This window comes from Streptomyces sp. NPDC004721, from assembly GCF_053601495.1.
This window is the reverse complement of sequence record NZ_JBSGBZ010000025.1, coordinates 1-43,064: the sequence shown is the minus strand read 5'-3', so window position 1 is coordinate 43,064 and position 43,064 is coordinate 1. Positions and strand designations below refer to the sequence as shown.

Below are 43,064 nucleotides of genomic sequence, written 5' to 3'. Positions count from 1 at the left end.
TGTCGCCCTTCACACCCGCCGCGCCCTGCGATCCGGTAGCACCCTGCGGGCCAGCGACACCCGTGTAGCCCTGCGGGCCCCTGGCACCGGTGCCGCCCTGCGGCCCGGAAGCACCCGTCACGCCCTGCGGTCCGCTGGCGCCCGTAAGCCCCTGCGGCCCGGCAACCCCTGCCCCGCCCTGAGGACCCATAGCACCGCTCTGCCCCTGTGGCCCCGCAGTTCCCACAGCACCCTGCGGCCCGGTCGCACCCATGTCACCCTTGTCGCCCTTGTCACCCTTCCCCCCGGTCGCGCCCTGCGGCCCAGTCGCGCCCGTGTCACCCTTGTTACCCTTCGCCCCGCTCGCCCCCGTCGAGCCCGTCGCGCCCTGTGGGCCCTGTGGACCTTGGGGTCCGGGCTGCCCACACGACGGGACGGTGCTCGAGACCCTGACGTAGCGGGCAGCCACCCAGCCCGAGCGGTTCGCGAGCCGGTACCACACCGGGTCTCCGCCGACACTCTCGCCCAGCGCCTGGCACCAGACGCTGATCCGCGCCCCGCTGGAATAGCTCCCCAATTCAGCGGACCTGGCCGTCGGTTGGGCGCGGATGCTCAAGCTCGTCCTGGCCGTGACGGTCCCGGGAATCGCCGCCGCGAACACGCTCCGCTCCACGTGTGTGGCAGCCACATCCGAACGCACCGTGTCCGTCAGCCCCGAGGCAGCTACCGCCACGGACCCCTGCAGCTCACACGCCAGGCCGAGGCTCACCGCCCCCAGGGCCAGCGACAGAAAGGTAAGCCTTCGCATCAAGAAACACCACGCCTTTCGCTCTTCGCCTGCAATGAAGGGAGACGTAAAAAGAAAAGCGTATATCCAGTTCATAATACTGTTATGACACGAACAAAATCCCATGGGTCCAGTGGGCTGCTTTTCAACCTGACTGGTTTCACGGCAAGTTGGCATGCGGTCGGGTGGCGCCCTAGTCGGATCGGCCTCACGGGTCAGATCGCGGGGCCCGCGATCCGGGTATAGGTGAGCCCGTTGCTGACGCCGGCGGGAGTGGTGACCGTGATGGTGACCGCTCCGGCGGCACCGGCGGGCGCGACAGCCGTGGCGCTCGTCGGGGAGAGCACGGTGAACGCCGCGGGGACGCCGCCGAAGTCCACGCCGGTCGTGGTGGTGAGGTTGGTACCGGTCAGCGTGACGACGGCTCCCGCGTACGCCGGCCCCTGATCGGGGGTCACGGAGGTCAGGGTGGGGGCGTCGAGGTAGACGTAGCCGAGAGGGTTGCTGGTGCCGCCGGGGGTGATCACCGTGACCGCCGCGGCACCGGCCGCGTGAGCCGGCGTCACCACGGTGATCCGAGTGGCGGAGACGACGGTGAACGAGGCCGCCGCCGTGTCGAAACGCACCGCCGTCGCGTTGAGAAGCCCGCTGCCGGTCAAGGTCGCCGCGGCTCCGCCGGCCGAGGGTCCGGCGGCCGGCTCGATGTGGGTCAGCGACGGCACGGGGGCGTAGTAGAAGTACGCGCTGGGGTCGTCGGGGTTGCTGGTGCCTCCGGGGGTGGTCACTGTGACCGCCGCGGCACCGGCCGCGTGAGCGGGGGTCACCGCGATGATCCTCGTTGCGGAGAGGACGGTGAACGACGTCGCCGCGATCCCGTCGAAGAACACCCCTGTCACCCCCGACAGGTTGGTGCCGGTCAGTGTCACCGTAATGCCCCCGGAGACGGGCCCCTGACCGGGCGTCACACCCGATACGGCAGGGGCGGCGACGTAGGTGTACGTGACCGTCTGGGTGCTGGTGCCCTGGCCGGTGGTGACGGTGAGGTTGACCGCACCGGTGCCGGAAGGAGGCACCGCCGTGAGCTGTGTGCCGCTGAGGACGGTGAACGAGGTGGCGGCTCTGCCGCCGAACTGGACGGCTGTCGCACCGGTGAAGCCGGTACCGGTCACGGTGACGATGTTCCCGCCTGAGGACGGCCCCTGGTTGGGGCTGATCGAGGAGACGGTGGGGGCAGCCATGGCTGTACTCCTTCAGGCAACACTGCGGCGGATCTGCGGCGGACCTGCGGCAAGGACCTGCGGCGGACCAGCTCGGCCGACGGCGGCCGGAGCGGGGGACACCCGTCCGAGCGCAGGAGGGGACTGCGTTCGGACGGGTGTCGTGTGCATCCCCGGTACGGGGCTGCTGGATCAGATGCCGGGGCCGGCGACGTAGGTGAATCCGCCGGCGGCGGTGGCGGACCCGGCAGGGTTGGTGACCACGACGTCGACGGCACCGGCCGTGCCGGGCGGTGTGACCGCCGACAAGGTGGTGGCGTCGATGACCGAGAACGGCGCGGCGGTGCCGCCGAAGGTGACCGAGCTGGTGCTGTCGAGGTTGGTGCCCGTGATGGTCACCGCCGTGCCGCCGGAGGTCGGTCCCGAGGCCGGGTTGACGGTCACGATCGTGGGGTCGTCGATGTAGGTGTAGGACAGGCCGTTGTTGCTGCCGCCCGCGGTCGTCACGGTGACCGGCACCGGCCCGGCCGCCGCGCCCACCGGCACGACGACGCTGATGGAGCTGTCGGAGTTCACCGTGGGGGTGGCGGTGTTCCCGCCGAAGGACACGCTGGTCGCGGTCGACAGGCCGGTGCCGTTGACGGTGATGGTGTTGCCGCCGGCCAGCGGCCCCGAGCTGGAGCCCAGGGAGGACTTGAACGGGGCGCCGACGTAGAAGAACGACACCGGGTTGCTCGTCCCGCCCGGGGTGGTCAGCGTGACCCCGACCGAGCCCGCCCCCGAGGGGGAGACCGCGGTGACCTGGGTCGGTGAGACGTTGGTGACGCTCGTGGCGGGCTTGGTGCCGAACATCACCGCGCTGGTGTTGGAGAGGTTGGTACCGCTGATGGTCACCAGCGTGCCTCCGCCGGTGGAACCCTGATTCGGAGAAATGGGCATGGGGACACTCCTTCGTCTCTGGTGGGGACATGCGAGGAACCAGCGGAATGGCCAGTCACCGTCCGCGCCGCCGCCGAGAAGCGGGACCGCCGCCGGCGCACGAGCGCCGTCAGCCCTTTCGGGCTGCTTCAGGCGTGGAAGAACACGGCTCAGGGGTGCTGCTGGGCCCGGAGGGAACGAAGGGACTCTCGCGCCGGCACGAAGGGCCGAGCGCACCGCAGCCTGCGCCGTCTCCCTGGGCATGGAGAAAACCGGCAACAGCTACCTGTCTCAACGTCCTTCTGGCACGGGGATGGGCAGCCCGCCGGTGTCGCACTCTCAGTGACCCACACGTCCGATCGAGTGACAAGAGGCCATTCGCTTTAATCACCCGTAGGGAGTAATTCACGCCTGCCCGCCAGGGGCCGCACCCTCCCCACGGGGACGGGTCGGCGCCGCCCCGCCAAGCGCTGCCGGCCGCCGAGCCGAACGGCCACGAGCAACTCGTCTGTCTCACAAAGCAAGACACCGTCGGGGGCGCGACCTAGGAAATCCCAGTGGGCGGTACGCCGAGAATGATTGAAACCGTCGCGGTCCCCTTTTGGAGTGACGCCTCCGGAAACCCCTTGCCGGTGTCCTGACCCGGAGGATTGGATTTGAATATCCAACCGGTGGGCCGCCCATCCTCTCCGGGGGATGTGGCAGTCGATCCGTGTGCGGCTTCTCTCCGGAGGAAAGTGCGTGGGTGCCGGCTTGCCACGATGGGCACCCCCGCAGAGGGATTTGGATCGGGTCAGCCGGTGCCGTCCAGGTACCGGCTGACCCGGTGGTACTCCTGAATCAGAACGCAGCGGGATTCAGGGGCTCTTGCAGGTGATGTTCCCGGGTGCCGGGGTGGAGTTGCCGGTGGCGGTGAAGCCGAAGGTGGCGGTGCCGTTGGCCGCGAGGGTGCCGTTGTACGGGCTGTTGCGCACCGTGACGGATCCGCTGGTCCCGGTGTTCACTCCGTCCCAGAGGCTGCTGATGGACTGACCGGAGCCCAAGGTCATGCCGACAGTCCAGCCGTTGAGCGTGCTGGTGCCGTTGTTACGGATCGTCATCTCACCCTGGAAGCCACCGGGCCAGTTGTTGACGTTGCGGTAGCCGGCGGTGCAGGTGCCGTTGGTGCCACCGCCACCCGGTTCACCGCCCGGGTCGCCTCCCGGACCACCGCCCGGGTCACCACCGCTACCGCCTCCGCCGTCGGTCAGGGTCGGTGTCTGCCAGTCCCGCCACGTGGACAGGTTGCCGGACTTGCCGGGGGCGATCCTGAACACGCCGGAGCCGCTGCCCGTGCCCAGCAGGAACTTCTGGATGCTCTGCTGCAGCGGCGTCTTCCACTCGGACCTGACGGCGCAGTGGGTTCCGTTCTGGACGTCGGACCAGTAGCTGATGTTGCTCGCCGCGCCGAGCGCCTTGTAGACCTCGGCCGCGCCCAGCGCCGCCACACTGCCCGACCTGGCGGCCAGCCAGTCGACGTACGGGTTCTCCATGACGAACAGCCCGCGCGGCGCGACCATGCCCAGGATCTCGTGGGTGTCCACCGGCAGGGAGTTCGGGTTGCCCGTGTAGGAACTGAACGCGTCACCCAGCCAGGGCTGTTCCGAGTAGGCGCTGCTCAGCGGCTGGGCGCCGCTCTCCCCCGGAATACCGCGGAGGATGGGAACGCCACCGCTCCCGGACTCGATCGGCATGGTCAGAGCGACGCGCTGGTCGAACGCGCCGGCCACGATGGCGCCCTTGCCGAACCTCGAACACCCCGTGACGCCGGTCGCGCTCGCCTTGAGGATGCTGCCGCCCGACTGCTCGATGACGTCGATGATGCGGCTCACGCCCCAGGACCAGGCCATCAGCAGGCCCGTGCTGCTGGACGAGCCGTACACGCTGTAGAAGGCACCCTGCTTGTTGTTCCGCGCGGTGCCCTCCTTCCCGACCGAGTAGGGGTCGTAGTTGATGACGGCGACACCGGAGGCCTTGATGGTGGCCGTGTCCGCGCCGAGCCCGCCCAGCACGATGACGGCCGGGAAGGGTCCCGAACCACTCGGCAGGCTCACGCTCGCCGAGAAGCTCGAGTTCCTGCCCTGGTCCGACACGTTCACGGTGATGCTGCTCGCCGACACCGTGCCCGTGACACTGGCGGGTCTCGCGGGCCTCTGGCCGTAGACGGATCTCTGCGCCAGATCTCTGATCTCCGCCCGGCGGCACCGCCAGTCGGATTTGGCCGAGATGCGCGTGCCGTTCAGCCTCTTGAAGGGATCCGGAAGCATGGAACTGGCCGCGGGAGATCCTGGGTTGGGAACTCCGCAGTCCGCGCCGTCGTCCTCGCCGCCGACTAGTGCCTGTTGAGGCACCAGCACCTGCGCGGCGACGACCTGTCCGTCGGCGGCGCCCGCCTGCGCGGTGAGCGAGGGCGTGATCAGGCTCGCGGCGGCCACCAGGGCCGCGGCCGCCCACACCCGGGGCCGATATCGATACCGATGGAAGCGCATTGGGGACCTCCAGAGGAAGATGCGCGATCGACGGGGACGCACCCTGCCCGGCCGGCATGACGGGGTGCCGCCGCGAGGGCGGCGACCGGCAGAAACCTGGGGTGACCCGCTTCGAAAGTTGCGTGGATCGCGGGGCACCAGGGCCAGGGTTGGGAGCGCTCCCAAGAGTAGGAACGAGGTCGGAGCATGACAACACCCAGGAACTGGGCCGCCTCAGTTTGGCCATTCCGGCACCCACCTCGGTGCTCGACCGGCCCAGCAAAGCGGGCGGATGAGAGGAAGCCGACGGGACCGGTCGGCACCTGCGGCTCCACACAACGGGAAGTTCCAGCCGTTTCGTAGAGCACGGCAAAAGTTTCGACGTCGGCCATCGCACACCTGCGGCGAACCGCTCACGTGCCTTCACCGCACCGGACGGCGCAGCACCCCCGGCGAAGGGTGACAGAGTATGACGACAGGCGCATGAGGAAGGAACGTGATGAAGCGGAAGCCCTCACCGTCGACGGAACCGAAGGCGGGATCCACGCCGGAGGTCGCTGCGGCCCGTCTGCGTCTGCTCGCCGAGGCGAGCCGCGCACTGGCCTCGGGCCTGGACGCGGAGGAGTCGCTGCGCCGCCTGGCCCGGGTGGTGGTTCCGCATCTGGCCGACGCCTGCGTCGTCGACATGGTCGAGGGAAACGGGCTGCGCCGACTCACCGTCACGGACCGGGACGCGGAGCGGGTGCTGCGGGTACTGCCCGGCGGGTTCCTGCCCGGGCCGGACGACTCGGCCGCCGCTCTGGCGAAGGTGCTGCGCGGCGCGGGCCCCATGGTGGTCACCGACTTCGACATGCCCGATCCGGACGACTCCCTGCACGCCGCGCAGTGGACCCTTTACCGCATGCTGGGCGCCGAGACCGCGTTGATCGTGCCCATGGGCGTACGGCGGGAGGCCCTCGGGGCGCTCACCTTCGTCCGCCGTGCCCCGGCCGTCCCCTTCGACGAGCAGGAGCAGGCACTCGCCGCCGACCTGGGACACCGCGCGGGCCTCGCGCTGGACAACGCGCGCCTGTACGCGCTGCAACAGCACACCGCGGAGCAGCTCCAGCTCTCCCTCCTGCCCGATCTGACCGGGCTCGGGCACCTCCAGCTCGCCACCCGTTACGTGGCCGCCCGCGAGCGGGCCGAGGTCGGCGGCGACTGGTACGACGCCTTCCCGCTCCCCGACGGCTCGGTGATCCTCGCGATCGGGGACGTGGTCGGCCACGACCTGGCGGCCGCCGTCCGCATGGGCCAGTTGCGCAACATGCTGCGCGCGCTCGCCTACGACAGCGGGGACGACCCGGCCGGAGTGATGAACCGCCTGGACCGGGTCATGCAGGGCCTGACCAGCATCGAACTCGTCACGGCCGTCATCGCCCGCATCGAGACGCCTCCCGGCGGACCGTGGCAGCTGCTCATGAGCAACGCCGGCCACCTTCCGCCGCTGCTCGCCCAGCCCGACGGCCGCACTCTCCTGCTGGAGGAAGGGCACGCCCCCGTGCTGGGAGTCGACCCCGCGCTCGAGCGCGAGACCGCGGCGGTCGCCCTGCCGACCGGAAGCACCCTGCTCTTCTACACCGACGGCCTCATCGAACGCCCCGGTGAGGACATCGGCCGCGGTCTCACCCGGCTGCGCCAGCACGCGGCCGCGCTGGCCCGGGAGCCGCTGGCGGTCTTCCGCGACGAATTGCTCACCCGGTTGAGCGACGACCAGCACGACGACATCGCCATCCTGGCCCTGCGCGTCCCCTGACCTCCGGGACGCGTGGGTACAGAGAAGCGAAAGGCCAGTTGCAGTCGTCAAAGTGTTCGCATACGACACGCTTCGATCAATGGACGTCAGTCTTGAAGACCTCCACTCGAACTCCCGGGCCGCGCGCCTACGGTGCGATCACCGGTCGGCCCGGGCCGTCCGGACTCAGCCGACGATCAAGGGGAGGCACCGTGGCGAGTGTGGAAGTGTCGCTGAAGGAAATGATGACCGCGGTCGAGGGGGCGCTGGGCGCGGCGGTCGTCGACTACACCAGCGGAATGGCCCTGGGAACCCTGGGCGGAGGCAAGGATCTCGATCTGACCATCGCCGCGGCGGGGAACACGGACGTCATCCGCGCCAAGGTGCGCACCATGGAGCAGTTGGGCCTGAACAGTCAGATCCAGGACGTGCTGATCACGCTCGGCGACCAGTACCACCTGATCCGTCTGGTCACCGGACGCAACGGCAACGGCCTGTTCCTCTATCTGGTCCTGGACAAGTCCCGTTCGAATCTGGCGATGGCCCGCCACCAGCTCAAGCGCGTCGAGGAACAGCTCGAGGTCTAGGTCCTTCCGCGCCCCGGGCCGACGTGCGCCCATGATGTGAAAACTTCTTCAAGTCACCACATCAGCATGATTCCAACTCCGGGTGGCACGCGGTCCGGGTCGAGAAGGATCTGCTCTGCAAGGCACATTCCACGTGGCGCCCTCCGGGGCGCCACCGCGTCTTGGACCATCCCCGATGCGGCAGGGAGCACGCACTCATGCAAGTCCCCCTCTACCAGGCCAAGGCGGAGTTCTTCCGCATGCTCGGACACCCCGTGCGCATCCGGGTGCTGGAACTGCTCCAGCACGGTCCCGTGCCCGTACGTGATCTGCTCGCCGACATCGAGATCGAGCCGTCGAGCCTCTCGCAACAACTGGCCGTGCTGCGACGCTCGGGCATCGTCGTGTCCATCCGGGAGGGATCCACGGTCCGTTACGCCCTCGCCGGCGGCGATGTCGCCGAACTGCTGCGCGCGGCCCGCCGCATCCTCACCGAACTCCTGGCCGGCCAGAACGAACTGCTCGCCGAACTCCGGCAGACGGACGGCGCCGCGACCGCGGGCGCCCCGGGCGGACAGCACATGTAGCCGACTCGCTCAACGGCGCCGAGCCGGCGGCTCCGGGCCGAACGCGGCGGTCTTCAGCGAACGCCGCATGGCCAGCACCATCGGGCGCTCCACGAACCGGTGCACGAGATAGGACAGCACGACCAGCGCGGCGACCGTGACCCCGACCAGGAGCAGGGGATCGACCCGGTCGCCGAAGTGGTGCGCGACGGTCATTCCGAGCGTGTCGTGCAACAGGTACAGCGGGAAGGTCATCGTGCCCATGACGGTCAGCCCGCGCCAGCGAAGCCGGCGGGTCCAGCCGAGCGCGATGGCGCCGACCATCAGGAAGAAGACCGTGACCGCCAGGACCAGCCAGCCGCGCCACGGCGACCAGGTCTCCCAGTTGTTGCGGCCACCGGTGGGTGCCAGCAGGAAGTGCAGCGCCAGCAGCCACGACATGGCGACGATGCCCCACAGCAGAGGTGTCGGCCGGTACCGGTACATGAGGTAGAAGGCCATGCCCGCGATGAAGTACGGGGCCGACGTCGGGTTCACCACGAGCGTGAGCAGCGGGATGTGGGCGGCGGGCGCGAGTACCGCGGCGACCGTCCACAACCCGCAGAAGATCACCACGCGCTGGTAGGTGAGGCCCTTCCACACCACGACCGCGAACGTGAGGTAGAAGCAGAGCTCCGGCCAGAGGGTCCAGTAGACCGGGTCCAGGTTGGACACGCCGAGCGGGGTCTGCAGCATCGTGAAGTTGGCGAGCAGGACGCGCGGGTGCGGGTGTCCGAAGGGGGTGTCGGCGAAGTAGATGACGCATGCCGACACCACGATCGCGATCCAGTACATCGGGTACAGGCGGGTGACGCGTGAGATGAAGAAGTCACGCGGTGTGCGCCCCCACGCGCTCATGCAGATGACGAAGCCGCTGATCAGGAAGAACAGGTCGACGCCGAGCCGCCCGAAGGCGAGGTAGCCGTGCAGCTCCGGGAAGAGGCTCTGGTAGGGGCGCCCCCAGATGCCCTTCATCGCCTCCGGGGTCTGGCCGACGAAGTGGAAGAGCACCACCGACAGCGCCGCCAGGAACCGCAGCCCGTCCAGGGCGGCGAGCCGGTCTCTTCCCTTCCCTGCGACGATCACCCGTGGCGCAGGGGGCGCCTGCGGCACCAGCACTTCCTCTGTGACCGCCCCCTCGTTCCGCGGTCGCGTGGCTGCACCGGCCGATGCCCTGCGATCCGTGTGGGTCATATCTCCCGTTCCAGAGTCGTCCTTTACCGAAAGGGCCCTGGAATCCGGATCACTATGCCCGACGGGCGGATGACGATTTCGCCGAGTTTGTACTCATTCCGCTGCGGGGCGAGTGCCGGCACCGCCCTGGCCCACAGAGGGGGCCTACCCGATGTCTCCGATGGGATACGGGACCGCCGGGGTGACAAGGACCGCACATAGGAGCGACCCCTCCCCCGCCGGGGCGCCCTGGTCATCCCGGATACTCCCAGCCGAAGTCCATTGGCCCCCCCGACGGCGTCAACTCGATGAACGCCCCGGTCGCTGTCGTCTACCCTCCGAGCATGGTTGATCACTGCGTTGTCGACGTGGGCGGGATCCGGCTGGCCTATCAGGTGTGGGGGGCGCCGCAGGCCCAGCCGCTTGTCCTGTTGCACGCGCTGGGTGAGAACGTCACCACCTGGGACGGCGTGGCTCGCGTCTTCGCGCGCAGCCGACGGGTGTATGCCCTCGACCTTCGCGGTCACGGCCGAAGCGACTGGCCGGGAGACTACTCGCTGGAACTCATGAAGGCCGACGTGGTCCGGTTTCTCGACGCGTTGGGACTCGGTCCCGTGGATCTGATCGGGCATTCCATGGGCGGTGTCGTGGCCTACCTGCTCGCGGAGGACCACCCGGAGCGGGTCGGACGGCTCGTTCTCGAGGACGTCCCGGTCCCCCGTCCCCGGGAGCCGACCGTCCCGGCCAGGCCGGACGGCGAACTGGCCTTCGACTGGGAAATGGTGCGGGCCATCAGACGCCAGATCGACCACCCGGACCCTCGGTGGCTGGAACGACTCGGCCGGATCACCGCCGAGACCCTCGTGCTGGCCGGCGGTCCGCACAGTCATGTCCCCCAGGACGGCATCGCCGAGCTCGCCCGCCGCGTCCCCAACGGGAGCGTGGTCACCATCCCGGTCGGACACCTGATCCACGATGCGGCGCCGGAGGCGTTCACGGAGGCGGTTTCCGCGTTCCTGCCCGCGGTGAGCGACCGGTGCCGGTGAATCGGCGGGGCCGTTCCCGGTCTCGACTACTCTGCGGGGCGTGATCAACTCGTACGCGGGACTTGATGATGCCGGGGTTGCCGTCGCTGCGGCGCGTGCGGGCGCGGACGTGGTGCGCGCCTTGTACGGCCGGCCGCTCGCCCGCGTCGACAAGGGTGCCGGGGACTTCGCCACGGCCGCCGATGTGGAGGCCGAAAAGGCGATCTTCGCCGTCCTCCGGGCCGCCCGGCCGGATGACGCGGTGCTCGGTGAGGAGAGCGGACGGCAGGGTGCTTCCGACGCCGCGCGTCAGTGGTTGGTGGATCCATTGTGCGGCACGCTGAACTACGCCGTCGGCAACATGCTGGTCGCTGTCAACGTGGCGCTGCGCGACGGGGCGGCGGCGGTGGCCGATCCGTTCAGCGGCGAGGTTTTCTTCACCAGCGGCGAGACCGCCTGGGTGCGGCGGGACGGGGCCTGTGCGCCGCTGACGCCCACGCCCGCGACCCGGCTGGTGGACGTCAACCTGGACCCGCCGTTCCCGAGCGCGCCCGGCTTCCGGGCCGTGGACCTGCTGGCCTGCCCCGGGTTCGTCGAGCGGTTCCGGCCGCGGGTCGTCTCCACGACAATCGCGTTGGCCTGGGTCGCTGCCGGCAGGCGCGCCGCGTACGTCACCGACGGCGGGGACCTGTCCGGGAGCGTGCATTTCGCCGCCGGCATCGCTCTGTGCCGCGCCGCCGGCTGCGTGGTCACCGGGATCGACGGCGCTCCGATCGGGCCGGCGGCCCGTGGACTCGTCGCGGCCGCCGACGCCGATACCCACCGGGCGCTGATGGCGATGATCCGCGACTCGGCGACGGAATCCGCCTGTACGACAACCCCGGCGGCGCCCCCGTCCGACTCGAGCTGCTCAACGGGGACGACCACTCGGCCACGGTGAACGTGCGGTACCGCCCGGTCGCGACCGGTACCGCATCGCACAGCGATTGAATGTGCCGCATGCCACCGGAGGGCTCACGTACGGCAGTTGTTACGCGGTGCCGTGGCCGTCCAGGAAGCGGAGCAGTACCGAGGCCTCCTCGCGGAGTCGGGCGGCTCGGTCGGCGTGTGCGGGGGTGGTCAACTGCGCTGCGGCTTCGATTCGTTCGGTGGCCTCGGCTCGCACGATGTCCGCCACGCCGCTCTCGCTCAGCTCACGTCGCAAGGCCTCGGTGGCGCCGGCACCGACCGGTGACTGTTCCAGGGCCAGGCCACGCGTCTCGGTCTCGCCCACGGGCACCGCCTCCGCGTTGTCCAGTGCGGCGAGTGTCGCGCGCAGAGCGCTCACCGCGGCCTTGTCGCGGGCGCGCATCGCTTCCGGGAGGGCTTGACGCATACGTACACGTAGGGACATGCCGGGACCCTACGGGGCTGGTCCTGGTCCGACAACGCAATATCCCCGGCCCCGGCTGGTCACAGCCGTCAGCGCGCAGTCGCCAGTGCCCGCTTGTTGAGGGCGTCGATACTTCGGGCGGCCAAGAGGCGGTCGGCGGAGGCTGCGCGCAGCCCGGCGCACGCGGCGTGCGGTTCCGGTGAGGGCCCGCGCTCGGCGAGCAGTACCACCAGCGCCTCCCAGTGGCCCAACCGCTTGTCCGGGAGTGCCGACAACTCGTCGACGTAGCGGCCTGGTTGCAGCAACTCCGCCAACCGGCCCGCCGCTTGTGCGGCGGCAGCGAGGAGATGGGAGCGCAGCCGGTCCACGTCCGTATCGGCTGTCAGTCGCCACCGGTCGGAAACCCTGGTGCGTGTGGCCGGGATCGGAGGACTCGATCCGGCCTTCGGGGAGCCGGATGCCGTCGTACTCCCTCGCCCTGCCGATGGTGGTGGCGTCCGCGCTCTTCCCGTCGCCTCGAAGTCGGGCAGTGCCCCACGACAGGCCCTCGATCACCGAGGGTCCTCAGCGCTTGAGGAAGGCCTCCACCTCGTCGCGGTGGGGCAGTGACGGCTGGGCGCCGGGGCGGGTGGTGCTGAGTGCCGCCGCGGCGCAGGCCCAGCGGGCGGCCTGTTCCAGGGTGCGGCCCTCGGCCAGGGCGACGGCGAGCGCGCCGCAGAAGCAGTCACCGGCCGCCGTGGTGTCCACCGGCTGGACCGCGAAGGCCGGGATGTGCAGCCGCGCGGTACCCTCCAGGAGCAGCACGCCGTCACCGCCGAGGGTGACGATGACCGCGCCCGGTCCGCTCAGTTTGGCCGCGGCGGCGGCGACCTCGTCGATCGTTTCCGGGACCGGGGTGCCGGTGAGGGCGGCCAACTCGGTGCGGTTGGGGACCAGTACGTCGACGTGGCGGGGCGGGACGGCGCCTTCGACGGCGGGTGCGGGGTTGTGCACGACGATGCCGCCGGCCAGCTCGGCGGCCGCGTGGTTGGCCTCGTCGGGGACCTCCTGCTGGAGGACGGTGACCTCGGCCCGGTTCAGCACGTCGGCGGCGGTCCGGCAGTCGGCGGCCGTCAGACGGGAGTTGGCGCCGGGGCTGACGATGATGGAGTTCTCGCCCGACGGGTTGACGGCGATCAGCGCGCGCCCGGTGGGCACCCCGGGGGTGCGGGCCAGGTGCGCGGTGTCGACGCCTTCGGCGCGCACCGCGGCGGCCATCACGTCGGCCGCGTCGTCCTCGCCGACGCGGCCGATCATGGCGACCTGTCCGCCGAGCCGGGCCGCGGCGACCGCCTGGTTGGCCCCCTTGCCGCCGGGGTGCTCGACGATGTCCCCGCCGAGCACGGTCTCCCCGGGCACCGGGTGCCGGGGAACGGGTGTGACGAGATCGAGGTTGAGGCTTCCGACGACTGCGATCACTGGTGTTCCTCTGGGGTTCTGCTGCCGGGGATGGTCGTGGGCGCGACGGCGCGGGGCGCGCTGGAGGCGCGTACGACGAGTTCGGGTGAGAGGCGGACGGACCGGTACGCCTCGGCTCCCCCGCCTGCGAGCCGCTGGTCGAGGAGCCGGAGCGCCTCGGCCGCCACTTGGGCGGCCGGCTGGCGGACGGTGGTCAGGTTCGGTTCGGCGAGGCTCGCCATGGGGATGTCGTCGAAGCCGGTGACGGCGACCTCGCCGGGCACGTCGACGCCGAGTTGTCCGAGGCGTTGCACCGCTCCGACCGCGATGAGGTCGTTGGCGCAGACGACTGCGTCCGGGCGGGCCGGCCAGATCCGCTCGACCGCGGCCCGCCCCCACTCCACGGAGAAGTCGCCGAGTTCGGTGCGGTCGGGTGCTGTCGGGTCCAGGGCGGCGACGCCCGCCGCATAGGCCGTGCGCCGTTCGACGGCGGTCGAGGCGGTCCCGGCGGCGCCGAGGAAGCAGAACCGGCGGCGCCCGGTGCGGGCCAGGTGGTCCAGGACGAGGGCCATGCCGGCCGCGTTGTCGACGGCCACCGAATCGGCGATCCCGGGGCCGCAGGAGCGGTCGAGCAGGACCAACGGGACGCGGGCCGCCGCGAGTTCGACGGCCTCGCGGCTGTGTGTCTCGTCGACGGGGATGACCAGCAGCGCGTCCACCTGCCGGTCCAGCAGTGCCGTGATCCGGGCCGCCTCGGTCCGCGGGTCGTCATCGCAGTCGGCGAGCAGCAGGGCGCGGCCCCCGGCGTGCAGGGCGTGCTCCACCTCGCGTACGAGGGAGGGGAAGAAGGGGTTCGTGATCTGCGGCAGCACCAGGCCGATGGTGCCGGTGGAGCGGCTGCGCAGGGCGCGGGCGACCTGGTTGGGGCGGTAGCCGAGGCTTTCGGCCGCGGCCCGCACGCGGCGTGCCGTCTCCGCTCCCACCGGGCGGGTGCCGGCCAGCACGCGGGACACCGTGGCGACGGAGCAGCCCGACGCGCGAGCCACGTCTCGCAATGTCACCTCGGTCACCATGCTCCGCCCCCTTCTATCGGGTCGGTTTCCTGGTCGGCACCTGGGCCTCCAGCACCGACCAGCACCGATGCCGGAGAACGTTATCACCCGCCCCCTCCGTCGCAGACTGCCCCCGAACAGGGGTACATGAAAGAAAGATGTAACAGCCATTGACACATCGGCGAGAAATGGGCGAATGTTCGGGAGAACGTTTTCCCTAACGTCTCCCGAGGCGCCGGACCACTCGGCGCCCTCCGGACGCGTCCGCCCCTGGGCGTCCCCGGAGATCGGTTTCACCAAAGGTAAGCGAGCAAAGGGGCTCTCCGTTGGCCAGAAAGATCATCCTCGACTGCGACCCGGGGCACGACGACGCCATCGCCATGCTTCTGGCGCACGGCAATCCCGAGATCGAGCTCGTGGCCGTCACGACCGTGGTCGGGAACCAGACGTTGGAGAAGGTGACCCGCAACGCCCTGTCCGTGGCCCGCATCGCCGGGATCACCGGGGTGCCCTTCGCCGCGGGTTGCCCCAGGCCTCTGGTGCGCGCCATCGAGACGGCGCCGGACATCCACGGCGAGTCCGGGCTCGACGGACCCGTGCTGCCCGAGCCGACCCTGGAGCTGGACCGCCGCCACGCGGTCGACCTGATCATCGACACGGTCATGTCGCACGAGCCGGGCGAGATCACGATCGTGCCGACCGCCGGTCTCACCAACATCGCCATGGCGGTCCGCAAGGAGCCGCGCATCGCCTCGCGCGTCCGCGAGGTCGTCCTGATGGGCGGCGGCTACCACGAAGGCAACTGGAGCGCGGTCGCCGAGTTCAACATCAAGATCGACCCCGAGGCCGCGCACATCGTCTTCAACGAGAGCTGGCCGGTCACCATGGTCGGTCTCGACCTCACGCACCAGGCGCTCGCGACGCCCGCCGTCACCGAGAAGATCGCCGCGGTCGGCACCGCGCCCGCCAAGTTCGTCCTGGAACTGCTGGACTTCTTCGGCGCGACGTACGAGCAGGCCCAGGGCTTCGAGTTCCCGCCCGTGCACGACCCCTGCGCGGTCGCGTACGTCATCGACCCGGAGGTCATGACGGTGCGCAAGGCCCCCGTGGACATCGAGCTCACCGGCACCCTGACCCTCGGCATGACCGTGGCCGACTTCCGGGCGCCCGCCCCGGACGACTGCCACACCCAGGTCGCGGTGAAGCTCGACCACGAGCGGTTCTGGAACCTGGTGGTGGACGCCCTCGAGCGGATCGGCGACGTCCAGGCATGACCGTTCCCAGCGTTTCCACAACCGACAGACCACCCGCCTCGGGGCAGGGCTCCCCCGTCCGGATCGGTGTGCTGCTGACCGCGCTGCTCGCCGCGTGCGTGGCCTTCCAGCTCAACGCCAGCATGATCAGCCCGGCGCTGAAGAGCATGGAGGGCGCCCTCCACGCCACCTCCGCCGAGATCGGGCTCACCCAGACCGCGTTCTTCACCTCCGCGGCCCTGTTCTCGCTGTTCCTGCCGCGGCTGGGCGATGTCGTCGGCCGCCGCAAGGTCCTCACCGGCATGCTGGCCCTGATGGCCGTCGGATGTGTCGTCGCCGCGTTCGCGCACAACGTCCCGGTCCTGTTCGCCGGGCGCGTCATCCAGGGCGTGTCCGGCCCGGTCGTCCCGCTGTGCCTGATCATGCTGCGGGAGGAAGTGACCGAGCCCAAGCGCTACGGCACCCTGCTCGGTGTGATCACCGCCTTCAACGGCGGAGTCGCCGGTGTCGACTCCCTCGCGGGCGGCTACCTCTCCGACCACCACGGGTTCCAGTCGGTCTTCTGGGCGATGGCCGTCGTGGCGGCGGTCGCCACGGGGATGGTCGCTCTGATGAGCCGCGAGTCCAAGGCGCCGGTCACCGCGCGCATGGACTGGCCCGGCGTCGTGTTCCTCGTGGTCTCGGTCGGCTCGCTGCTCATCGCGCTGAACGAGGCCGGCAAGCTCGCCGCGGCCAACTGGCCGCTGATCGCCCTGCTCGTCGTCGTCGCCGCGGCCGCCTTCGCGCTCTTCTGGCGCACCGAGGACCGCAGCGGGCATCCGCTGGTGGCCACGCGCCACCTGCGGCAGCGCTCCACATGGGCGCTCCTGCTGACCACGGTGCTCACCATGACGGGTGTGTTCGCCGTCATGAACGGGCTGATACCGGCGTTCGCCGAGGACGCGCAGGCCGGACTGGGCATGTCCGCGCAGCAGTCCGCGTGGTGGACCCTCACGCCGTATGCCCTGGCCGGACTGGCCATGGGCCCGATCGCGGGCCGGCTGGCCGCCACCTTCGGATACGGCCGGATCCTGCGCATCGGCCTCATCGGGGCCGCGGCGACCGTCGTGCTGATGATCCTCACGCTGCACGGCCATTCGCGCGCCCTGCTGCTGACGGCGTCCATCCTGGTGGGGATCACCTATGCCGGGATCGGGAACATCGTGCTCAACGGGCTCGGCATCGTGCTGTCCCCGCGTGAGAACCCCGGGTTCCTGCCCGGTCTGAACGCGGGTGCGTTCAACCTCGGCGCCGGTCTGAGCTTCGCGGTGCTGTACGCGGTCAAGACCGCGGCCGCGCCCGCGGACCCGGCGTCGACCGGCGACTACACGACCGCCATGATCACGGGTGCGGTCATCATGGCCGTCGCCGTCGTGACGTCGTTCCTCATCCCCAAACCGGTGGCTGCGGAAGCGCGTTGAGCACGCGGGCCCCGCCGGGAGTTCGCTCCCCGCGGGGCCCGCGTCGCCGTGTGCCGTTCGCCGTCCGGCAGCACCGCCGGGCCGCCGGGTGGTGAAGCGTCAAGCCGGTCCTGAACCGTGGGCGAGCGTCAGCGCCGAGTCCGCGTGCAGCGTGACGCGCACCGGCGTGAAGGTGGCGTCCACCGGAGACTCGCCGGTGCCGGGATTGCGCGCACAGCGCGGATGAGCGCCCGCGACTAACTGCCGACGTATGCGGTGACCGGCGGCGAAGCGGTGGGCGGTGGCACTCAGGGGCACGGTGATCCGATGATCAGGCTGGTCGGCACGCTGATCCGGTCCGCCGCCGCTGCCGCTGCCGGCGCCGCGCCGGCACGCGTCGTCGGCGTCCGGGTGCGTCATCACCTCGTCCAGCCAGGGCACCTCGCCCCCGAGGGCGGAAACGTACGCCCCACTCAGCGGCTGCACGAAGGCCCTGGCAGCCCCCTCACTCCCGGAAGCCACGTTCACCCGCTTCCTCATCCGACTGATCGACGGCCTCGGAACCGACTGACCACTTCAGAGCCCTGCGGCATGATGATCACCGTGAACACCGAGATGTCGAAGACGGCCGAGGTTCCTCGGAACCGGGCTGCCGAGGGGATGGCCGCATGACGGACTGGTCGCGTCTCAAGCACGCCTATGGCTCCGCGCAGGACCTTCCGGCGCTGTTCGGCCGGCTTGAAACTGAGCCGACGAAGGACCTGTGGAACGACCTGTGGTCGCGGCTCTGTCACCAGGGCAGCACCTACTCGGCGAGTTTCGCCGCGCTCACCTGGCTGTCGGACACGGCCGGCCGAAGGGGGCGGAGCCGTGACGACGCGCTGCTCCTCGCCGGGGCGATCGTCGCGGGTGCGGACGAGGAGACCCGCGCCCGCCATGCGGACGAGATCGAGGCCCTGCGGCTGCTCGCCCGGCGGCGCGTTCGCGAGCCGGCGGATCCGGAGGTGTACGTCTACCTGCTCCAGTCCGCCATGGCATTCGAGGGTGTCCCGGTGTGGTCCGAGTGCCTGGAGGGCTTGGCCGACGAAGAGTACGAACTCGCGTGCCCGGAGTGCGACATGGGGGTGTTCATCGCGATCGGCGAGGCCGGCTACTTCTCCGCGGTCGGTGACTACGAGCCCGGCGACCCCCCGGGCACACCACTGCGCCCCGCCCTCCCCGAGACTCTGGAGGGACCCGCGCGGCAGCTCCACGACGCGGCCTTCGAAGCGGGGGCCGAGCGCGTCGCCGTGGGGCTCACCCACCTCTTCGGCAGTGCGACGTGCGGGGAGTGCGGAGCCGAGTTCTCGGTCGCCGAGCAAGTAGCCGACCAGTACTGACACGGCTCGTCAAGGGCACCCGTGCGGCTCGGTGAGCGTCTTCTCACCGAGCCGCACGGAGGGTGGTTCAGCAGTTCTGCCACAGGCGGGTCATCACCCGGACGCCGAAGCGCAGGCCTTCGAGGGGGACTCGTTCGTCGACTCCGTGGAAGAGGCGGCCGTAGTCGAGGTCGTGGGGCAGTTTCAGGCCCTTGAAGCCGAAGCAGCGGATGCCGAGCTTCGTGAAGGCCTTCGCATCGGTGCCGCCCGGGTTGCAGTACGGCACCGGATGCCCGTCGGGGTCCTCGGCGCGTACGGCCGCGCACATCGCGTCGACGAGGGGGCCGTCGAAGGAGGTCTCCATGGCGATGTCGTGGTTGACCCACTGCCGGGCCACCGACGGCAGGAGCAACGCGTCGATGGTGTCGACGAGTTCCTGCTCGTGGCCGGGCAGGAAGCGGCCGTCGACGCGGGCGGTGGCCCGGCCCGGGATCACGTTCGTCTGGTAACCGGCCGAGAACATGGTGGGGTTGGCGGAGTTGCGCAGCACCACCTGCATGAAGTCGGCGACCGGACCGAGCTTGGCGAGCTCCTTGTCGAGGTCCTCGGCGTCGAAGTCGATGTCGACGCCCTGGAGCCGCGCGGCCTCGGCGAGCAGCGCGCGCACCGGTTCGATCAGGCGGATCGGGAAGGTGTGGCGGCCGATGCGGGTGAGCGACTCGGCGAGGTCGGTGACCGCGTTCTCGTCGTTGGGCGAGGAGCCGTGGCCCGCGCGGCCGGTGGCCGTCAGTTCCATCCAGGCCATGCCGCGCTGGGCGTTCTCGATCGGGTACAGCCGCCGGGTGTCGTCGAGCGCGTAGCTGAACCCGCCGCCCTCGCCGATCGCCTCGGTGACGCCGGCGAATAGCTCGGGCCGGTGCTCGACCAGCCAGTGCGCGCCGTACCTGCCGCCCGCCTCCTCGTCGGCGAGGAAGGCCAGGACGATGTCGCGGGACGGCCGGGTGCCGGTGCGGGCGAAGTGCCGTGCGGTGGCCAGCATGACCGCCACCGTGTCCTTCATGTCGATGGCACCCCGGCCCCACAGGTAGCCGTCGCGGATCTCGCCGGAGAACGGCGGGACCTGCCACTCGTCCGGGTCGGCCGGTACGACGTCCAGATGGCCGTGGACGAGCAGTGCCCCGCGGCCGGGATCGCCGCCGGGGATGCGGGCGACGACGTTGGCGCGGCCTGGCGCGCTCTCCACCAGCTCCGAGGTGATGCCGGCCTCGGCCAGGAGCTCGACGACACGGTCTGCGCAAGCCCGCTCGTCGCTGGTGGGGTTGGAGGTGTCGAAGCGGATCAGCTCCGCGCACAGTTCGATGACCTCACGCTGTGCCTCCTCGGAGGCGGTGACGAGTGAGGGGGTGGTGCTCATGACGCTCCTACGGGGGCCGTGCCGGTGGCGGCCGGGGACCGCCCGGTGCCGTCGGCGGGCTCGTCGTCGAGGGTGGTGGTGCCGTACGTCCTGACCCAGCCGGCGAGTCCGAGCACGCTGTACAGGACGAAGGCGGTCAGCAGGGAGTTGAGGGCGGGGATCCCGCCGTCGTAGAACTTGCCGACGCAGAACGCCGCGGCCCAGATGACCAGGGACATCGGCACCCAGACCGGTGAGGTGGCGGGCAGGGTCTGCGCCTCGCGGGTGGCGTCGAGCGGTCCTCGCATGCGGCGCACCACCCAGTACTCGGCGACGATGATGCCGCCGACCGGCGGGATGGCCACGCCGAGCACCGTCAGGAAGTCGGTGAAGTGAGTCATGATGCCGACCGCGGACAGCAGGGTGCCGACCAGGCCGAGGACGATGGTGACCGCGCCACGACTCAGGCGCTTGCGGAAGACGACCTGGAAGAAGTTCACGACGCCGAGCGAGGAGCCGTACAGGTTCCAGTCGTTGATCTTCGCCGTGGACATCAGGACGACCAGCACGCCGAAGACGCCGGAGGTGGAGAGCACGATCTGGGAGACCTGGTTGCTGCCCACCATGTGGCCGAGGAGGACACCTGTCATGCCGACGATGTACTCGGACAGGATCATGGACGAGGCGCTCTGCACGAAGACGTGCGCGCCCTTCTTGTTGTAGCGGGTCATCTCGGGCGCGACGATCGCGCCGGTCATGAAGCCGCCCGCGATGGCGGTCGCGGCGACCGACAGCGGGACCGCGGGGCCGGGGGCCGGCGAGTGGACGAGGTCCGAGATCGAGTGCTTGGTCAGGGCGTCGGTGACGGACCAGGCGACCATCGCGAAGAACAGCGGGGTGACGATCTTCGCGAAGACCGCCATGTACCGGAAGCCGAAGACCACCAGGACGGTGATGGCCAGGCCCGCGACGACGCACCACAGCCACGAGGGGCCGCCGACCAGCGCCGAGACGCTGTTGCCGAAAATCGTGTTCTGCACTCCGAACCAGCCGACGAGGCTGATGGCGATGACGAGGCTGACCAGCGCGGAACCGTTGCGGCCGAAGCCGACCCAGCGGGTCAGCAGCGGGGTCGCCAGGCCCTCGCGCATTCCGGCCAGGCCGATCGCGAAGATCACGACTTCCAGGATCACGGCGCCGAGGGTGAAGGCGAGCAACGCGTTGCCGAAGGACATGCCGACGCCGATGGTGGCGCCGAGCGTGAACTGCGAGATCGATCCGGACTGGGCGAGCCACTGCAGCAGCATCGTCCAGAAGCCGAGCCGTTCGCTGCGCGGGACGCGGGCGAGGGCGTAGTCGTCGCTGCCCAGCGCTCTGTGGCCGGCGGTGTCCGGTGCGGTGGCGGTGTTCTTGTGAGCGGCCATGATCACGACTCCCTGGGTGCGCGGCCGAGGGTCTGCAGGTGCGCCAGCGAGCCGTAACGGGACACGAGCTGGTCGAACTCCACGTCGTCGTGGAAGTCCAGGCGTCCGCCGCCGTAGGCCTTGGCGGTCTCGACGGCGAACCGGGCGGCGGCCGCGATGTCGGTCTCGTGGCTCGCGCCCGTCTGGCAGCCGGGCACCGCCGCGGCCGAGGTGACCGCGAGGCCGACGACAGGGGCGGACGTCGCCGTGGCCGGCTGAAGGATCGAATTGATGTGGTGTACACCGTTACCGTACGGGGTGATGTCCTGCGTGGTCACCGGGTACGTGACCAACGGCTCACCGGTGACCACGGCCAGCAGCTCCCCCAGCTGCTCGCCGACCTTGAGCACCCAGCCCTCCTTGACGGTGGGCGACAGGGCCAGGCCCTTGTGGTTGATGATCCGGTTGCCCTTGGTGGTGTCGATGGAGAGCACCGCCTCCATCTCGTCCGTGACCTCGTGCCGGTTCATGGTGGCGATGTCGACCGGCGAGTCCATGAACGGCACCGGGTCGTGCGGTGCGGTCGGGGCGTTCGGGCAGATGTGGGTGGCCACGATCACGTCGCCGTCGAGCACGTCGCCGCGGCGGCGCATGTCCAGCAGCTTGGCGGCGGTGGCGATCGCGGCGATCGCGCCGTCCGCGTCGGAGACCAGGCCGGTGATCTCCGGACGGGCACCCACACCGCCGAGCCGACCGACCACGCCGAGGGTGCGCGAGGCGCCACCGCGGCTGCGGCCGGTGCGGCCCGGCACGCGCACGAGGACGAAGTCCGTGGAGCCCCGCTCACCGGTGACGGTGGTGACCTGGGCGCCGGAGCCGGCGGGGCCCGCCACGGAGTCGAGGTAGGCGGCGACTCCCTTGCCGTCGGCATCGGGATCGTCCAGCAGATCCACGATGTCCAGGACGTACTTCAACATGGGCAGCTTCTCCTGATCCGCACCTGAGGCGGTGCTGACAGAAGATTCGGGATCCGTTAACCTTCTTCGCAACTGTTTCCCGTTATCTGCAATTCAGGTCTGAATGGCGAGATGGGCGGAGGGGCGGACGTTATTCGGAGAGGAGTTGCCGTGCCTGACATCCCCGTCGACCGGAAGACCCCGGCCGGGGCACTGCAGACCGTCGACCGCGCCCTGCTGGTGCTGCTGGCGTTCGAGCGCACCCGGCCCGACTGGGGGGTGACGGAGGTCGCCACCGAGTTCGGCTGGGACACCTCGGTCGCACAGCGGCTGCTGTCCACCCTGGCCGGGCGCGGCTTCCTGGTGTCCGACCCGGCGACCCGCCGCTACCGGATCGGTCCCGCCGCACTGCGGCTGGGCCGCCTCTGGGAGCGCTCCGGCTCGCTGGAACTGCTCGCGGAACCGGTCCTTCAGGAACTGCGCGCGGCGACCGGGGACACGGTCCTGTTCTGTCTGCCCGACAGCTTCCACATGCGGTGCGTGGCGGCGGTCGAGGGCGAGGAGGGGCCGCTGCGGTACTACCCTCTGGTCGGCGAGCTGTACCCGGCGCACGCGGGGGCGACCAGCAAGTCGTACTACGCGTTCCTGCCCGACGAGCAGCGCCACCGGCTGTTCCGCGGCCGCCCCATGGCCCGGTTCACCGAGCGCACGGTCACCGACCCCGACCAGCTGGAACGCGAGTTCCGCCAGGTCAGGGCGCAGGGCTACGCATGGACGGCCGGGGAGTACGACGCGGGCATCGGCACCGTCGCCGTGCCGGTCTTCCTCGGCGCCGAACCCTACGGCAGCCTCAGCCTGGGGGCCGCGAGCGAGCGCTTCCCGGACGGCCCCGAGGACCGGCTCGACGCGTTGCGCAAGGCGGCCCGCCTGCTGGAGCAGCGGTTGACGCACCCGCCCCAGCACCACCGCCGCCCGCGCACCCGCACGGCCTGACGCAACGAACCCATGGTGAGGAACACCCCTTGAATCTGCTGCTCCTGTCCAACTCCACCCAGTACGGCCGCGGTTACCTGGAACACGCCCTCGGCACCGTGACCGCGTTCCTGCCGGCCCGGGCACGGCTCGCGTTCGTGCCGTACGCGCTCGCCGACCACGACGCCTACACGGCCAAGGTGCGCGACGCGCTCGCCGGAGCCGGCATCGACGTGCACGGGGTGCACGAGGGCGATGACCCGGTCGGCCGGCTCGCCGAGGCGGACGCCGTGTTCGTCGGCGGCGGCAACTCCTTCCGTCTGCTGACCGCCCTGTACCGGACGGGCCTGCGAGACGCGCTGATCAAGGCGGTCGGGGACGGGCTGCCCTACATGGGCGCCAGCGCGGGCACCAACATGGCCGCGCCCACGCTGCGCACCACCAACGACATGCCGATCGTCCAGCCCCCGTCCTTCGAGGCGCTGGGGCTGGTGCCGTTCCAGATCAACCCGCACTACCTGGACCCCGACCCGGGCTCCACGCACAAGGGCGAGACCCGCGAGGAGCGCCTGACGGAGTTCCTCGAGGAGAACGACGTACCGGTGCTCGGCCTGCGCGAAGGCTCCTGGCTGCGCGTGGCCGGACCCCGCGCCACGGTCGGCGGCGAGAACGACGCGCGCCTCTTCCGCCGCGGCACGCCGCCGCGGGAGGTACCGGTCGGCTCGGACGTGTCCGAACTGCTCACCGTCACACCGGAGTACGACACACCGGCGCGGTAAGTCCGGAAGCAAGCGCGGGGCCGGGACGGCGCGGAGGCCGGAACGGCCGCGGGCCCAGGGCGGCGGCCGGGTCCGGGAGGGCCGGGAGCCCGCGCTGAGCGGCGTAACGGGGGTTCGGGCCGGCCGGACTCCAGGAACGGCCAGGCGCCCGGCACGGGCGGGAGCCCGCGCCGGGCGGCGCGACAGCGGCACGGGTTAGCCGGGCCAGCCAGACCGCCCGGACCAGCTGGTGACCCGCACCGGCGAGACCCGCAACGGCCCAAGGCCCACACCGGGCCGCGCAACAGCGGCACGGGCCGACCACCGCGACAACCCGACCCCCGGAACAACCAATGGCCCGCACCGGCGAGACCCGCAACGGCCCAAGGCCCACGCCGGGCCGCGCGTTGCGGATTCGGTCGGCCGGATACGGCCGGGGCCCGGCGCGGTCGGGGACCCGCGCCGGGCGATGTGCCGGCGGTTCAGGCCGGCAGGCGCGGGACGCTGTCGAGCAGGCGGCGGGTGTACGGGTGCGCCGGCCGGCCCAAGACCTGGGCGGTGTCGCCGTGTTCGACCACACGGCCGCGTTCCAGGACGGCGGTGCGCTCGCACAGGGAGGCGACGACCGACAGGTCGTGGGAGACCATCACGAGCGTCAGCCCCTGTTCCTGCTTGAGCTCGGCCAGCAGGTCGACGACCTTCACCCGGGTGGTCACGTCGAGCGCGCTCACGGGTTCGTCGGCCAGCAGGACCCGCGGGGTGCAGACGGTGGCGCGGGCGATGGCGATCCGCTGGCGCTGTCCGCCGGAGAACTCGTGCGGATAGCGGTCCGCCGCGTCGGCCGGCAGGCCGACCCGCTCCAGGGCCGCGGCCACCTTCGGCCCGGCCGTGGCGCGGCTGTCAATGCCGAGGGAGAGCAGCGGCTCGGCCACGGTGGCGCCGACGCGGCGGCGCGGGTCGAGCGAGGAGTAGGGGTCCTGGAAGACGCACTGGACGCCGCGCCGGAACCGGCGCATCTGCTCCCGGTCCCGCGGGGACAGTTCGGCGCCGTCGAAGCGGACCTGGCCGGCCGTGGGGCGGGCGAGGCCCAGCAGCAGCCGCAGCAGCGTGGTCTTGCCGGCTCCGGACTCCCCGACAAGCGCGAGACTGCGTCCGGCCTCGACCCCGAACGAGACGTCCTCGACCACGTTGCCCGTGCTGCCCCGGTAGCGCAGCGCGACGCCGGACAGTTCTAGTACGGGGGTCATCGCGCGCTCCTCAGGTCCAGGGCGGATTCCAGGCGCCGGGCGCTGGCGACGAGGGACTTGGTGTACTCCTCGCGGGGCGCGCCGACGATGGTCTCGACCGGTCCCTCCTCCACGGCCCGCCCGTCCTTCAGCACCAGGGCGCGGTCGGTCACCTTGGCCACCACGGCGAGGTCGTGGCTGACGAACAGCACCGCCATGTCCCGTTCCCGGACCAGCGTGTCGACGAGTTCGAGCATCTCCGCCTGCACGGACACGTCCAGGGCGGTGGTCGGCTCGTCCGCGATGAGCAGTTTCGGTTCGCAGGCCAGGGCCATGGCGAGGGCCACGCGCTGGCGCTGCCCGCCGGAGATCTCGTGCGGGAACGCGCGGGCGATGCGCTCGGGGTCGGGCAGCCGGACCTGTGCGAGCGTGTCCGCCACGGCGCGCTGAAGCTCCCTGCCCTTCAGGCCGGTGCGCCTGCGCAGGGGTTCGGCGATCTGGCGGCCCACGCGCATCAGTGGGTCGAGCGCGGTGAGCGGCTCCTGGAAGACGACGGCCGCGTCCCGGCCGCGCAGGGAGGTGAGCCGCTTCTCGGGGGCGCCGACGACCTGGGTGCCGGCGAGTTCGACGCTGCCGGTGGCGGTCATGCCGTCGGGCAGCAGACCGAGCACGGCGAGCGTGGTCAGGGACTTGCCGGAGCCGGACTCGCCGATGAGGCCGAGGCGTTCGCCGCCGGCCACGGTGAAGGACAGGTCGTCGACCAGGTTGCGGCCGTCGCCGGTGCGGACGGTCAGCCCGCGTACGTCGAGGAGGTTCACGCGCGCCTCCGGCGGGTGGCCGGGTCGAGGGTGTCGCGCAGGCCGTCGGCGATGAGGTTGACGCCGATGACGAGCAGGACGAGCAGGATGCCGGGGGCGAGCGCGCCCGCCGGGGCGGTGGTGAAGGTGGCCTGGGCCTCCTGGAGCATCCGGCCCCACGAGGCGTTCGGCGGGGGCGCGCCGAGCCCGAGGTAGGACAGTCCGGCCTCGGCCAGTACGGCGAGACCGAACTGGAGGGCGAGGTTGACCACGAGGGTGGGCCAAATGTTGGGCAGCACATGGCCGACGACGGTCCTGGGCCAGGAGGTGCCGGAGGTGCGGGCCGCGGTGATGTAGTCCTGCGCCAGCACGCGTTTGACGAGGATGCGCACCAGCCGGGCGACGACCGCGCTCTGCGCCAGGCCGATCGCGAGGACGGCCGAGCCGAGGGTCGCCGAGCGGGCGGCGACGATGAGCATCGCGAGCAGCAGCGTGGGGAAGGCGATGAGGATGTCGAGGAACGCCGAGAGCGTGTCGTCGAGCCAGCCCTGCGCGAACGCGGCGAGCACACCGAGGGTGAGGCCGATCGCGGCGGCGACGAGCACCGACCCGAGGCCTGCCTCGACGGCGATCCGCGAGCCGGTCATCACCTGGGTGAACAGGTCGCGCCCGAGCTTGTCGGTGCCCAGCGGATGTCCGTTGCCGGGACCGGCCAGCCGTCCGCCGGAGGTGTCGTCGGCGGGGTAGGGCAGCCAGAACAGGGAGATGAGGGCGAGGAGTGCGATGAGGCCGGCCAGGACGCAGCCGACGACGAGCGTGGCGGAGCGGCGGGACCGGCGCCGGCTCGATGGTTTCTCCTCCGGCTGGACGGTGGGCAGGGTGTCTGCCTGGGTCATCGGGCACCTCCGGAGAGCCGGCCGCGCAGGCGCGGGTCGATGATCCGCTGGACGAGGTCGGCGACGAAGCCGATGAGCAGCACGGCGAGGGTGGAGACGAACAGCACGCCCTGGATGACGGGGTAGTCGTGCTGGGCGATGGCGGTGGCGAGCAGGGAGCCGAGGCCGGGCAGCGCGTACACCGATTCCACGACGACCGCGCCGAGCAGGGTCGAGGCGAGTTCGATGCCGAGGATGGAGATGACCGGTACGGAGGCGTTGCGCAGGCCGTGCCGCCACATCGCCCGGCCGAAGGACGAGCCCAGGGCGCGGGCGGTGCGCAGGTAGTCGCTGCCGAGGACGTCGAGGGTGGCGGAGCGGACGTAGCGAATCAGGGACGCGCTCATCACCAGGGCGATGGTGGCGACCGGCAGGACGAGGGAGCGGGTCGCCTCGGCGGGCTCGGACCAGCCGTCCGGCGGGAAGCCGCCGGACGGGAGCCAGCCGGCGTTCAGCGCGAAGACGGCGATGAGGATCATGCCGAGCCAGAACACCGGTACGGCGATGCCCAGTTGGGACACGCCGCTGAGCAGTGCGCCGTACCAGGTGTGCCGCTTGTGCGCCGCGACGAACCCGGCGGGCACGGCGAGGACGACGGCGAGGGTGAACGCGGCCAGGGTCAGCGGCACGGTGACGCTCAGCCGGGAGGCGACCTCGGGTCCGACCGGCAGCGAGCTGACGAAGGAGGTGCCGAGGTCGCCGCTCGCCAGCTGCCCGAGCCAGTGGACGAACTGCTCGGGCAGCGGCCTGTCGGACCCGATGGAGTGCCGTGCCGCGGCGATCTGCTCCGGGCTCGCACCCACCGAGGTGAGTGCGTTGGCCGGGTCGCCGGGCAGCATCCGCAGCAGGACGAACAGCACCACGCTCGCCAGGGCCAGCGACACCAGGAGGAAGGCGAAGCGGCGCAGGAGATAGCGGGCCATCAGCCCTTCTTCTTGATGTCGTAGGCGTAGAACTGCGAGTTGAGGCCGTTGAGCGGGTAGCCGGACAGCTTGCTGTTCGCGACGACGATCTGCGGGTACAGGTACAGCCAGTCGCTGGCCGCGTCCTCGGCGGTCTTGCGGTTGACCTTCTTCAGCAGCTCGGTCTGCTCGGCGGTGGTGGAGGCCGCTTCGGCCTGCTCGACCCACTGGGTGACCTGCTTGTTGTCGTAGCCCCAGTAGAAGTCGGGGTTGCCGTACCAGACGAGGTCGCGGTCGTTGACGTGCTCCTGGAGCGTGGCCGAGAAGTCGTGGTTCTTGTAGACCTTCGTGTACCACTCGTCCGGCGTGATCGTGTTGATCTTGACGGTGACGCCGACCTTGGCGAGTTCGGACTTGATGAAGGTCGCGGCGGTGGGGTGCGGGTCGTAGTTCGGGGTGTCGAGGGTGAAGCTGAAGCCCTTGGCGTACCCGGCCTCGGCGAGCAGCTTCTTGGCGCGCGCCGGGTCGTAGGCGTTGACCTCGGTGAGGTCCTCGTACCAGGGGTCGGTGGGCGGCACCATCGAGCCGATGAGCTTGCCGTAGCCGCCCCAGACCGACTCAAGCAGCTTCTTGTCGTCGATGGCGGAGGACACGGCCTGGCGCACCTTGACGTCGGTGAAGGGCTTGGCCTTGTCGTTGAAGGCGAGCAGCAGCTTGGTGGTGGAGTCGCCGTCGTTGACCTTGTAGTTCTGGTTGTTCTTGAACTGGTCGAGGGCGTCGGGCGACTGCTCGCTGGTGACCACGTCGACGGCGTTGGTCAGCAGCGCGTTGTTGAGGGCGGTCGCGTCCTTGTAGTAGTGGAAGACGGCCGTCTTGTTCGCCGCGGCCTTGCCCCAGTAGCCGGCGAACCGGTCCAGGCTCAGGGCGGAGCCGCGGGTCCACTTGCCGAGCTGGTAGGGGCCGGTGCCGTCCTCGGTCGTCTTCAGGTTCTTCGCCTGGGAGTTGATGATCCAGACGTAGGAGAGGTTGTAGACGAAGGAGATCGACTTCTTGGACAGCGTGACCTTCACGGTCCGCGCATCGGGGGTGGCGATGTCCTTGATGACCTGAAGGTTGGCCTTGCGGGCGGACTGGGAGTCGTCCGCGATGACCTTCTCCAGGCTGTACTTGACGTCTTCGCTGGTGAGGGCCTTGCCGCTGTGGAACTTCACGCCGTCGCGCAGGGTGAAGGTGTAGGTGAGTCCGTCACCGCTCACCTTGTGGTCCGTGGCGAGCAGCTTCTCGACCTTGCCGTCGTCGGTGAGCTTGAACAGCCCCTCGTAGACGTTGCCGTTGAGGGCCTCGGTGACGCCCTGGCCGCCGCCCGCGGTGTTGTCGAGGTTCTGCGGCTCGTAGAGGGAGCCGATGTTGACGGTGGCGTCCTTGTTCACAGCGCCGCCGGAGGCGCTGCCGCTCGAGCCGGAGCCGCCGCAGGCGGTCAGGGTCAGTGCGAGGCCGGCCGCGGTGGCGGTGGCGTACAGGGACGTCTTCTTGATGCTCATGGCTGTGGGCGCTTTCGTGCTGATGGTGCGGGAGGCTGCGGGTTGATCAGTGCTGTGCGGGGAAGCCGCCGCGGAAGACGGGGAGCTTCTCACCGGCCTGAACGGGCAGGTGGAAACGGTTCTGCCGCGGCGGCATCGGACAGTTGTACTGATCGGAGAACCCGCAGGGCGGCACGAAGGCGCGGTTGAAGTCCAGCAGGACGCGGTCGTCGTCCTCGGTGCGCTGTACGAACAGGAAGCGACCGGCGCCGTAGGTGGTGTCACCGTTGGTGGGGTCGCCGAAGACGAGCAGCAGGGTGCCGTCGTCGTCGAAGGCGCTGAGGGTGTAGTCGCGGCCGTCGACGGTGAGCGTGATGTCGCCGGGGACGGCGAGGTCGCGGGTGCCGCCGTTGTCCCGGATGTGCTCGAAGGCCACGCGTCGGGCGCCGGGCACGGGCGTGTAGGTCGCCTCGAGCACCCAGGCCGGGTCGTAGGGGAACACGTCGACCCGGTCGAAGTGGCGGACGGCGGGCGAGTCGGCGTCCCAGAACCGCAGGCCGTGCTCGGGCTCGCCGGTGACGAGGTCGGTGCGCCGGAGCGTGGTGACCGTCACCGTGTGCGGTTGCCCCGCGCGCGCGGCCTCGGCGTCCGGGCGCTCACCGGCCGGCAGCCAGCGGGTCTCGACGAGGGCGAGGTTGCCCGTCGGCGAGGTGAGGGCCCGATGGCGCTCGGACCGCCATGCGCCCCACTCCCCCGCGGGGTCGGCTGTGGGCTGATCGGTGATGGGGTGGGACATGTCAGGACTCATTCGCGCAGCGTTCGTCGGCATCACGCCGCAGATGTCACGCCGCGTGAATTAATGGCCAAAGCGTCACCTTTATCTTCTATAAGACTCTCTAATGTCAAATGAGATCCACAGCTCGGACAACGGCCCGGGGCGACAGGCCGGGCACGGCCTGTCGCCCCGCCGGCCTGCCGTCCGGAGCCCGGCGTCAGTGACGCAGCAGCAGCGTGACACCGGCCACAACGGCACCGAGCACGATCGCGGCGACGCCGTGGGCGACGCGGTGCGAGCGCAGCCCGGGCAGCAGCCGGTCCACGGCGATCCGGCCGGGGCCGGTCAGGGCGAGGGCCACCGCGGACAGGGCGATGAGGAGCTCGTACTCGACGCCCTGCGGGGCGAAGAAGCCGCCGCCCCACTTGACGGAGATCGCGTTGACCAGCGTGCCGGCGACGGCCGCGGCGGCGAGCGGGGTGAGCAGACCGAGCACGAGGCCGAGCCCGCCGAGCGTCTCACTGAGTCCGGCCACGACAGCGAACGCCCGGGGCGAGGGGTAGCCGGAGGCGGCGAAGAACTGCCCGGTGCCGTCGACGCCGCCCCCGCCGAACCAGCCGAACAGCTTCTGGGCGCCGTGCACGGCCATGGTCAGCCCGAGCGCGAGGCGCAGGACGAGCAAGCCGGCGTCGTAGGCGTGGGCGGGGGCCGCCGGAGCCGTCTCCGGCGCGGCGGTGGGGCGGGGCAGGGTGACGTCAGGCGTGGTCAAGGTGGGGGCTCCTCGGGTCGGACGGCGGGGCCCCACGGCGCTGAGCGGCGGGACCCGACTTAACTTGAATCTTCAAGCTAACCCAGATGGGCCAGTACTACAACTTTCAAGCAGCGGGCTGCGCCGACCGGGCTGCCGCGTCCCCGCGGGTGTGGTTACCGTCGGAGGTGGCGGCCCTTCGCCGGCCAAAGGGGCATCACGATGACCGCACACGACACGCAGGTCCTGGCCGGCCTGGACACCAGCCTGACCGCGGACCTCGAAGCGCTCTACCAGGACCTGCACGCCCACCCCGAGCTGTCCTTCGAGGAGCACCGCACGGCCGCCGAAGTCGCCAGGCGCGCACGGGACTTGGGGTACGAGGTCACCGAGGGCGTCGGGCGGACCGGTGTCGTGGCCCGACTGGTGAACGGCCAGGGCCCGACCGTCCTGCTGCGCGCCGACTTCGACGCGTTGCCCGTCACCGAGCGGACCGGACTGCCGTACGCCTCGACGAACGAGGGCGTGATGCACGCCTGCGGCCACGACGTGCACGTCACCTGCCTGTTCGGCACCATGGCACTCCTGGCCGGCGCCCGCGACCGGTGGTCGGGCACCGTGCTGGCCGTGTTCCAGCCGGCCGAAGAGCTGGGCCAGGGCGCCCAGGCGATGGTCGACGACGACCTGTACGCCCGGTTCGGCACCCCCGACATCGTCCTCGGCCAGCACGTGATGTCGATCCCGGCCGGCACCATCGCCTGCCACCCCGGTCTCGCCTTCGCCGCCACCGACGCGCTCGACGTGCGCATGTTCGGGCGGGGAGCCCACGCGTCCATGCCGGAAGCGGCGATCGACCCGGTGGTGATGGCCGCCTCCACCGTGATGCGGTTGCAGACCGTGGTCTCCCGCGAGATCGCCTCCGCGGACCGCGCCGTGGTCACCGTCGGCGCCCTGCAGGCCGGCACCAAGGACAACATCATTCCGGACGAGGCCCGGCTCCAGCTCAACATCCGCACCTACACCCCGCAGGTCCGCCGGACCGTCCTCGGCGCGGTGGAGCGGATCGTCCGCGGCGAGGCGGCGGCCGCGGGGGCGCAGCGGGATCCCGAGATCAGCGCCCTGCACACGTTCCCGCTGATGGTCAACGACGAGGAGGCGTGCGCCCGCACCATGGCCGCCATCGGCGACGTGGTCGGCCACGACAGGCTGACCGACCCGGGCGCCTCCTCCGGCAGTGAGGACGTCGGCGTCTTCGGCACCAGCGCGAACGTGCCGGTCTGCTACTGGCTGCTGGGCGGCGTCGATCCCGACGTCTACGCCAAGGCGGAGGCCGCGGGCACCAGGAGCCGTGACATCCCGCAGAACCACTCGCCGTCCTTCGCTCCCGTCATGCGGCCCACCCTCAGCAACGGTGTCACGGCGCTGACCACCGCGGCCCTCGCGTGGCTCGGCCCGGCCCCGCGTTCCGCGTGACCCACCCGCACGGAAGCCGGATCAAGTAGGGTTCCCGACGTGAACACCGGACCGGCGATACGCCACTCACGGATTGGCCACCCGGTGGAGGGCTGATCTCACCGCGGGTGCGGAGAAGGCACCCCCATGGTTCGGCACGCGGACCTCCCCGTGCTCGTGCACCACGACGAGTACGTTTCCGTGCCGAACTACAGTCAGGTCAGCGAATGACAGCCTCGTTCAACCACACCATCATCGCCTCCAAGGACCGCGAAGAGTCGGCCCGCTTCTTCCGCGAACTGCTGGAAGTGCGGGCAGCGCCGTCCTGGGGCCCGTTCACCAACATCCAGCTCGCCGACGGTGTGCTGCTCCAGTTCGCCGAGCCGCCGGTGGAGATCCAGATGCAGCACTACGCATTCCTGGTCGACGACGACCTGTTCGACCGGGCGTATCAGCGGCTGCGCGATCAGGGCATCGAGCACTGGGCCGACCCGCACCTGCAACTCCCCGGCGAGATCAACCACGAGCACGGCGGCCGAGGGGTCTACTTCAAGGATCCCGCCGGCCACGGGATCGAGCTGATCACCCGCCCGTATCTGTAACCGGGGCAGAACCGGTCAGGAATGGAGAAGCGCCGGGCGCCCGGCCCTCGGTAGCGTGGGCCGGGCCGTCCGGCGATCACGGGGGTGAACCGCGCGGATTCACCGGCTCCCCTGCCGGAGGGTCCGCGCGGACCAGGTGCGTGGATAATGCCTTGGTTCTCGCGCGGAGCGCGACCCCGGTGAGCGCCGGCCGGACGTGCGTCGCGCCACCCCGGCCCGGCACCGCCGCTCAGGCGGACACCCACGTTGCCGCGAAGGCGGCGCAGCCTCACGGATGGAGACACGATGAGCAAGGCCACGAGGACGGACACCCCGTCGCCCGCGCCGCACGCTGCCGACAGCCACGACATGATCCGCGTGCACGGCGCGCGCGAGAACAACCTCAAGGACGTCAGCATCGAGATCCCGAAGCGGCGTCTGACGGTGTTCACCGGAGTCTCCGGCTCGGGCAAGAGCTCATTGGTGTTCGACACGATCGCCGCCGAGTCGCAGCGGCTGATCAACGAGACCTACAGCGCCTTCGTACAGGGCTTCATGCCGACCCTGGCCCGGCCCGAGGTCGACGTCCTCGACGGGCTGACGACCGCGATCATCGTCGACCAGCAGCGGATGGGCGGCGACCCCCGCTCCACGGTCGGCACCGCCACCGACGCGAACGCGATGCTGCGCATCCTCTTCAGCCGGCTCGGGCAGCCGCACATCGGCTCGCCCAAGGCGTTCTCCTTCAACGTGCCCTCGATCAGCGGGGCGGGCGCGGTCACCGTGGAACGCGCCGGAAAGACCGTGAAGGAGCGGCGCAGCTTCAGCATCACCGGCGGCATGTGCCCGCGCTGCGAGGGCCGGGGCACGGTCTCCGACGTCGACCTCACCCAGCTCTACGACGACTCCAAGTCGCTCACCGAGGGCGCGCTGACCATCCCCGGCTACAAGCCGGGCGGCTGGAACTACCGGCTCTACAGCGAGTCCGGCTTCTTCGACGCGGACAAGCCGATCCACGAGTACACCAAGCAGGAGCTTCAGGACTTCCTGCACCGCGAGGCGACCAGGATGAAGATCGCGGGCATCAACATGACCTACGAGGGTCTGATCCCGAGGATCCAGAAGTCGATGCTCTCCAAGGATCGGGAGGCGATGCAGCCGCACATCCGGGAGTTCGTGGACCGGGCGATCACCTTCACCGACTGCCCCGAGTGCGGGGGCACCCGGCTCAGCGAGGCGGCCCGGTCGTCGCGGATCGGCGGGACCAGCATCGCCGACGCCTGCGCGATGCAGATCAGCGACCTGGCCGAATGGGTCCGCGGCCTGGAGGAGCCGTCGATGGCGCCGCTGCTCGCCACGTTGCAGCAGACCCTCGACTCGTTCGTGGAGATCGGCCTCGGCTACCTCTCGCTCGACCGCCCGTCGGGCACCCTGTCGGGCGGCGAGGCGCAGCGCGTGAAGATGATCCGCCACCTCGGCTCCTCGCTCACCGACGTGACCTACGTCTTCGACGAGCCCACCACCGGCCTGCACCCGCACGACATCCAGCGGATGAACGGCCTGCTGCTGCGGCTGCGGGACAAGGGCAACACCGTGCTCGTGGTGGAGCACAAGCCGGAGACCATCGCGATCGCCGACCATGTCGTCGACCTCGGTCCCGGCGCCGGTACGGCGGGCGGCGCCGTCTGCTTCGAGGGCACCGTCGAAGGGCTGCGGGCCAGTGACACGCTCACCGGCCGCCACCTCGACGACCGGGCCTCGTTCAAGGAGACGGTGCGCAAGCCCACCGGCACGCTGGAGATCCGCGGCGCGACCACGCACAACCTGCGCGGCGTCGACGTCGACATCCCGCTCGGCACGCTCGTCGTCGTCACCGGTGTCGCCGGCTCCGGCAAGAGCTCGCTCGTGCACGGGTCGATCCCGGCCGGCGCGGGTGTGGTGTCGGTCGACCAGGGCGCGATCCGCGGCTCGCGGCGCAGCAACCCGGCGACGTACACCGGACTGCTCGACCCGATCCGCAAGGCGTTCGCCAAGGCCAACGGGGTGAAGCCGGCGTTGTTCAGCGCCAACTCCGAGGGCGCCTGCCCCACGTGCAACGGCGCCGGCGTCATCTACACCGACCTGGCGATGATGGCCGGCGTCGCCACCACGTGCGAGGAGTGCGAGGGGAAGCGGTTCGACGCGTCGGTGCTGGAGTACCACCTAGGCGGCCGTGACATCAGCGAGGTGCTGGCGATGCCGGTGGCCGAGGCCGAGGAGTTCTTCGGCGCCGGGGAGGCCCACACGCCGGCCGCGCACCGCGTCCTCGGCCGGCTCGCCGACGTCGGGCTCGGCTACCTCACCCTGGGCCAGCCGCTCACCACGCTGTCCGGCGGCGAGCGGCAGCGGCTCAAGCTGGCCACCCACATGGCCGAGAAGGACGGCGTCTACGTCCTCGACGAGCCGACCGCCGGTCTGCACCTCGCCGACGTCGAGCATCTGCTCGGCCTGCTCGACCGGCTCGTCGACTCCGGCAAGTCGGTGATCGTCGTCGAGCACCACCAGGCGGTCATGGCGCACGCCGACTGGATCATCGACCTCGGTCCCGGTGCCGGCCACGACGGCGGCCGGGTCGTCTTCGAGGGCACGCCCGCCGACCTCGTCGCCGCCCGCTCCACCCTCACCGGTCAGCACCTCGCGGCGTACGTCGGCGCCTGACCGAGGCCCCGGCGACACCGTGGGACGCGCCCGCTCCGACGCGTCCCACGGTGCGGCCCGGGTGCCGGGCGGCCTCAGCCGCGCGGACGGGAGACGTACCGCAGGGCGGGCGAGATCATCATGCTCACGGCGAAGATGGCGAGTCCGGTGGCGGACAGGGCCGGCAACCGGTGTGTTCCGCCGATGTACAGCAGGGGCAGCGCGACGACCGCCGCGAGGCTCGACCAGGCTTGGACGCGTGCGGTGCTGTTCATGGGTTTCTCCGTTCCGTGGGTCTATCCGCTGGTCCGGGCGAGCAGGAAGAGCGGCAGACCGACGAGGGCGGTGGTGACGAGCGTCAACGGCAGTGTCCTGCGCAGGATCTGCCCTTCGCGCCCGCCGATTCCGGCGGTGGTGGTGCCGAGCAGGATCTTGCTCGGGGAGATCATCGTGCCCAGCGCGCCTCCGGTCGTCTGAGCGCTGAGGACGTTGGCGGTGCTGAGCCCGCCGGCCTGGGCGGTGGTCTGCTGGAAGGCGCCGAACAGCAGGTTGCTGGAGAGGTTGGAGCCGGTGATGAAGGTGCCGAAGGCCCCGATGTACGGCGCGAGGAGCAGGTAGATTCCGCTGGTCCAGGCGGCGACCTTGGTCGCGAGGACGTCGGCACCTGCGCGACTTGAACCGCGGGTACTTGGCCCGCTTGCCGAAGAAGCCCGCGAACGCCGCCTGCAAGTGCCGCAGCGCCTGCTGAAGCGGCACCGCCGACACCTCCCCCAAGTAGGCCAGTTCCTCGGTCTTCTTCCATTCAGTCAGCATCGCCGGCGTCTGGTTGTAGTTGACCCGCTCCTGCCGCGCCCACGCCTCGGTACGGGCCGCGAGCGCCATGTTGTAGACCTTGCGCACACAGCCGAACGTGCGCGACAACTCGGCCGCCTGCGCATCAGTCGGATAGAAACGGTACTTGAACGCCCGCTTCACCTGAATGGCCGTCATACCTCACAAACTATCAAATCAGCCTGTGACGATCTGCTGGAATCCGAGTGGTGGACAACGAACCACCCAGCGGCGATTCGCCACTCCCTGCCCTGCTCCGCAGGAGTCCGATTCCTCCCCAGCCTGAAGACAGGGGTTTCCTCAGAGATACCTCGATGACGTAGACGATGGTGACGGCTTCGACGACTCCCTTGACCGTTTGCAGTCCGACCGCGTCCAGGCGCAGGTGAAAGACCGTCAGCGCGGTCACCGAGGCCACCAGCCAGCCCAGCGCACCGGCTTCCGCCGCGCCCCAGCCCCGCGCGATCATCAGGAAGAGCAGCAGGGCGAGCGGGGCCAGTGAGGCAGCCCAGAGCCAGATGCTCGCGTGTTCCATTCCCGGGGTCTCCTCTCGTCCGGTCGTCCGGCTGTCGCGAGGTCGAGCGTCACCAGCCGAGAGCGAGGCCGTCGCCGCGCGGGTCCGCGCCGCCCATCAGGACGTCGTCGGTGACGCGGATGGCCTGGGCGTGCCCCATCACGCCGTCCCAGCTGCCGACCTCGCGGACCGGGTGACCCCAGGTGCGCAGTTCGTCCAGCGTCCCGGAGGAGAAACGGTCCTCCATCCGGAGGTCGCGTCGCTCGTCCCCCCAGGTGCGGCCGTACAGCCAGCGGGGCGCGTCGATGGCCGACTGGACGTCCCTGCCGAAGTCGACCACCCGTGTGACCAGGGCGTTCGACGTCTGCGGCTGACCCTCGCCGCCCATGGTTCCGTAGACGAGGTCCAGGTTCTCGCCGCGGAAGAGCATGCCGGGCATGAGGGTGTGGAAGCTCCGCTTGCCGGGTTCGAGGCGGTTCGGGTGTGCCTCGTCCAGGGAGAAGAACGATCCGCGGTTGTGCATCAGCACCCCGGTCCGGCCCGCGATGAACCCGGAGCCGAACTCGTGGTACAGGCTCTGGATCACCGAGACCGCGTTGCCTGCCGAGTCCACCACGACGCTGCACGTGGTGTCGCCGCCCATCCGCGCCCCCGGTCCCGCGGGGGCCGGCCGGGGAGCCACGCGCCTGCTCAGTTCGGCCGCGTAGTCCTTGGACAGCAGGTGCCGCAGGGGGATGTCGTGGAAGTCGGGGTCGGTGAGGTACCGGTCGCGGTCGGCGAACGCCAGGCGGGTCGCCTCCACCAGCAGGTGGACGTATTCGGGGCTGCTGTCGGTCATGCCGCCGAGGTCGAAGTTCTCGACGATGTTCAGCGCCATCAGGTGCGCGAACCCCTGCGAGTTCGGCGGGGCCTGGTAGCAGCGGTACCCGCGGTACGTCGTGGAGATCGGTTCGGTCCACTCCGCCCGGTGGGCGGCCAGGTCCTCGGTGGTGAGCAGGCCGCCGGCCTGTTGCAGGCTCGTCGCGATCTCCTCGGCCACGGGGCCCTCGTAGAAGCCGGGCCGGCCCTTCTCCGCGACGATCTCCAGCGTTTCGGCCAGCTGCGGCAGCGTGAGGACGTCCGCCATGATCGGCAGCCGGTCCCGGGGCAGCAGCGTGCTTCGGGTGAGCGGATGAGCGCGGAGGACGTGCGCGACGTCGGCGGCGCAGGCGGCGTAGCTGTCGCAGACGGCGAAGCCCTCCCGGGCGTACGTGATGGCCGGCTGGAGCAGGCGGGCGAGCGGGAGGCTGCCGAACCGTTCGTGCGCGCTGCACCAACTGTCGACGGCACCGGGCACGGTCACCGCGGCGAGCGGCCCCCGGGTGGGGATCTCCCGGTGGTCGCGCTGCCGGAAGTACGGGCGGGTCGCGTGGGCGCCGGCCCGGCCGCTGCCGTTGAGCGCGTGGACCCGGCCCGTGGCGGCGTCGTGGATGAGCCAGAAGGCGTCCCCGCCCGGTCCGGTCATGTGCGGGTAGACCACGCCGAGGGTCGCGTTGATGGCGATCGCGGCGTCCACGGCCGTACCGCCCTCCTGCAACACCTGGAGGCCGGCCGTGGAGGCGAGGTAGTGCGGGGTGCTGACCATCCCGTTGCGTGCCAGGGCCACCGGGCGGGTGGTGCGCGTCATACCGGCTCCTCCGAGACATTCAGATTGCATACGATATGAAGTAGGCAGTATTCTCAAAGGCGGACGATCCCCTGTCCAGAGGTCGTAGCGAATCTTTCTCCCGGCGCGGCGCACAGGCCTCGGTGTGCCGGCCCACCCTTGCGTGACCTCGCTCTTTCGTCTAGCCGCCGATGGCGGACATCGGGCGCCGGGGCTGGAGGAAGGACGGGTCGTCGAGGCCGGAGCCCGCCTTCTTGCCCAGCGTCGCCGCCCGCCACAGGGCGGCGACCTCCTCGTCGGACGCCCCGGAGCGCAGCGCGGTACGCAGGTCGGTCTCCTCCCTGGCGAACAGGCAGGTGCGGACCTGGCCGTCCGCGGTGAGCCGGGTACGGTCGCAGGCCCGGCAGAAGGGCCGGGTCACCGAGGCGATCACCCCCACCGTGGCCGGTCCGCCGTCGACCAGCCACCGCTCCGCGGGCGCCGAACCACGCTGCCCCCGCCGCTCCGGGGTGAGGGAGAAGCACGCGGCGAGCTTCCGCAGGATCTCCTCGGCGGTCACCATCTGCTCGCGCTGCCAGCCGTGTTGGGGATCCAGCGGCATCTGCTCGATGAACCGCAGGTGGTAGCCGTGCCGGACGGCCCAGGCCAGCAGCTCGGCCGGCTCGTCGTCGTTGATCCCGCGCATCAGCACCGAGTTGATCTTCACCGGTTCCAGCCCGGCCTCGCGTGCTGCGGTCAGCCCGGCCAGCACCTCCCGGTGCCGGTCGCGGCGGGTGAGCGCCTTGAAGCGGTCCGGGCGCAGGGTGTCCAGCGAGACGTTGACCCGGTCGAGCCCGGCCTCGCGGAGCGCGCCGGCGGTGCGGGCCAGCCCGATCCCGTTGGTGGTCAGCGACAGCTCCGGCCGCGGGGTGAGCGCGGCGCAGCGGGCGACGATGCCGGCCAGGCCGGGGCGCAGCAGCGGCTCACCACCGGTGAAGCGCACCTCGGTGACGCCCAGGCCGGTGACCGCGATGCCCACCAGCCGGACCACCTCGTCGTCGGTGAGCAGCCGGGGCCGGGCCAGCCAGGCCAGACCCTCCTCGGGCATGCAGTAGGTGCACCGCAGGTTGCAGCGGTCGGTCAGCGAGACCCGTAGATCGGTGGCGATCCGGCCGTGGGTGTCGATCAGCATGGGGTCCGCCTCCCTCGGTGGCGACGCAGGGAGCGGCCGGGCGCCCGCGCGCCCGGCCGCTCCTCGTCACAGGGCCTTGAGTTCCTCGGTGATCTCGGCGACGGAGGACTTGGCGTCGCCGAAGAGCATCGACGTCTTGGCGTCGAAGTACAGCTCGTTGTCGATGCCGGCGAACCCGGGGTTCATCGAGCGCTTGAGCACGATGACCGACCTGGCGTGGTCCACGTTGAGGATCGGCATCCCGTAGATCGGCGAGCTGGGATTCGAGCGGGCGGCGGGGTTGGTGACGTCGTTGGCGCCGATCACCAGGGCCACGTCGGTGCGGCCGAACTCCCCGTTGATGTCGTCCATCTCCTTGAGCTGCTCGTACGGCACGTCGGCCTCGGCGAGCAGGACGTTCATATGGCCGGGCATGCGTCCGGCGACCGGGTGGATGGCGTGCTTGACCTCCACGCCGCGCTGTTCGAGCAGACCGGCCATCTCGCGTACGGCGTGCTGCGCCTGCGCGACGGCCATGCCGTAGCCGGGGACGACGACCACCTGGCTCGCGTAGGCCATCTGGATGGCGGCGTCGGCCGCGCTGGTCTGCCGTACCGTCTGGTCCGCCGGGCCGTCTCCCGGTCCCGCGGTGGGGCCCGTCCCGCCGAAACCGCCTGCGACGATGGCCGGGATCGAGCGGTTCATCGCCTTGGCCATCAGATCGGTCAGGATGGTGCCGGAGGCGCCGACGATCATGCCCGCGACGATCATCGCCGTGTTGTCCAGCGCCAGGCCGGTGGCCGCGGCGGACAGTCCGGTGAAGGCGTTGAGCAGCGAGATCACCACCGGCATGTCGGCGCCGCCGATCGGCAGCACCACCATCACGCCGAGCACCGCCGCGGAGACCAGCACGCCGATGATGAGCGCCTCGGAGGCGTGGCCCAGGCCGATGCCGACCGCGCAGGCCACCGAGACCAGCAGCAGTGCCAGATTGAGGGGTTGCTGCCCCCGGCCGAGACCGATCGGCCTGCCGGGCAGGATCTCCTGGAGCTTGCCGAAGGCGATCAGCGATCCCCAGAAGGAGAGCGAGCCGACGATCGCGGCGAACAACGACGTGACGACGACATAGCCGGCCTCCGTCACGTAGCCGTGGCTGTCGCGGAACTCCACCCAGGAGATCAGGGCGACGGCGCCGCCGCCCACTCCGTTGAACAACGCCACCATCTGCGGCATCGCGGTCATCTTGACCCGCCGCGCCGCCGGTACGCCGATCACCGTGCCCAGGACCAGGCCGAACGCGATCAGCAGCCAGTTGCCCGTCCCGGGGGTCAGCAGGGCGGCCACGGTGGCGATCAGCATGCCCGCCGCCGCCGTGAGGTTGCCGCGTACGGCCGTGCGCGGTCCGGTCAGGCCCATCAGGCCATGGATGAACAGGGCGAACGCGACGATGTAGAGAATCGGGATCAGGTCATCCACGGCCGACCGCGTCCTTTCCTGCTCCGGCGCCGTCCGGCGCCTTCTTGAACATGCCGAGCATGCGGTCGGTCACCAGGAACCCGCCGACCACGTTGATCGTGCCGAACACGATCGCGACGACCAGCAGCACCCGCTCGAAGGGGCCCGAGGCGGAGCGCCCGAGCAGGACCAGGCCGCCGAGCAGGACGATGCCGTGGATGGCGTTGGTGCCGGACATCAGCGGGGTGTGCAGGGTGTTGGGCACCTTGGAGATCACCGCGAAGCCGACGAATCCGGCCAGCACCAGGATCGCCAGGTTGGCCAGGAACATCATCGGGCCTCCGTGAGCTGGTCGCTGTTCTGGGTCACACAGCAGGCGGCGAGAATCTCGTCCTCGAAGTCCGGCGCGAACTCGCCGTCGGTCAGCATGAGTTCGAGCAGCGCCTGGACGTTCCGCGCGTACAGTTCGCTGGCGTGCTCGGGCAGTGTCGAAGGCAGGTTCAGCGGGGCGGCCACGGTGACGTCGTGCCACACCACGGTCTCCCCCGGTGTGGTGAGTTCGCAGTTGCCGCCGGTCTCCCCGGCGAGGTCGACGACCACGCTGCCGGGCCGCATCCGCCGCACGGCCTCGGCGGTGACCAGCTTCGGCGCCGGGCGCCCCGGGACCAGCGCCGTCGTGATCACCACGTCGAAGCCGGCGATCGCCTCGCTCAACCGCCGCTGCTGCTCGGCCTGTTCCTCCTCGGTCAGGGCACGGGCGTACCCGCCCTCGCCCGCTGCCTCGACACCCAGCTCCAGCCACTGGGCGCCGAGCGAGCGGACCTGCTCGGCGACCTCGGGCCGGACGTCGAAGCCGGTGGTGCGGGCGCCGAGACGTTTGGCGGTGGCCAGTGCCTGGAGCCCCGCGACGCCCACGCCGAGCACCAGGGCCGTGGCCGGCTTCACCGTTCCGGCGGCCGTGGTGAGCATCGGGAAGAAGCGGGTGGAGCTCCGGGCGGCGGCCAGCACCGCCTGGTAGCCGGCGACATTGGCCTGCGAGGAGAGCGCGTCCATGGACTGCGCGCGGGAGATGCGCGGAACGGCCTCCATCGCGAAGCCGGCGACGCCGGTCAGGCGCAGCTGCTCGGCGACCTCCGGCCTGGTCAGCGGCGCCAGGAAGCCGATCACGGCGGATCCGGGGCTCAGCAGGCCGATCTCGTGGGGCGTCGGCGGGTTCACCTTGACCACGACGTCGGCCGCCCACGGTTCCCCGATGGTGGCCCCGGACTGCTCGTACTGCTCGTCGGGGATCAGCGCCCCGGCTCCGGCCCCGGCCTCCACCACGACGGAGAGGCCCGCGGCGCGCAGCCGTTCGACGACTTTGGGCACCAGCGCGACGCGGCGTTCGCCCGTCGCGGTCTCCCGGGGGACTCCGATCAGCGTCATGTTCCTCTTCCCGGCTGTGAGGGGGCGGGGCGTTGACCGTCGGACGGCGTGCCGCCGTCCTCAACGGACCAGGCCGCGGCGAGCCTGTTCACGGTCTCGGCGGCGGTGGCGGGCGCGATGCCGCGTCCCACGGCGACACCCAGCAGGTAGGTGGTGAGCGGTGCGGCCGGGCGGGCGACCTGGTGGGCGACGTTCTTCGCGACGTCCAGCACCTCGTCCCGGTCCAGCGCGTCCCGGCTCACTGAGAGTTCACCGGCCACCTGGGCGATCCATCTCTCCAGGGGATTCACGCGTCACACCGCCTGCCGGGCCAGTGCCGCGGCCTCGGTCGGGGTCTTGCCGACCTTGACGCCCGCGGCCTCCAGGGCCTCCTTCTTCGCCTGGGCGGTACCCGAGGAACCCGAGACGATGGCGCCCGCGTGGCCCATGGTCTTGCCCTCCGGCGCGGTGAAGCCCGCGACGTAGCCGACGACCGGCTTGGTCACGTT

At 70.7% G+C, this 43,064-nt stretch carries 41 protein-coding genes and 2 pseudogenes; 13 read left to right on the top strand and 30 right to left on the bottom strand.

Going from position 1 to position 43,064, the window contains the following annotated elements; all coding sequences use genetic code 11:
- Positions 1–981: 981 nt before the first annotated feature.
- The 3 genes from ACWEK3_RS23185 to ACWEK3_RS23175 all read right to left on the bottom strand — a co-directional run bounded on the left by ACWEK3_RS23185 (position 982) and on the right by ACWEK3_RS23175 (position 5,396).
- Complete coding sequence (locus ACWEK3_RS23185) at positions 982–2,004, bottom strand: IPT/TIG domain-containing protein (protein ID WP_450545033.1); 1,023 nt, start codon at positions 2,002–2,004, stop codon at positions 982–984.
- Positions 2,005–2,175: 171 nt separating this feature from the next.
- Entirely contained in the window at positions 2,176–2,922 is a 747-nt protein-coding gene (locus ACWEK3_RS23180; protein WP_450545031.1) for an IPT/TIG domain-containing protein, read from the bottom strand.
- A gap of 836 nt (positions 2,923–3,758) precedes the next feature.
- Positions 3,759–5,396: a glucuronyl esterase domain-containing protein gene (locus ACWEK3_RS23175; RefSeq protein WP_450545029.1), complete on the bottom strand. Its 1,638-nt coding sequence runs from the start codon at positions 5,394–5,396 to the stop codon at positions 3,759–3,761.
- Between the two features lie 511 nt (positions 5,397–5,907).
- On the opposite strand from ACWEK3_RS23175, the gene ACWEK3_RS23170 reads away from it, so the two are divergent.
- The 3 genes from ACWEK3_RS23170 to ACWEK3_RS23160 all read left to right on the top strand — a co-directional run bounded on the left by ACWEK3_RS23170 (position 5,908) and on the right by ACWEK3_RS23160 (position 8,335).
- Complete coding sequence (locus tag ACWEK3_RS23170; RefSeq protein WP_450545027.1) at positions 5,908–7,203, top strand: PP2C family protein-serine/threonine phosphatase; 1,296 nt, start codon at positions 5,908–5,910, stop codon at positions 7,201–7,203.
- Between the two features lie 191 nt (positions 7,204–7,394).
- Positions 7,395–7,769 (top strand): roadblock/LC7 domain-containing protein, encoded by a 375-nt coding sequence (locus ACWEK3_RS23165; RefSeq protein ID WP_384430292.1) that lies wholly within the window; start codon positions 7,395–7,397, stop codon positions 7,767–7,769.
- Positions 7,770–7,966: 197 nt separating this feature from the next.
- Complete coding sequence (locus tag ACWEK3_RS23160) at positions 7,967–8,335, top strand: ArsR/SmtB family transcription factor (protein ID WP_453250498.1); 369 nt, start codon at positions 7,967–7,969, stop codon at positions 8,333–8,335.
- A 9-nt stretch (positions 8,336–8,344) separates the two neighbouring features.
- Here ACWEK3_RS23160 and ACWEK3_RS23155 read toward each other — a convergent pair whose 3' ends face one another.
- Entirely contained in the window at positions 8,345–9,466 is a 1,122-nt protein-coding gene (locus ACWEK3_RS23155) for an acyltransferase family protein (protein WP_450545024.1), read from the bottom strand.
- Positions 9,467–9,870: 404 nt separating this feature from the next.
- On the opposite strand from ACWEK3_RS23155, the gene ACWEK3_RS23150 reads away from it, so the two are divergent.
- Both ACWEK3_RS23150 and ACWEK3_RS23145 read left to right on the top strand, forming a co-directional pair.
- Positions 9,871–10,572 carry an alpha/beta fold hydrolase gene (locus tag ACWEK3_RS23150; protein WP_453250497.1) on the top strand — a complete coding sequence of 234 codons (702 nt, stop codon included), beginning with the start codon at positions 9,871–9,873 and terminating at the stop codon, positions 10,570–10,572.
- A 40-nt stretch (positions 10,573–10,612) separates the two neighbouring features.
- Positions 10,613–11,491 (top strand): inositol monophosphatase family protein, encoded by an 879-nt coding sequence (locus ACWEK3_RS23145; protein ID WP_450545020.1) that lies wholly within the window; start codon positions 10,613–10,615, stop codon positions 11,489–11,491.
- Positions 11,492–11,581: 90 nt separating this feature from the next.
- Here ACWEK3_RS23145 and ACWEK3_RS23140 read toward each other — a convergent pair whose 3' ends face one another.
- The 4 genes from ACWEK3_RS23140 to ACWEK3_RS23125 all read right to left on the bottom strand — a co-directional run bounded on the left by ACWEK3_RS23140 (position 11,582) and on the right by ACWEK3_RS23125 (position 14,433).
- Positions 11,582–11,902, bottom strand: coding sequence for a hypothetical protein (locus ACWEK3_RS23140; protein ID WP_450545037.1), 321 nt, complete (start codon positions 11,900–11,902; stop codon positions 11,582–11,584).
- Positions 11,903–12,012: 110 nt separating this feature from the next.
- Positions 12,013–12,291, bottom strand: coding sequence for a hypothetical protein (locus ACWEK3_RS23135; protein WP_450545018.1), 279 nt, complete (start codon positions 12,289–12,291; stop codon positions 12,013–12,015).
- Between the two features lie 196 nt (positions 12,292–12,487).
- Positions 12,488–13,381, bottom strand: a complete 894-nt coding sequence (rbsK, locus tag ACWEK3_RS23130; RefSeq protein ID WP_453250496.1) for a ribokinase — start codon at positions 13,379–13,381, stop codon at positions 12,488–12,490.
- A complete protein-coding gene (locus tag ACWEK3_RS23125) occupies positions 13,378–14,433 on the bottom strand; it encodes a LacI family DNA-binding transcriptional regulator (RefSeq protein ID WP_453250495.1) in 1,056 nt (351 codons plus the stop codon). Before ACWEK3_RS23125 ends, rbsK begins: the two co-directional genes overlap by 4 nt.
- Before the next feature lie 305 nt (positions 14,434–14,738).
- Between ACWEK3_RS23125 and uriH the strand changes: the two genes are divergently transcribed.
- Positions 14,739–15,686 carry a uridine-preferring nucleoside hydrolase UriH gene (uriH, locus tag ACWEK3_RS23120; RefSeq protein ID WP_453250494.1) on the top strand — a complete coding sequence of 316 codons (948 nt, stop codon included), beginning with the start codon at positions 14,739–14,741 and terminating at the stop codon, positions 15,684–15,686.
- Complete coding sequence (gene uriT, locus ACWEK3_RS23115; RefSeq protein WP_450545012.1) at positions 15,683–17,125, top strand: uridine transporter UriT; 1,443 nt, start codon at positions 15,683–15,685, stop codon at positions 17,123–17,125. Before uriH ends, uriT begins: the two co-directional genes overlap by 4 nt.
- Positions 17,126–17,224: 99 nt before the next feature.
- Here the strand turns inward: uriT and ACWEK3_RS23110 are convergent, their stop codons facing one another.
- Positions 17,225–17,626, bottom strand: coding sequence for a CocE/NonD family hydrolase C-terminal non-catalytic domain-containing protein (locus ACWEK3_RS23110; protein WP_450545010.1), 402 nt, complete (start codon positions 17,624–17,626; stop codon positions 17,225–17,227).
- A gap of 146 nt (positions 17,627–17,772) precedes the next feature.
- Between ACWEK3_RS23110 and ACWEK3_RS23105 the strand changes: the two genes are divergently transcribed.
- Complete coding sequence (locus tag ACWEK3_RS23105) at positions 17,773–18,483, top strand: hypothetical protein (RefSeq protein ID WP_450545008.1); 711 nt, start codon at positions 17,773–17,775, stop codon at positions 18,481–18,483.
- A gap of 67 nt (positions 18,484–18,550) precedes the next feature.
- Here the strand turns inward: ACWEK3_RS23105 and ACWEK3_RS23100 are convergent, their stop codons facing one another.
- Genes ACWEK3_RS23100 through ACWEK3_RS23090 form a run of 3 tightly spaced genes read right to left on the bottom strand, consistent with a single transcriptional unit; the run spans position 18,551 to position 22,235 of the window.
- A complete protein-coding gene (locus ACWEK3_RS23100; protein WP_384430266.1) occupies positions 18,551–19,876 on the bottom strand; it encodes a M20/M25/M40 family metallo-hydrolase in 1,326 nt (441 codons plus the stop codon).
- Positions 19,873–21,279, bottom strand: a complete 1,407-nt coding sequence (locus ACWEK3_RS23095; RefSeq protein WP_450545006.1) for a cytosine permease — start codon at positions 21,277–21,279, stop codon at positions 19,873–19,875. Before ACWEK3_RS23095 ends, ACWEK3_RS23100 begins: the two co-directional genes overlap by 4 nt.
- A 2-nt stretch (positions 21,280–21,281) precedes the next feature.
- Complete coding sequence (locus ACWEK3_RS23090; RefSeq protein WP_376543339.1) at positions 21,282–22,235, bottom strand: DUF1177 domain-containing protein; 954 nt, start codon at positions 22,233–22,235, stop codon at positions 21,282–21,284.
- 111 nt (positions 22,236–22,346) lie between these two features.
- Between ACWEK3_RS23090 and ACWEK3_RS23085 the strand changes: the two genes are divergently transcribed.
- Both ACWEK3_RS23085 and pepE read left to right on the top strand, forming a co-directional pair.
- Positions 22,347–23,207, top strand: a complete 861-nt coding sequence (locus ACWEK3_RS23085; RefSeq protein ID WP_361423546.1) for an IclR family transcriptional regulator — start codon at positions 22,347–22,349, stop codon at positions 23,205–23,207.
- Between the two features lie 29 nt (positions 23,208–23,236).
- Positions 23,237–23,965, top strand: a complete 729-nt coding sequence (gene pepE, locus ACWEK3_RS23080) for a dipeptidase PepE (protein WP_453250493.1) — start codon at positions 23,237–23,239, stop codon at positions 23,963–23,965.
- A gap of 461 nt (positions 23,966–24,426) precedes the next feature.
- On the opposite strand, the gene ACWEK3_RS23075 is transcribed toward pepE, so the two are convergent.
- The 7 genes from ACWEK3_RS23075 to ACWEK3_RS23045 form a co-directional block, all read right to left on the bottom strand.
- Positions 24,427–25,191, bottom strand: coding sequence for an ABC transporter ATP-binding protein (locus ACWEK3_RS23075; protein ID WP_450545001.1), 765 nt, complete (start codon positions 25,189–25,191; stop codon positions 24,427–24,429).
- Positions 25,188–25,988 (bottom strand): ATP-binding cassette domain-containing protein, encoded by an 801-nt coding sequence (locus ACWEK3_RS23070; protein WP_453250492.1) that lies wholly within the window; start codon positions 25,986–25,988, stop codon positions 25,188–25,190. Before ACWEK3_RS23070 ends, ACWEK3_RS23075 begins: the two co-directional genes overlap by 4 nt.
- Positions 25,985–26,863: an ABC transporter permease gene (locus ACWEK3_RS23065; protein ID WP_450544997.1), complete on the bottom strand. Its 879-nt coding sequence runs from the start codon at positions 26,861–26,863 to the stop codon at positions 25,985–25,987. Before ACWEK3_RS23065 ends, ACWEK3_RS23070 begins: the two co-directional genes overlap by 4 nt.
- Positions 26,860–27,825 (bottom strand): ABC transporter permease, encoded by a 966-nt coding sequence (locus tag ACWEK3_RS23060; protein WP_453250491.1) that lies wholly within the window; start codon positions 27,823–27,825, stop codon positions 26,860–26,862. The genes ACWEK3_RS23065 and ACWEK3_RS23060 overlap by 4 nt, the downstream gene beginning before the upstream one ends.
- Positions 27,825–29,345 carry an ABC transporter substrate-binding protein gene (locus ACWEK3_RS23055; RefSeq protein WP_453250490.1) on the bottom strand — a complete coding sequence of 507 codons (1,521 nt, stop codon included), beginning with the start codon at positions 29,343–29,345 and terminating at the stop codon, positions 27,825–27,827. The genes ACWEK3_RS23060 and ACWEK3_RS23055 overlap by 1 nt, the downstream gene beginning before the upstream one ends.
- 46 nt (positions 29,346–29,391) lie before the next feature.
- The gene (locus ACWEK3_RS23050) at positions 29,392–30,120 is read right to left on the bottom strand and encodes a DUF1684 domain-containing protein (protein WP_450544991.1); all 729 of its coding nucleotides are present in this window, start codon (positions 30,118–30,120) and stop codon (positions 29,392–29,394) included.
- A gap of 196 nt (positions 30,121–30,316) precedes the next feature.
- Positions 30,317–30,868: a DoxX family protein gene (locus tag ACWEK3_RS23045; protein WP_450544989.1), complete on the bottom strand. Its 552-nt coding sequence runs from the start codon at positions 30,866–30,868 to the stop codon at positions 30,317–30,319.
- Between the two features lie 201 nt (positions 30,869–31,069).
- Here ACWEK3_RS23045 and ACWEK3_RS23040 point away from each other — a divergent pair, with 201 nt between their 5' ends.
- From ACWEK3_RS23040 to ACWEK3_RS23030, 3 genes are all read left to right on the top strand, one after another.
- Positions 31,070–32,320 (top strand): amidohydrolase, encoded by a 1,251-nt coding sequence (locus ACWEK3_RS23040; RefSeq protein WP_453250489.1) that lies wholly within the window; start codon positions 31,070–31,072, stop codon positions 32,318–32,320.
- A gap of 206 nt (positions 32,321–32,526) precedes the next feature.
- Positions 32,527–32,901, top strand: coding sequence for a VOC family protein (locus tag ACWEK3_RS23035; RefSeq protein WP_361423573.1), 375 nt, complete (start codon positions 32,527–32,529; stop codon positions 32,899–32,901).
- A gap of 285 nt (positions 32,902–33,186) precedes the next feature.
- Complete coding sequence (locus tag ACWEK3_RS23030; RefSeq protein ID WP_453250488.1) at positions 33,187–35,577, top strand: ATP-binding cassette domain-containing protein; 2,391 nt, start codon at positions 33,187–33,189, stop codon at positions 35,575–35,577.
- 74 nt (positions 35,578–35,651) lie between these two features.
- Here the strand turns inward: ACWEK3_RS23030 and ACWEK3_RS23025 are convergent, their stop codons facing one another.
- The 11 genes and pseudogenes from ACWEK3_RS23025 to ACWEK3_RS22975 all read right to left on the bottom strand — a co-directional run.
- Positions 35,652–35,831, bottom strand: coding sequence for a hypothetical protein (locus ACWEK3_RS23025; RefSeq protein ID WP_450544981.1), 180 nt, complete (start codon positions 35,829–35,831; stop codon positions 35,652–35,654).
- A 21-nt stretch (positions 35,832–35,852) separates the two neighbouring features.
- Positions 35,853–36,152, bottom strand: a complete 300-nt coding sequence (locus ACWEK3_RS23020) for an L-lactate permease (RefSeq protein WP_450545035.1) — start codon at positions 36,150–36,152, stop codon at positions 35,853–35,855.
- A 58-nt stretch (positions 36,153–36,210) separates the two neighbouring features.
- Positions 36,211–36,546, bottom strand: a pseudogene (locus tag ACWEK3_RS23015) (RNA-guided endonuclease InsQ/TnpB family protein); the annotation flags it as partial.
- 13 nt (positions 36,547–36,559) lie between these two features.
- On the bottom strand, positions 36,560–36,922 hold the full coding sequence (locus ACWEK3_RS23010; RefSeq protein WP_390874693.1) for a hypothetical protein: 363 nt from the start codon (positions 36,920–36,922) through the stop codon (positions 36,560–36,562).
- Positions 36,923–36,971: 49 nt separating this feature from the next.
- Positions 36,972–38,567 carry a gamma-glutamyltransferase gene (gene ggt, locus ACWEK3_RS23005; protein ID WP_453250487.1) on the bottom strand — a complete coding sequence of 532 codons (1,596 nt, stop codon included), beginning with the start codon at positions 38,565–38,567 and terminating at the stop codon, positions 36,972–36,974.
- Positions 38,568–38,727: 160 nt separating this feature from the next.
- Positions 38,728–39,717: a GTP 3',8-cyclase MoaA gene (gene moaA / locus ACWEK3_RS23000; protein WP_450547749.1), complete on the bottom strand. Its 990-nt coding sequence runs from the start codon at positions 39,715–39,717 to the stop codon at positions 38,728–38,730.
- Between the two features lie 66 nt (positions 39,718–39,783).
- Positions 39,784–41,172, bottom strand: coding sequence for an NAD(P)(+) transhydrogenase (Re/Si-specific) subunit beta (locus tag ACWEK3_RS22995; protein ID WP_450547754.1), 1,389 nt, complete (start codon positions 41,170–41,172; stop codon positions 39,784–39,786).
- On the bottom strand, positions 41,165–41,485 hold the full coding sequence (locus ACWEK3_RS22990) for an NAD(P) transhydrogenase subunit alpha (RefSeq protein WP_365436162.1): 321 nt from the start codon (positions 41,483–41,485) through the stop codon (positions 41,165–41,167). Before ACWEK3_RS22990 ends, ACWEK3_RS22995 begins: the two co-directional genes overlap by 8 nt.
- Positions 41,482–42,576 (bottom strand): Re/Si-specific NAD(P)(+) transhydrogenase subunit alpha, encoded by a 1,095-nt coding sequence (locus tag ACWEK3_RS22985; protein ID WP_453250486.1) that lies wholly within the window; start codon positions 42,574–42,576, stop codon positions 41,482–41,484. Before ACWEK3_RS22985 ends, ACWEK3_RS22990 begins: the two co-directional genes overlap by 4 nt.
- A complete protein-coding gene (locus tag ACWEK3_RS22980; protein ID WP_453250485.1) occupies positions 42,573–42,866 on the bottom strand; it encodes a DUF6457 domain-containing protein in 294 nt (97 codons plus the stop codon). The genes ACWEK3_RS22985 and ACWEK3_RS22980 overlap by 4 nt, the downstream gene beginning before the upstream one ends.
- A 3-nt stretch (positions 42,867–42,869) precedes the next feature.
- Positions 42,870–43,064, bottom strand: a pseudogene (locus tag ACWEK3_RS22975) (succinate--CoA ligase subunit alpha); the annotation flags it as partial.

Bases quoted from the DNA above. Each gene is read 5' to 3' on its own strand.
- ACWEK3_RS23100 (WP_384430266.1), bottom strand. From the start codon at position 19,876: ATGAGCACCACCCCCTCACTCGTCACCGCCTCCGAGGAGGCACAGCGT.
- ACWEK3_RS23180 (WP_450545031.1), bottom strand. From the start codon at position 2,922: ATGCCCATTTCTCCGAATCAGGGTTCCACCGGCGGAGGCACGCTGGTG.
- ggt (WP_453250487.1), bottom strand. From the start codon at position 38,567: ATGACGCGCACCACCCGCCCGGTGGCCCTGGCACGCAACGGGATGGTC.
- ACWEK3_RS23150 (WP_453250497.1), top strand. From the start codon at position 9,871: ATGGTTGATCACTGCGTTGTCGACGTGGGCGGGATCCGGCTGGCCTAT.
- ACWEK3_RS23105 (WP_450545008.1), top strand. From the start codon at position 17,773: ATGACGGACTGGTCGCGTCTCAAGCACGCCTATGGCTCCGCGCAGGAC.
- ACWEK3_RS23035 (WP_361423573.1), top strand. From the start codon at position 32,527: ATGACAGCCTCGTTCAACCACACCATCATCGCCTCCAAGGACCGCGAA.
- ACWEK3_RS23010 (WP_390874693.1), bottom strand. From the start codon at position 36,922: ATGGAACACGCGAGCATCTGGCTCTGGGCTGCCTCACTGGCCCCGCTC.
- ACWEK3_RS23185 (WP_450545033.1), bottom strand. From the start codon at position 2,004: ATGGCTGCCCCCACCGTCTCCTCGATCAGCCCCAACCAGGGGCCGTCC.
- moaA (WP_450547749.1), bottom strand. From the start codon at position 39,717: ATGCTGATCGACACCCACGGCCGGATCGCCACCGATCTACGGGTCTCG.
- ACWEK3_RS23065 (WP_450544997.1), bottom strand. From the start codon at position 26,863: ATGACCCAGGCAGACACCCTGCCCACCGTCCAGCCGGAGGAGAAACCA.
- ACWEK3_RS23075 (WP_450545001.1), bottom strand. From the start codon at position 25,191: ATGACCCCCGTACTAGAACTGTCCGGCGTCGCGCTGCGCTACCGGGGC.
- ACWEK3_RS23140 (WP_450545037.1), bottom strand. From the start codon at position 11,902: ATGCGCGCCCGCGACAAGGCCGCGGTGAGCGCTCTGCGCGCGACACTC.
- ACWEK3_RS23095 (WP_450545006.1), bottom strand. From the start codon at position 21,279: ATGGCCGCTCACAAGAACACCGCCACCGCACCGGACACCGCCGGCCAC.
- ACWEK3_RS23060 (WP_453250491.1), bottom strand. From the start codon at position 27,825: ATGGCCCGCTATCTCCTGCGCCGCTTCGCCTTCCTCCTGGTGTCGCTG.
- ACWEK3_RS23040 (WP_453250489.1), top strand. From the start codon at position 31,070: ATGACCGCACACGACACGCAGGTCCTGGCCGGCCTGGACACCAGCCTG.
- ACWEK3_RS23055 (WP_453250490.1), bottom strand. From the start codon at position 29,345: ATGAGCATCAAGAAGACGTCCCTGTACGCCACCGCCACCGCGGCCGGC.
- ACWEK3_RS23050 (WP_450544991.1), bottom strand. From the start codon at position 30,120: ATGTCCCACCCCATCACCGATCAGCCCACAGCCGACCCCGCGGGGGAG.
- ACWEK3_RS22990 (WP_365436162.1), bottom strand. From the start codon at position 41,485: ATGATGTTCCTGGCCAACCTGGCGATCCTGGTGCTGGCCGGATTCGTC.
- ACWEK3_RS22985 (WP_453250486.1), bottom strand. From the start codon at position 42,576: ATGACGCTGATCGGAGTCCCCCGGGAGACCGCGACGGGCGAACGCCGC.
- ACWEK3_RS23025 (WP_450544981.1), bottom strand. From the start codon at position 35,831: ATGAACAGCACCGCACGCGTCCAAGCCTGGTCGAGCCTCGCGGCGGTC.
- uriT (WP_450545012.1), top strand. From the start codon at position 15,683: ATGACCGTTCCCAGCGTTTCCACAACCGACAGACCACCCGCCTCGGGG.
- ACWEK3_RS23125 (WP_453250495.1), bottom strand. From the start codon at position 14,433: ATGGTGACCGAGGTGACATTGCGAGACGTGGCTCGCGCGTCGGGCTGC.
- ACWEK3_RS23160 (WP_453250498.1), top strand. From the start codon at position 7,967: ATGCAAGTCCCCCTCTACCAGGCCAAGGCGGAGTTCTTCCGCATGCTC.
- ACWEK3_RS23085 (WP_361423546.1), top strand. From the start codon at position 22,347: ATGGGCGGAGGGGCGGACGTTATTCGGAGAGGAGTTGCCGTGCCTGAC.
- ACWEK3_RS23030 (WP_453250488.1), top strand. From the start codon at position 33,187: ATGAGCAAGGCCACGAGGACGGACACCCCGTCGCCCGCGCCGCACGCT.
- ACWEK3_RS23090 (WP_376543339.1), bottom strand. From the start codon at position 22,235: ATGTTGAAGTACGTCCTGGACATCGTGGATCTGCTGGACGATCCCGAT.
- ACWEK3_RS23170 (WP_450545027.1), top strand. From the start codon at position 5,908: ATGAAGCGGAAGCCCTCACCGTCGACGGAACCGAAGGCGGGATCCACG.